We start from the raw sequence: 57,671 nt of genomic DNA on the forward strand, positions 1-57,671 counted from the left end.
AGGATATTTGTCCTTTTCAGGATAACGGCACCCTCCGTGGAAGTCTCCCGGAAGCCCCTCAACATCGCCGTGGCTCTAGACCGGAGCGGTTCCATGAAGGGAGGAAAGCTCGACTATGTCAAGCATGCGACGGCGTTCCTCTTCTCGCAGCTTCTCAACACCGATATCTTCTCCCTTGTGACCTTTAACCACCTGGTGCAGGTACCTTTCCCTGCAGGGGAGGCCAGGGAGAGGGATGCCATAAGGAGAGCCATCAGCTCCATAGAGCCCCAGGGGATGACCAACCTTTCCGGGGGGTGGCTCGCGGCACTCCAGGAGGTCCTCAAGCATTCAGGCCCCGAGAGGCTCAACAGGATCATACTTCTCACCGACGGCATCGCCAACGAGGGCATCACCGATCCCAGTCGCCTTTTCAATATAGGAGCGCACACGGCAGAAAAGGGCGCCGTCACGACAGCCATGGGAGTCGGCTCCGACTTCGCCGAGGACCTCCTGAAAGGGATCGCCGAAGCCGGGCACGGGAACTATTATTTCATAGACAACCCGGAGAAGGCACCGCGCACCTTCTCTGAAGAACTCATGGGCCTCCTCGCCCTCTATGCCCAGAACCTCACCATTGAGTTCACCCCGTCGGAGAACGTGCAATTCGTCGACCTCCATCATGACTTTCCCCTCACCATGAGAGGAAAGGGCTGCGAGATCAGCCTCGGAGACCTATACGGAGGCGATGAGCGCACCGTGCTTATTGAGTGCCTTGTGACGGAATCCCCGGCAGACGGCATCATGGAGCTTGGTAAGGCGAAGCTCGCTTATCACCGGATACATGAGGAAATCTCGAGAGGAGAGGTCTCCCTTGCCCTGCAGGTCACCTGCACTGATGCACGGGCTGCGGCAGCGGAAGCCATCAACCCTGCCGTGGAGAGGGAAATCGTGATCTGTGATGCCATCAATGCGAGGAGAAAAGCGGTCCGCGAGGCAGATCAGGGCTCTTTTTCCGGTGCCAGGAAAAAGCTTTCTGACTCCATATCGGGCCTCCAGAGCAGCGTTTATTCCCATGACGAGACGGTAAGCCGCGAGATTGAGAAGCTTGAAGGGCTGCTGGGCAGCTTTTCTGACAGCGGCTCCTACCAGTCCATCGGGAGAAAGGAAGCTCTTTACCAGAGCTTCTACATCTCCAGGAAAAAGGGCCACTCGTCGGTGAACCGCACCAGAATCATCGGCTGGAATGCCGTGGAGGCCCTCAAGAATGCCCGTTCCGTCACCGTCATCACAGGAGCGGGCCTCCCGATGGAGTGCTCCATCCCCGGCGTCCGCGGCGTTACCGAGCTCATAGAGGGGGAAGAGCTGATGATCTTCAATGCAGAGACATTCAGCGCCCACCCTGATGCAGTATGGAAGCGGATCAGGACAGTGCAGGAGGAGGTCATCAGGCTCCCCGTGCCGGAATGCTACCGGATCATCGCCGAGATGGAAGAGTTCTGGAAAGACTTCCGCCTCATCACCGAAAATGTGGACGGGATGCATTCCATTGCCGGCAACACCGGAATAACGGAGCTCTTCGGCAATATCTTCAAAAGCTGGTGCCCCGCTGAAAAAAAGGCCCGGGAGGCAAGAGCTGACAGGAAATGCGCCTGCGGCGCCACCCTCAGGCCGGCAGTCCGCTGGCTCGGAGAAGAGCTGGAAGATCAGGTTCTTGAACAGATGAGAGGGGCTCTCACGGGGAGAGGCATCATATTCCTCATAGGCACGCACTTCCGGAGGAACACGGAGCTCATTGTAGATGCAGCCCGCAGCGGCGCCACTCTCGTGGAGATCAATGCCGCGGAGACGGCTTTTTCCTCCCTTGCGGCGGAGCATATAAGGAGAGATATAAGGAGCGCCCTCCCGGAGCTCTGGACTGAGGTGAAGCGCTGAGGGAGCGGGACCTGCCATGGAGGAAACAAGACCCCGGGAAAGAAGCATGGAGAGAGTATGTGAAGAGATCACGAAAGGATGTGAATCCATGCAGAGAGTGACCTGGAGTATTTTCACCGCCCTGGTGTTCTGTTTTCTTCCGGCCGGGTGGTGCCTTGCCGCAGACTATGACATCTATATCAAGAATCACCAGTATACAGGAAAAGTGATAAGGCAGAACAAGGAGATCTTCATAGAGCTGGAGAGCCTTGCGAAATTCGCCGCCCTCACCCTTGAGCAGAAAGGGAAGGCCTGGCAGCTCTCAGTCTCCTCGCCGGGAGCTCCGAAGGAGGCCCTGCCTGAAGCCAGTGAGGGGTTCTGGATCAATGGCGCGAAATCTGACATCACTGTCATATCTGACAGCGGAAAGCCTTATGTGCCCCTGAAGAGAACTGCCGACGCACTGGGCGCCCTCTATTCAGAAAACAGCCAGACCGGCATCATTGATGTCACTTTCCCCAAAAAGGGTATGACCGCAAAGGATTACCAGAAAGCTTCCGAAAAAAAACCTTTCAGCTTCGTCTTTTTCTACATGGGATCAAACGAGAATCCCACAATGAAATCTTCACTGGCGGCGGTGCAGCACCTGCAGGCAAAATTCAGCGACCAGTTCACTTTCAATCTTGTAAACATGGAAGACCGCGACAAACCGGAATATTCTCACTTCTTCAAGTCGGGGCCCCTGGGAATCCCCCCTTTGATAAGGATCTATGACAAGAACAACAAAGTAGTATACACAAAAAACGGCGCTTTCACCGCCGATGAAATCGGAAGGATCCTTACCTCCTTCACCACGCTTGAAAAGCCCAAGGAAAAAGAGCGCTGAGCATTACCGCTCACATTCAAGAATGAGCGGCGTCTCATCAAGGGGGACTGACGAAGAGGTGATGGATTCAACAAGCGCGTCCTTGTCAGTCTCACCTCTCCTGGTGATGATATGGGTGGCTTTGAGCTTTCCCGCCTTGGTGACTGACGAGAAATCAAAAGTCCTGGCCCGCCCGGTGCTCCAGGCCACCCAGAGAGGCTCCCTCCCGGCAAAGCTGAAACAGACGGCCCTGGCCCCCGCGGGGGGATTGATTTCCTTTACTGAGCTGAAGCCCTTCAGCTCCCTTATCATCTGCCGGTACGCGTAATAGTGAGGCTTCTTCCTGCCGTCGGTATCTATCAGGCTCATCATTCCGAAGTACCAGTCCATGGGCTTTTCCTGGTCCTTCATCCACGCGGCGTAAAACTGTGAAACGCCATGGGCCAGGGAGAGGACAAGGCGCTTCACCAGTCCCTGGGCCTGGTACTTCTCAAGCATGGGCCCGGCATTCGGGTCTCTCTTCAGGAAAATACCGAAATTCGAGTATTCCGAGGGGGAAACCCCTCCCTTCATGATACGCGAAAGCTCGCTCTTCACCGAAGGAATGGCGAGGAGGCCGGCCACCACGGGGACAGGCTTCTCGGGGCGTGACATGTGGACCCTGAAGAGGCGCAGGTCTATATCGCCCGCCTCGGTGGTGATGAGCTCTTTGTGGCAACCGAATCTTTCCATGGTGCTCTTGAGGAGGGCAAGCTCCTTCACCACCGACTCGGGCTCATAATACTGGTGAAAATCAAGGGCATCACAAAAGGGGCCGCCCCTCTCAATGAGATATTCAAAGAACTCCTTGACCTTCCCCTTGTCAGCCTTGATGAAAAATGGGTAATCTTCATTCTGCAGCACGAACAGCTCATGGGCGAATCCCGCCTGCACCACCTTCGCCGACGGATCGGCGGCATGAATCACCTTGTGGGCATGGCGCAGAAGGTTCACATATTCCTCCTTTGAGCCGTCCCAGAAGATCGAGGGGCCGTAACGCTTGTCAAAGACCTCGTTTTCTATCTGCCAGTATTTCACGCTTTCCTTATAACGCGCCACCATGGTCCTTACAAAGTTCTCGTAGTCAGCCATATCCTTCGGGGGGCTCGCGAGAAAAGTCAGATGATTCCCTGCCTTCCTGGTGGCCCATGGGGAAACCGAGTGGAGGGTGATGAGCATTTCAATCCCCGCCTCCCGGTGCATGGCAATCATGCGATCGGCAATCGCGAAATTCCACTTTCCTTTGCGCGGCTCCACGAGGGCCCAGTGGATCACCAGGCGCGTCCTCTCCACGCCCAGCTCCTCGGCAGATTTCAGAGTGACGACACCTTTTCTCTCAAGCTCCATATCGTTGAAAACGCCGAAAGGGCGCTCCTGCCGATTCGGGACCGCCGCCCCGGTGCCGCCAAGCGCCAAGAACAGACAAAAAAGAATCAGGGTATTTCTCATAGCTCTCCCCCCTTTCCTGAAAATCATTCCCCGGAGCCTCTCAATGATCCTCTTGCATGCGGCAAGGAAGGATTTCAAGGCCCGGGGAGATAATAGACAATGGCAGCGCAAAGCCCTGGGGCGCGCGGAAAGGGGTGGGTCAGATGAAGGTTGTCCTTGCAATCGAAGAAGGTCCGGGCGGTACTGAGCGCTTCGAGTTTGACGGCCATGACACTTTCATCGTGGGGCGCTCCAGGAAAAACACCCATTCACAGCTTCGCGGCGATCCTTACATCTCACGCCATCACTTCATCCTGGAGCTCTCCCCTCCCCGGTGCTTCCTGAAAGACCTGGGGAGCACCAACGGCACCAAGGTGAACGGCAGGCTCATCGAGAAGGGGGAGCTTAGGGAGCTCTCCCCCGGCGACACCATCAACGTGGGGAGGACAATGCTCAGGCTCACCCTTGAAGGCGATGCCCCCGGTGGAATGAGCCTCCAGGGGGAGAGGGCTGCAGAAGCTCATCTTCCCGAAGCACCGGACGATGATCGGGAGGAATCTGCCACCTTGCTCCAGGCCGAGCCTGCCGCCTTCACCGGAGCTGAAGCCCCCGCTCCTTCGGCGCTTCACTGCAGCCGCTGCGGCAGGGAGATTGAGCCCCCGGTGAAACCGGAAAACCTCCCCGATTCCATTTTTCTCTGCGAGCACTGCATCCCGCCCGGCGAGCCTGCGAAAAGCGGCAGAAGCGAGGGAGACTATGAGCTCTACTCACTCCTCGGGAGAGGAGGCATGGGAGAAGTCTTCAAGGCCCGCAACAGCAGGACCGGCATGCTTGTGGCGTTCAAGAGGCTCACCTCGTTTTCCAGCATCAATGATGAGACTCTGCGGCGCTTCACCAGGGAGATGCATGTCATGAGGGAGCTTGTCCATCCTAATATTGTGAGGTTTATCGGCCATGGCCAGGGAAAAGAGGGCCACTACCTGGTGATGGAGTATGCGAGCAGGGGGAATATCTCCGATCTCATCGAGAAAGAGCTTCTCGGCCCCCTCCCCTACCCCCGGGCATGCAGGCTCATCTGCCAGGCCCTGGAAGGACTTCAGTTCGCCCACTGCAAAGGATTCATCCACAGGGACATAAAGCCCCAGAATCTCCTTCTCCACGGGAGCGGCAGCGACACCGCAGCCAAGATAAGCGATTTCGGGCTTGCCAAGAATTTCCAGGAGGCCGGCGGCTCCATGATGACCAAAGAAGGGGAAGTGGCAGGAACCATCCTCTTCATGGCACCGGAACAGCTCACTAATTACCGCTTTGTGAAGCCCCCCGCCGATGTGTACTCAATGGGGATGAGCCTCTACTATCTCCTCTCGGGCAAATATCCCTTCGCTTTCCCCTCACCGCTGGACCTCATCAGGAACACGCCTCCTGAGGGGCCCCGGACCGATCCCATCCTGCTGGTGCTGAGTGAAGAGCCTGCACCCATAGAAAAACACTGCCCCGCCCTTCCCCCGGCCCTTGCAGCCGTCGTGAACAAGTCCATCTGCAAGGACGAGATGAAGCGCTTCGCTTCGGCGGAAGAGCTTCGGACAGCTCTCCTGATGGTGTTTTAGGAGACCTCACTTCAGCTTATCCCGGGCGGCCTTTATCTCTCCCCTCACGAACTCTCCCGGCTTTCTGATCCTCCAGCCGCAGTAAGGCTTCATCTGCGGCAGGGGCTTGCTGTGGCAGGCAAGGCAGTCGATATTTCTCTGGGGGCCCTGAGGCTCGGCATCTGCCGGCTCAGCAGCCTCGGCCTTTGCAAGATCCGGGGCGGCATCCTTTATACCGATGCTGCCGAGAAGTGTCGCCGCCTTGCCCCGCACCGCGGTGTCCGGCGCGGCGAGAAGGCTCACGAGGGCTTTCTTTGACTTCTTCCTTGCATACTCCTTGAAGGTGGGCCTGTTGTCAAGCATCATCTCGAGGGTCCGAAGGCTCATCAGCTTCCGCGTCCCTTCACCGGCTGTCAGGGCATCATCGAGGAGGGCATCAACAGCAGCCTCGTTCATGGAGAAGAGGATGTCGGTCCCCTTTTCATAACTCTTTATGCCATAAGGATCCAGGTAATATGCATACATCCTGTCAATGCATTGCCGGGCTTTGCCGTGGCGGTACTCATTGTAGCAGGAGGGTATCCTGATAAGAGTGAAAAGCAGCAGCAGCAAGGCGCCGATTGCAGCTCCCTGAAGCCACTTCCCCGTGGCGCTCCTCTGCTCCCGCTCGTCCTGGAAGGCTTCCGTATCTGGAATATACTCCTCCCTTTTCTCGATGACCACTCCAGTGCCTGCCGACACGGGTGCGGAACCCTGCGGGGGCGCGGGAACGGAAAAATCCCACTCCCAGTCTATCTCCCACAGGAAAAGGGTCCCCTGGGAATCACCGGTGAGAAGCAGCCTGCCGCCGGGAGAGAATGATATCCACGTCACAGGAGCTCCATGCTTTTCCAGGACCCTGAGGATCTCTCCATTCCTGCGGTCCCATAGCCTTATCGTATGATCGGCACTCCCCGATGCCAGAAAACGCCCGCAGGGGGAGAAGGAAAGTGACGTGACATCCTTGCGGTGCCCCTCAAGGGTGGCAAGACAGCTGAAACTGCCAAGGTCCCAGAGCCTGACCGTGCCGTCCATACTCCCCGAGGCGGCAGTCTTCCCGTCTTCCGTGAGGGCACAGGCCAGCACAGGGAGCCTGTGGCCGGTCATGGTACCGAGAAGCACTCCTGCCGCGGTATCCCAGGACTTCAATGACTTATCGGAGCTTGCCGAGATCAGCACCTTTCCGTCATGGGATACCGCCATAGCCTCAATGCCGCTGGAATGCCCCATGAGCGTCACAAGGCACTCTCCGCTTTCGGCACTTCTTATCTTCACCGTGCTGTCTGCGACGGTTGCCCCGCCCGTGGCGAAATAGCGCCCTCCGGGGAGAATCACAAGGGACTTGAAATCCTGGAGCTTCTCAAAGGTTTTCAGCAGCACCTTGCTGTCCAGATCCCACTGCCTCAGGCGGCCATCAGCATAACCCGCCAGCAGCACTGTCCCTTCAGGCGGGAAGGCTAAAGCGACAGCCTGAAATCCACCTTCATCGATGGTCTTTTGCATCGGGGAGCCTAGACGGCTCACAATAAGCTGATCCTCTCTGCCGCAATAGACAGAGAGTGAATCGTTAAGCGCCACGGCCCTCCCCCCGGAGAAATCAGGATATGACCGGGCGATCCAGAGGTTTCTCACGCCGGTCCTCACGGCCCCCGAGGTTGATGATGCAATAGCGTCCATGGCTTCCCTGTCCTTTTCATGGCCCTTCACCTCAAGGGCTTTTCTGAACAGGCCGTAAGCCTCTTCACCGCGCCCGCCGGCGAGAAGCTTTCTCCCCTCGCCGACAAGCGACTGAAAGAGGGTGGTGTCCCTGAGGCTCTCTTCGGCGGTCCTGGGCTTCTCGAGGATAAACTCCCTCTTCCACGTGGCGCTGAAAGGCCTGTCTCCCGAAAAGGGGAGCGGTACGAGGCAGATTGTCCTGTCCCTGCTTCCCGTCACCAGGAGGCGTCCAGCCTCATCGAAGGCCAGGGCTGCCACCGGGCCTTTATGGATCATCAGGGTTCGAAGCTGAGCCCCTGTCGAAGGCTCCCACAGGCGGACAGCCCCGTCACCGCAACCTGCTGCGAAATAGGAGCCGTAGGGAGAGAAGCACACCGACTCCACCGGGGCTCCACAGTCGAAGCTCCTTATGCAGGCTCCAGCCTTGAGATCCCAGAGCTTCGCCGTTCTGTCGTCACTTCCCGAGAGCAGGGTGCGCCCATCGGGACTGAGGGCAAGGGAGAGGACCGCCCCGCCATGGGCTTTGATCTGCCCGCCACGGGTCAATTGTCTCATAGTCCAGAGCTGGATCTCCCCCTCATGGGTCCCGCAGGCCAGGTGCTCCCCGCCTTGGAGGAACTGCAGCGAGAATACGCCTGACGATCCCGTTCTTAATACACCGCGCGCGGTAAAGGCCTGGCAGTCCCACAGGATAACGGCGCCGTCTGCGCCGCCGGAAGCAAGCTGGAGGCCGTCAGGGGAGAAAGTGAGGCAGCGCACCATGTTCTCATGGCCCGAGAGCCTTGCCAACGCCCGTGATGCATCGATGCTCCAGAGCCTCACAAAACGGTCACCATGGCCAGTGGCAACAATGCTCCTGCTTCGGGAATAGGCCACACTGAGGGTTTCACCTTTCAGGTAAGACTCTTCTTCACTGAGGGAGGACTGCGGCGCCTCTTCGTCGAGGCTCCAGACCTGCATCAGTGAGTCGCTGTTCACCGAGACATAGCGCTCACCGGGAAGCATTGCAATGCCGGTGATTTTTCCCCCTTCGCCGCTCCGTATCCTGATTCTACCCGGCTCCGGTACAATCAAGGAAGCCTCTCCAGCACTGAAGGAGGCGCTCTGGGGAGCATCGGAAGGGACGCCGGGGGCTGCATCGGGGGAGAGCTTTTCCCTGCAGAGCTTCAGGCTGTCAAAAATCCTCGGGACACGGGGCGCGGCACTGAGAGCTCTTTCCAGGAGGCCGCGCCCGTCGCTGATATTGTCCGGCGGTGCCGCGTAAGCGAAGGTGGGGACGAAGCGGGAGACCCCTGCGAGAAGCTCGCCGAGAGTCACAAGGGTCCTCACGTGCCGGGGATTTCTTTTATATTCCTCAATGAGAAGCACCGATGCTTCCTTGAACTTCCCCATTCCCGTGAAGGCTATGGCGAGATCGATCCTGAGCTCCGGCTCTCCCGGCCAGGTGCGGACAAGATCGGCAAAAGCCCTGCAGCACTCCTCATAACGCCCCAGGCGGTAAAGCATGAGGGCATAGTTTCTCCGGTACTCCATTACGAGGGTGTCGGCTGAAAGGGCGTTCCCAAAAGCATCAAGGGCTTCACGATCCCTTCCATGGAAGGCGAGCATGGCTCCCCTGAGGTTATGGGAAGGCCCATGGGAAGGGGAAAGGGCAAGGGCCTCATCAAGAAGGGTGAGAGCCCTCGAGGGATCCCCCCCCTCTCCTTCGACCATGGCCTCATAATAGAAGGGGAGTGAGCTTCCAGGGTTTCCTTCCCTGAGTATCTTGAACTGCTTCAGGCTCTCCCCGTACGAGAGGCTCCCCGCCTCGATGCCGAGAAGCATAAGGTTCACCGAGACCGGGACCGAGAGAGGATCAAGCTTCAGCGCCTCTTCAAAAAGGCTCCGTGCTTCCCTGCCTCTCCCAAGGTCAAGATAAGAGAGGGCCCTGTTGTTGAGATCATCGGCATGGAGCGCCGCCTCGCCGGGAAGGCTGCGCCCGTATGGCATTCCCGTCACGTCAAGGTAAAGGCTGACAAGCAGGTCCCTGATCTCCCTGAAGCTCCCGAAGCGCTTTGCGGGGTCCTTCTCCAGGCACATGAGCATAAGGCTCCTCAAAGCTCCGGGGAGATCACCCCGGAACGCCGCAGGATCGGGAGGCGCCTGGAACCGGTGCTGCATCTGCCAGGCAAGAAGGCCCGGAAGAGAGCTTTCCTTGTCCTTTTCAAAAGGGCGGCGCCGGCAGACCATCTCATAGAGCATCACGCCGAAGGAGTAAATATCTGAGCGCTCATCGGCATGACCCGCATCGGTCCACTGCTCGGGCGGCATATAGGCCGGGGTTCCCATTGCAGCTCCCGAGGTCATGGTCTGCCAGGCTTCAGGGCTCACGGCAGGGGGCCGGGCGGCAGGGACGGCCTTCTCTTCCCCCAGGGTCTTCACAAGGCCGAAATCGGTGATCTTGACGATTCCCTCCCTGGTGAGGAGCACATTGTCAGGCTTTATATCTCTGTGAATGAGGCCTCTCCGGTGGGCATAAAGAATTCCGTCGCAGAACTGGATTGAGCGGTCCATGACAAGGGAGAGGTCCGAACCTTGAGAGGTTTTCAGCCAGTCAGAGAGGGAGCCGCCATCGATGTACTCGATGAATATCCTTGGAAAGGCGCGGCACTCCCTCACATAATACGCGGTGGCGATGTGGGGGTGCTTTCCCAGGCCCACCCAGGCCTCCGCTTCGCGTATAAATCGCTGGGACTGGGCGGAGTGACGATCTTCGTCAATGGGCGACTTGATGACGAGCCTTATGCCCCATTTGAGATGCTCAACGACATAAAGAACGCCCATTCCGCCTCTCATTGAGCGCTCGACACGGTAGAGTCCATCGACGATCCCGCCGGGCTCCCAGGCCTTTTCAGAGGCAGCCTGTGCCGGGCGGGGGGAGGCAGAAGATGGGGAAGCGGCCTGCACCTTTTCTGCAGCCATGGTGGCAGCTTCGCTTGCCTCAGGAGAGCCCTCTCCGGAGAGAGAGCCATAGGCAGCCGCTCCAGGGGGCACCTTTTTTTGGGGGGCTCCCCCTTCAGAAAGAGTTGCCGCCTCGTCTTCGCCTTGAATTCTAGGATCTCTCTCCGGCTCCATCTCCACCACCCCCTGAAAATTCTCTCTCACTCTTCTTCCCCCCGGGGGAGTGGTCCTTCAAAAAGAAGCTCCGCGTTGAAAAGCCGAAAGAGAGGAAGGAGCGGAGCATGGGGAGAATCAAGTCAGGAAAGCTCTCCTTGAAAAGAAGGTGATTTCCATGAAAAGAGTCTTCGCGGCTATTTTTCTTCTTCTATTCGCTGCAGCCCTGGGCGGGTGCATGGATATCGGGACAGTCGTGAAGGTGAAGCCTGACGGGAGCGGCACCATAGAGGAGAAAGCCATGTTCTCGAAAGATGCCGTAGACATGATTACCTCGATGGAAAAGAACATGAAAGAGAGCGTGGATAAGAGCTTGAAGGCCGCCAAGGACAAGGCGCCCCCCTCTGACGGGCCGGAGGGGACTGCCGGGGAGATAAAGAAAGCCCTTTCCCTTTATGATGAAGGGAAGCTCAAAGCGAAAGCTGAAGACTTCGGCAAAGGGGTCACTTACCTCGGCAGCAGAAAGCTCCTCCTCGAAGGAGGAGAGGGTTTCGAGGTCCAGTACGGTTTCCCTGACGTGAACGCCCTCATCATTGCCCACCGCTCAGTCGATGACCTCGGAGGAGGAGGGAGCGGTGAGGCACTCAGGACTTACGCGATGACCTTCCAGAAAGGCGCACCGTCAAAGCTCATCATCAAGGTGCCTGAGCTCAGCATGGGCAGGAAGCTCTTTCCCCGCAGCGATGCTCCCGAAACCGTCAGCCTGGAAAAACAGCGGGAGGCCTTCGGAGTGTTCAAAACCCTCTTCAAGGGAATGAAGCTCTTTCTGGCCGTCCAGGCAGAGGGCACCATCGTGGAGACCAACGCCTCCTTCTCGGAGGGAAACCGCGTGGTCCTCATCGACATTGACGTGGATAAAATGGACTTTTCCGATGAGCAGCTCGAGAAGATGAACGAGAAAAAGGATGAGAGCTACAGCGGGCTGATGGCCGCACTCGGGAATACGGCAGGATTCAGGATTGAGGCAAAGAACGAGGTCTGGATCACCATCCGCTGAGGCTGGCCGGGGCTCACTCCACGAGGCCGCCCTGTCCACAGGAAGGCCCGGCGGAGATTCATTTTCAGGTCTTGCAGTCCTTTGTCTGCGTGGATTCCGAAGACGTGGCCGAGAGGACCGTAATATTCCCGTCCTGGTCTTTTTTCACGCTGATCCCGGCAATGCTGTAAATATCATAGAACTTCCCTCCGCTCCTGATCACACCGTCATTGGTGGCAACCTCAATAAAGTCGCCGCCTTTCAGCGTTTTCCGGGACGGGGAGACAAGCCCATGCACATCATACCGCTCATAGAGAAGGCTGAAAGCCAGCACGCCGATACAGAGAAGCAGAAAGAGCGCTCTGAAAAATGCAGGTTTCTTCATGGGACCCTCCTTCATCGATTTTAGCATCTGGAGGCGCTCCTGTCAAAGGGGGACTCCCTGCAGGAAATCGGGCAGAGGGGGAGAATTCGCATGATCTTTGGGAGAGACAAGGAGTGAAGATGGGCACCAGGAAAAAAGGCCTTTTCAAGATGCGGACTCTCACCGCACTCTTTTCCACGGCAGCCCTGTACCTGGGAGCTCTGGGCATAAAGTTCAGAAAGATCTGCTCACCGGGTTTTACCTGTCATGGGTGCCCCTGGGCTACTTTTGCCTGCCCGGTGGGCGTCACTTCATTCACCCTTGCCCTGGGAAGGTTCCCCTTTCTCGCCCTGGGCTCGGTCTTTCTCGTGGGAGCCTTTGTCGGGCGCCATGTCTGCGGCTTCATATGCCCCTTCGGCCTCCTCCAGGACCTTATCGCGAAAATCCCCGTGAAAAAGCTCAGGCTCCCGAAAGCGCTCCGCCTCGTCAAATATGGAGCTCTGGCTCTTCTTGTCTTTTTATTCCCCCTCCTCCTTGGTTTCAAACCCTCAGGGTACCTGCAGATTGAAAAGGCGGCAATCCAGCAAAAAGATGACGGCACCCTCCAGGCAGCAGTAACGGTGAAAAACCTTGGCAAAGCGCCCGTGGAGAACCCGTCCCTCACCTTCACCTTCATGGAGAAGGGAAACACCAAGGTGCAGCAGATATTCTCCAGGTCCTTTGACGGAGTTTCGGTCGCCCCGGGTGAAACCCGGGACCTCCCTGCTCCAGTGCTTCCCGACAGGCTTGCCGAGGCGGATATCACCATAGAGTCTCCCCAGAGCATTGCAGGCCAGTCGCCACTTGTTCCTCTCCTCTATTACTGCAAAATCTGCCCGAACGGCACCCTCACGGCCACTCTTCCCTCCTATTCCGTAAAGGGAGGGATCCAGAATTCGATGTACCGCGGCCATGTCACGCGGTTCCTCATCCTTGGGCTGTTCCTGGTTCTGATGGTATTTATCTCCCGCCCTTTCTGCAGGACTTTCTGCCCCCTGGGAGCCCTCTATGCCCTCACAAGCAGGCTGGCCTTGATCCGCCTGACATTCGACCAGGATGCCTGCGTCAACTGCGGGATCTGCGACAAGGCCTGCCCCGTTGAGCTTGATGTGCGCAAGGAAATAGGAGGTGCGGAGTGCATTGCCTGCGGGGACTGCATCGCTGCCTGCCCGAAATCGGCCCTCAGGCGCAAGGCAGGCCTCTGAAAAGACGCCGCCACCAATCCTGACGAGAATTCCTTTGAAGAGAGGGCAAAAACCATGGTCATCGAATGAGGGCATGACTTTAAGGGATACGCGAGGAGATTTTTTACCGGCATAGAATATACAGGGAGAACTCTATGCCCATGCCAGCCGGGGGGGTGATGCCTGTGGATGCAAATATTGTCGGGGAAATACCCCTTGTCGCGAAAGAGAGCGATTATTTCCAGTTTATCGTGGCAAAAACGCACTTTTTTCTAGTCCCCCTCGTCAGGGTCACCAACTTCGTGCTTCTTGTCGTTCCCTTTGCCCTCCTGGGGGGATTCATCTTCTCCTATATAGGCGGCATGATCCTTGGAAACGCTGGCGCATCAATAATGGGCGGAGTCGGCGGTGTGCTCGGGGGGCTCGTGGCCTTCAAAGTGCTGGACGTGCTCCTTGTAAAAAAGAAGAGCGTCGATATCTCCCGGGCCGACCTCAAGGATATCTACATTAAAAAGGACATTGAGAAGGTCCCTCTCAAGGAGCTCACTTATATCAACCTGAACGGGAAGCTCCTCACCTTTTCCCAGGGAAACAGGATGTTCACCCTCATCATCAATGAGCCCAAGTACCAGGTCACCTGTGATTCAATGCTGGTCACCCTTGCAAAGCAGCACCTCGTGATTTACAAGGCAGGGGGACAGAGAGACCAGATCAAGCAAATGGAAAAACAGCTCCGCGAAAGAAAGAAAAAGTGATCACTTGAGAGGAAAGAGTCCGCCGGCGCTGGTGTAATAAGGCTCGTCGGCCTTGTAACCGTACTCTATGTGGTAGGAACCCTTGCAGTTTACCGTGAATGCCTTGCAGTCCTCCCGGATCTCGTATCCTTCCGAATAAGTGTCCAGGCCTGCCGCGGGGCAGCGGGGCAGCAATTTCATGTAATGGGGAGTCACATAGTTGAGCGATGAGGGGTAAAATCCGTCACTGTCATTGTAATACATCTGGAGCGACATGGCTATGTTCCTGAGGTTGGACTTGCAGGCCACGGCCCTTGTTTTGATGATGGCGATCTTGAAGTTGGTCATCAGGACCGATGCAAGAACCCCAAGGATAAAGCACATGATAAGAAGCTCTATCAAGGTAAAGCCTCTGGCTTTTCTTCTTCTGTCCCACCCCATGGCAAGTGTCCCTCCCTGGTGAAACTCATGGCACAGCCTGGAGAAAAAAGTCCCACTTATCTCTCAATTCCATACTGGAGCAAATCATCCTCCTCGTTTTTCCCTTGACTTCCCTCCCCCGGTGTGGCATAATTCTATCCCAGGGAGGAAACCCTGATAATGGCCCGCTACCTGATAAGACCATCTCCGGTGCTTGAAAAGATGCGCTCTCGGATTGAGCGTGTTCTGCCTGGCATTTACCATGCCCTCCTTGAGAGGCAGGTGCGCAAGGAGGACAGGAAATACCGTAAGGCCATCAGGGACAAGATAGATTCCATCCTTGCCGTGGAGCCCTTTCCCCTCTTTGACAGCGTGGAACTGGAGACACTGAACCGCTGCAACAACACCTGCTCATTCTGCCCGGTGAACGCCCGCGATGACCGCAGGGAATACCGCCTGATGGACGAAGGCCTTTTCAGGGGGATTATCGGCCAGCTGCAAGGGCTGGATTACCGCGGAGCTCTCGCGCTCTATTCAAATAATGAGCCTCTCCTTGACAAGAGAATCCTGGAGTTCCACCGCGCCGCAAGGGCTGCCCTTCCCAAGGCCCGCATCAACCTCTGCACCAACGGCATTCTCCTCACCAGGGACAGCTTCCTGGAGCTTGCAGAGCTTCTGGACGAGCTGATAATCGACAATTACGATGACCGCCTTTCCCTCATCAGACCGCTTGTGGAAATACAGCAGCTCATCGAGGGAACTCCTGAGCTCCAGCAAAAAGTGAAGATATTCATCAGGAGAAAAAATGCCATAAGGAAGACCAGGGGCGGGGAAGCCAGGAACAGGCGCAGGCTCACCTCGGCTCTCAGGTCATCATGCGCCCTCCCTTTCACGCAGCTCGTGATAAGGCCCGACGGCAAGGTGAGCCTCTGCTGCCAGGATGCCCTGGGAAAGGTGACGCTTGGCGATGCCTCAAAGGACGCCCTTGAGGCCATCTGGAGAGGGGAAGCCTACCGCGTGGCCCGTACGGCGCTGCTGGAGGGGCGCTCCGCGCTGGAGCTCTGCAGCCAGTGCGATCACTTCGTCTGCTGAAAGGATGTGGCATGGGAAGCGCGGGAAGCAATGTGAAGAGCCGGATCACTTTCATTGCCTATTCCGCGGTATGGATTGCCTGCGGCGTTCTCCTTCCCCTTCTTTTCCACTGTTTCGGGCTTGGCAAAGCCTTTCTCCCCATGCATCTTCCCGTGATAGCGGGGGGGATGCTCATGGGGTGGCAGTACGGCCTCGTCATAGGAATGCTGACTCCCCTCATCTCCTCCTTTCTTACCGGTATGCCTCCCCTTGCCCCTCCCGTCGCTCCCGCAATGATGGTGGAGCTCTCGCTTGCAGGCGCTCTTGCCGGGGCCTGCTACCGCCCCCTGGGGAACCATGTCTATGCCGCACTGATTATCACCCTCATTTCCGCCAGGCTCATCTGGGGCCTCATGGGGTACTTCATGCTGCCCCTGCTGGGATTGAAAGGCATCGGTATCCTCTATCCCCTCACGGCCGGCCTGCTCTCGTCCCTTCCGGGCATAGCCCTGCAGATTATCCTGATACCTCCTCTCGTGTACGGGCTGGAGAGAACAGGTGTTAACAAATTCTCACAAAATTCTGCTTGACTGTTTACATGGGATCATGAGAAAATGTTTCTGTAAAGAGAAATGCCGCAGGCAGAAGAATAAAGCTCTTTTTCAAGGGCATGGGAGTGAACATTATGACAATAGGTAATTTCAGCTCTGTGGGTCAGGGACCGCAGGGGTATTACAGGACGGGCGCCTCGAAAGCCGATGAGCCGTCGCAGCCCCCCCAGGACCCTCAGCCGCCGCCGCCTCAGCCGCCGCCTCAGCCGCCGCCCGTAAAAACGGAATTCTCCCCGCTGGGCCTCGGGTACAGTATTCCTGCGTACAGCGCTGCAGCGGCCAATGCAATCGTCGGCGGCATAAGCTCACATCAGGCTGCCGCCCAGGTCGCCGCGCCTGCCACTCCCGGAGCGGCAGTACCGCCAGGAGCCGCAGGAGTCGCGCCTGAGAGCCTCATGGGCAAGATGGCTCCCTGGATGTCAGGTTTTGCCTCAGGCATGATATTCCTCAAGAGCGGTCATGAGCTTTACCAGGGGATCAAGGAAGGAAACTCGCTCAAGATAATAAGTGGCTCTCTTGATGCCGTGCTTGGCGTCTCCTGCCTCCTCACGGCTATACCGGCACTCAGCGCCTATGGAGCCCTTACCACCGGGGTGGTGCTTGGAACCAAAATCCTCACCGATGCCATCAACAATCCCGGCCACGTGAAATAGGACATTGAGCCTTCAAAAGGAGCCCCTCCCGGAGGGGCTCCTTTTTATATGCGCTGAAAGGTTTTCTCCTCTTATGGAAGAAGTAATGAGAAAACCATGAAAAAGAGAGGACCTGTGAGAAAAGAGCCTTTCACCTTGAAATTTCCCTGCCTGCCAGGCCATTCCCGCAAGGGAAGGTGCCTTCCCATCGCCCTGGCCTTCCTGGTGATTGCCGCCCTCACGCTCTCTGCCGGATGCGACAAGGAGAGAATCACCGCCGGCCTCAATGAATACGAAAAGGGCGGCGGGAAGCTGCAGGATGCCAGGTCACTGGCAGTGCTCGGCCTTGGAGGGCTGAGCGGCGAGACCGGTTCAGCCATTGCGGGATCCCTCACAAAATATCTCCGCTCTCTCGGCTATTTCACCGTAAAAGGCCCCGATGAGGCGCTCAGGGTCGCCGGAGGAACCCTTCCCGACGTGCAGAAGGAAATCGCTCCTGAAAAGGCTGTTGAGCTTGCAGGCGCTCTTGGCGTTGACTTCCTCATCTGCGGAAAAGCGGAAGGTTATTTCTTTTCCGATCTCCGCTTCAACAGGGACCTCGTGAACGCCGATACCACGGGGTACTCGGGCATATTCATAATAAGGGGCTACTGCCCCCGTCGTTTCCTGCCTGTGTGGGCCATACCCAGGCCCTTTCTTCACCGCCAGGGCTCGCTTGCGGTGACGCTCCAGGTCATTGACGGGTACTCCGGCCGCGTGGCTGCCACCGTCCCGCTCTTCATGCCGTACGACTATGACTATATGCCCGAAAGCTTTTACTACAATGAGGGAAGGCGCGACGGCCTCTACTGGTTCGACCGCCTCAAAAAATACCCCATGCCCCGGGGCGACGAGATGCTGGCAATCATGGCAGACCGCCTTTTCGAGGAGATGAGGGACCGTTTCATCCCCTGCTATATCTCAAAAGTCCGGGCCCTCCAGGAGGGGCCGGGCACCGATCTCGCAAGGCAGGGCGCCTGGGAAAAGGCTCTCAATGTCTGGAAGGAGACCCTTTCATCCCATGGCGGCGACTGGAAGCTGCTGACCAACATGGGCATCGCCGCCGAGCATGCCCTCAAGCCTTCGGAAGCTTCGACCTTCTACGAGAAAGCCATTGAGGACAGCAGCTGCTCCCCCGTGGTGAAGGATTATCTCACTGCGGCACGGAAGGCAGAAGAGGCTTCAAGGCCTCTTGAGCCCCTGGGCCTCACCCAGGGCAGCTTCCCCCATAAGATTGCCGAGGTGAAAGAGGACGGGCGCGTTTACCTCGATGCCGGCGAGGAGGCCGACATCAGGCCCGGTGACCGCTACATGATAGCAAGATACCGGACGGACTTCGCCAGGGACCTGGTCACGCCGAAGGGAGGCTACTTTTACCTCATAGGCTACCTCACCATAGAGAAGACCTACCGCGGGGTAAGCAAGGGCACCATGAGCTCCCTGGCGCCGGGAATCCTCCCCCGGAGAGGTGACTCAGCGGCGCTCTGCAGATGAGCTGAAAGAGGACGCCTATGCTCCCTCTCCCGATTGACAGCTTCCTTGGGCAGATCCTTGATTCAGTCAGAGAGAACAGTATCGTGATCGTGGAGGCGGCAGCGGGAAGCGGCAAAACCACAAGGATCCCCCCGGCGCTCATTGAAGCACTTCCCGGTAAGATCCTTATCCTGGAGCCAAGGCGCATAGCGGCCCGCTATGCTGCCAGGCGTGTTGCCTGTGAGCTGGGCGAGGACCCGGGCGCCACGGCAGGATACCAGGTGCGTTTTGAGGGTGCCCATGGCGGGGCCACCAGGCTCCTCTATCTCACTGAGGGCCTCCTTCTCAGGCAGCTTCAGGGAAATCCCACCCTTCAGGGCGTAAGCTGCGTGATCCTGGACGAGTTCCATGAGCGCCATCTCCATACCGATATGGCATTCATGGCGCTCAGGATCCTCCAGGGAAGGCTCAGGCCCGACCTGAAGCTTGTCCTCATGTCAGCCACCATCGACCGTGCAGCCCTCTCCGCGAACCTGCCCCAGGCTCCTGTCATCTCCTGCCCCGTAAAGCCTTTTCCCCTCTCCGTGGAGCACCTTCAGCACGCCGACGATTCCCCCCTTCATCACCAGGTGAGGCATGCCGTCAAAGAGCTTTTCCCGAAAGCCAGCCCGCCGGGAAATATCCTCGTGTTTCTTCCCGGCGCGGCCGAGATAAGGGCTTCAATGGAGGCTCTGAGTGATTATGCAGCGGCCCAGGGGGCCCTTCTCCTTGAGCTGCGCTCGGAGATTCCCCTTGCCGGGCAGGAGAAGGTCTTCACCCCCCAGGGGAAGCGGAAGATCATCCTCTCGACAAATGTGGCCGAGACAGGCGTCACTGTCGAGGGCGTCACGGCCGTCGTTGACTCAGGCCTTGCCCGCATTGCCGGCTTTGCGCACTGGAGCGGTCTTCCCACCCTCACGGTGAGGCCTGTGAGCCAGGCCTCGGCGCTCCAGAGGGCCGGCCGTGCCGCCAGAACGGCGCCGGGAACAGTGAAAAGGCTTTTTACGCTCCATGACTTCACCAGGAGGCCACCTTTTGAGAAGCCCGAGATAGAGCGATGCGACCTCTCGCAGGGATTGCTTGACCTTGCCTCATTCGCTGAAAAGCTCGGCCTCCGGGAGCCCCTGCATGGAAAGCTTCCATGGCTTCAGGCACCTCCCGGTGATCTCATGGACGCGGCACTGAAGCTGCTCTCCATGCTGGGCGCTCTTGACGGCAGGGGAAGCATTACCGAAACAGGACGCCTCATGGCAGAGCTCCCGCTCCATCCAAGGCTCGCACGGGCCGTCGTCGAAGGCCGTAAACTGGGCGCAGCGCCCCAGGTGCTCGCTGCCGCCGCCCTCATTTCCGAGGGGATGCTTCTGCTGAGGGATGAGGATCCGGGCGTCATAGCCGCAGGAGACGTGAGCTTCCAGCGTGATGCCCTGGCGGCATTTGAAGAGAGAAAGCTTCCTCCCTCTATTGCGCGGCTCGTTGACAACCGCAGGGCGACGAGGATAAGGCTCTCTCTCAGGGAGCTCTGCCGCCTTGAGGGATGCTCTTACAGAGAAGCCCTGGCGCCCCTTTCCGATGAGAAGCTTGCCGAGGCTCTCATGGCGGGCTTCCCCGACAGGGTGGCCCAGGCAAGGCGCACGGGGAAAAGGGGTGCTGGGCGCAGGGAGCTCAATTTCTGCCAGGGAGGAGGCGGCATCCTCTCAGGCGAGAGCGTGGTGAAACAGTCCCAGTGGCTTCTGGCCATAGAGGCAGACGAGAAGAGCCGCAATGCCGCTTCGGCCCTCAGGATCAGGACAGCCCAGGAGGTGCCGCCGGAGCTCCTTGTGCTCTCGGGCCCGCCCTTCCTGAGCGAGAAAGAGCATTGCCTCTGGGATGACGGAAACGAGCGGGTCCGCTGCAGCAGGATCCTTTCTTATGGGGAGCTGGTGCTTGAGGAACGGGCGCCTGTGCCGCCGGAAGGCCCTGCCTCCGAAGTGCTCCTGAAGGAGCTCAGGCGGGGCTGGCCCCGCCCCTTTGATAGCGAAAGCGCCCTTGCCTCCTATGACGCGCGAAGGGACCTGGCACAGGCATGGGGAATTTCTCTTGACTTTCCTGACCTCAAGGGAGCCCTTTTTGAGGAGCTGCTGCGCTCCCTGGCCAGGGGGAAAAAGGGCTTTGCCGAGATAAGGTCCAGGCCGCTTGAGGACTATATCGACGAGTTTCTCTCGCCTGAGATGAAAAAGGCCCTCTCATCCCATGCTCCCCTTCATATCTCAATAGGGACAAGAAAGAGCGTCAGGATCTCCTACGAGAAGGGGAAGGCTCCCTCGGTGGCGGCACCCCTCCAGGATTTCTTCGGTATGAAGGCCACGCCTCTCATCGGCTGCGGCGCCACACCCCTCGTGGTGCACCTGCGTGCCCCCAACGGCCGTGACGTGCAGGTCACCTCCGACCTTGCCGGGTTCTGGGAGAAGACCTACCCTTCCGTCAGGAGAGAGCTTTCACGGCGCTATCCCCGCCACTACTGGCCGGAGAATCCCCTTGAAGCAGCGCCGCGGCGGCCTGCTAAGAGGCGCTGAGGCTCCGTCAACAGCACCTGCGGGCTCAGTTCATAGGATAGGGGAAATACATCAAAGATGCTTTGCCGCTGTTGGCATTATCCTTGAAGGCAAGATAAAGCACGCCGCTGTAAATATGGAGAGAGGTGCTTCCTGCCCCTCCAGGAGAAAAGCCTTGCTGGCCGAGATATTTCCATATTCCAAGATCATAGGCCATCACTGAGGCCTTTCCTGAGACCGACCGGTCAGAGAACGCCACGTAAGGGGTCCCACGGTAGACCTGGAGGGAGACCGCGTTTACCTCTGAAGCCGAGAAAGCGATGCCGGGGCCCATGCCCTCCCAGGCCCCTTCACGTAATCTCATCACCAAGGGGCTCCCGCCATTGGCGTTATCCTTGAAGGCTATGTAGGCGACGCCGTCAGGGATGGCAAGGCATATGCACTCGACTTCTCCCGCCGAACAGCCCGGAAGGCCCACGTATTCCCAGGTATTCCCGCTGTATTTCATGACGGTGGCCTTGTTGCCGTACCCCTGGTCAACGAAGGCCACGTAAGGTGTTCCCTCGTAGACCTTCAGCATGAGGTTGCTGGCTGACCCGCCAACAGCGGCATTAATAGTGCCTATCTGCTGCCAGGCTCCCCCTGAATAATACCACACTGAGGGCTTCCTGCCGTTGGCCACATCGACAAAGCCTACGTAGGGGACCCCGTTGTGAATGGCAATGGACGGCGACTCCACGGCGCCGGGGGAGAAACCTGCAGCGCCATAAAGAGCCCAGCCGTTGACATCATATTTCATTACCGTGGCCTTGCCGGCGTTGGCGCCGTCAATAAAAGCCACGTAAGGGACGCTGCTCTGAATGGCAAGCGACGGAGAGGTGCAGGATCCTGCCGAGAAACCTGCCGCCCCCAGGGCTGTCCAGGCGCCTCCCTGGTACTTCATGACCGTCGCCTTGTTGTTATTATTATTATCGGTAAAGGCTACGCAGGGAGCGCTTCCCTGGAAGGCAAGGGAGGTGTGCTCAACAGCGCCCGGCGAGAAACCATAGGAGCCCAGAACTTTCCAGTACATGTCGGAACCGGCGAAATTTAAAGGTACCGAGGAATCTCCTCCTGTCGAGGTGCACCCTCCCGCGAGGAAAAGCGTGAAAACCATCAGAAACAGGGCAATAAAAGCTCTCTGTACAGGCAGCATTGAAAACCTCCTTTGGTATGGTGAGGCCCCCACCCGGCGAAAATCAGGGGCATACCTGCTCTTAATTATATGCCCTTCCGGGAAAATCCTCTCGGGCCTCCCGGGGGAAAATTGGCATGGTTATCCCCGGGTCTCCCCGTCGGGCCTCTCGCCGTAATACTGGTAGTAGTTCACTTTAATTTTGCCGTTAAAAAGCTTTCTCACCCTGTCGGGCCGGGCCCGCTTGAAGTAGTTGGGAAAAAGCTCGTCCGCGGTCAGGATGTAGACGGACCAGCCGTTCTTCTTCTTGAACATCTTGTGAATGGTGATATAAATCTCGTTAATCTCCTTGAAGTCGGCCATTCTCATCCCGTAAGGGGGATTCGATATCATGATGCCGTAATGCTTGTCAATCCAGAGGTCCTTGATATCCTTTCTCTCAAAGGTGATGTCTTTCTCGACGCCGGCGTTCCTGGCATTGATTCTGCATGCCTCTATGCACTTTTCATCGATATCGTACCCGAATATCCTGAGCTCCCCTCCGGTGATTATGGCTTCGCGTGCCGAGCGCCTCGCGTCGCTCCAGGCATTCACGCTGAACTGGGGCCACTCTTCCGAGGCGAACTCCCTTGTAAGTCCCGGCGCGATATTTCTGGCTATCAGAGCCGCCTCCGTCAGGATTGTCCCTGAGCCGCAGAGCGGATCCACAAGGAGCCTCTCCCTGTCATAGTAGCTCAGCTGCACCAGGGCCGCTGCCAGGGTCTCCTTGAGCGGCGCCTCTCCCCATTTCTTACGGTATCCTCTCTTGTGAAGGCCCGTCCCAGATGTGTCAATCGTGAGAAGGGCTATATCGCTGTGCATAGCCACCTGTATGGTGTACTCGGCGCCTGTCTCCTCGAACCATTCTACATGGTATTTGCTTTTCAGCTTCTCGACGACGGCCTTTTTGACGATTGCCTGGCAGGCCCTTATGCTTCCCAGCGTTGACTTTACGGCCTTCCCCTTCACGGTGAATTTCGCTCTTTCCGTGATGTACTGTTCCCAGGGGAGGGCCCGGGTCTCTTCGAAAAGCTCTTCAAAGGTGAGGGCCTTGAACTCCCCCATCTTCAGCAGGAGCCTGTCGCTGCTCCTGAGCCAGAGGTTCAGCTTCGGTATGTCATCAAAGGGTGCCTGAAATTCAACTCTCCCCTCAGCCCCTTTGAGATCGTCATAGCCAAGGGCCTTGAGCTCGTTCTTCACCACTTTCTCCACGCCGAAGGTGGCCGTGGCGATCAGGGTCACTGTGGCCTCTCCTCCCTGGCTCTCTTCGGGAAGCGCGGCATCTGAGTTCTGTTCTGAAGGCGGGCTCACTTGTTCCTCTTTCCTGCGGGGAGGGGCTTTACCTGGCGGTCTTTTTTTCCAGTGCCTCTACACGCTTTTTCGCATCCGCCAGCTCGTGGCACTCGGAATCAGGCGGCTTGAGCTGAATAAACTGCCTGAGGGTCTGAAGCGCATCCTGGAATCTGTCGATCCTCTGCTGCAGGACGCCCTTGCGGTAAAAGGCAAGCTCTGCCCCTGGATCGAGCTCGATAGCCTTATCGAAGGCTTTCAAGGCATCACTGAATTTTGTCATCTTGGCGAGGAGCGTCCCTTTGCGGGTCCAGGTATCGGAGCTCCCGGGATCAAGCTCTATGGCTTTTTCATAGTGGGTAAGGGCTTCATCATCACGCCCCACGCCTTCGAGGCCGTACCCTTTCGACACCCAGGCCCGGGGATCTTCAGGATTGCGCTGCAGGGTCATATCGAAAAAGGCGAGGAAGTCCTCAGGTCCGGCGTGAGCAAGGCGATCAAGCCATGTCTGGGGCTTTTCCTCCTTGTGCTCCGGGGCAGGTTTCCTCTCCGGTGCAGGCTTGCTCTCCGGTGCCGGCTTGCTCTCCGAGGCCGGCTTGCTCTCCGGTGCTGGTTTACTTTCCGGGGCCGGTGGTGCGGCCTCTTTTTTTCTCGTGGAGAGGCGCTCGCGGGCGTGCTCCTTCTGGGGCTCCAGCTCTTCGCCAGGATTCAGGGAGAGGAACTTCTCATAGGATTCCATGGCGTCATGAGTGCGTCCCAGTTTCTCCTCGGACTGCCCCGTCGAGAACCAGGCGACGGCAAAGCCGGCATTGAGGTCCAGGCATCTCCTGAAGCAGCGGATCGCCTCTTCAATCTGGTTCCAGGACTTCGATCCCCTGCTGGAGGGCGGCGTCGCGTTGAGAGCGTCGAGGGCGTTCCCTTTCAGGAACCACAGCTCGGCGCTCTCTCCATGGTGCTCCAGCGCCCGGTCAATGAAGCCGAGACTTTCCTCCCACCGGTCGCTGCCCTGGAGGACCGAGGCCTTCAGAAGCCATGCATCCTGGGAGCGGGGATCTGTCTGCAGCACCTGGTCAAGCACGGCAAGAGCATCGTCGGTCTGGCCCTGGTCCAGCAGTGTCTGGCTCTGAAGGAGCAGCTCATTGGTTCCCTGAGGTGAGGACAGCGCCGCTCCGCAGGAGTGGCATTTCGCCTCTCCGTCTCCATTCACGGTCCCGCAGCCTTTGCAGATTATGGCCATCTGCCCTGCCCCCTTCCATAGGGATACTCTCTTCCTCTTTTACACCACCGGGGATTTTTTCCTGCCTCGGCCTGTACCCTCTTAGTGACATATAAAGGGGAATCGGGCATTCCGCAGAAATGCTTCAATGAAAATCATCGTGTTCAGGAGGAGGGGCCATGAAGATCATCGCTCTGGAAGAGGGCTTTGTCACGGAGAAGGTCACAGGATCACTTACCGATACGGATGTGGTGAAAATGACCATTGATGCGTCTGCGGAGCTCATAGGCACCGATGTGATCAAGGCTTACCTTGACCTGGGAGAGGGGCGCATTGCCGCGATGGACGAGGCGGGTATCACCATGCAGGTCCTCTCATATTCGGGTCCGCATATTTCCGATGCGGAAGAGGCTCTTCGGAGAGCCACTGAGGCAAACAACCTGGCTGCTGAAGCGGTAAAAAGACACCCTGAGCGCTTCGCGGCATTTGCCACCCTGCCCCTTGGGGATCCGAAAGCGGCTGTCGCGGAGTTTGAAAGGACTGTCACCAGGCTTGGCTTTGTGGGCGCCCTCATATCCGGCACGGTGAGCGGCGAGTTTCTGGATGACAGGAAATACTGGCCTGTCTTTGAATGCGCCCAGGCGCTCAATGTGCCGATCTACCTCCATCCGGGCTTCCCCCTCCCCTCGCTGATGGAGACGTATTTTAAGGGGCACGAGGAGCTCGCGGCCCCGGTCTGGGGCTTCATGGTGGATGCAAGCTGCCATTTTCTGAGGATACTTGCCGCCGGGGTATTTGATCATTTCCCGGGGCTCAGGATAATCCTGGGCCACCTGGGAGAGTCAATCCCCTACAATCTCGAGAGAATCGACAACCGCCTCTCTCTGTTCGCGAGGCAGAGGAAGCTGAAGAAATCACCTGCCGAGTATATCAGGGAACACATGCTCGTCACGACGAGCGGGAACTTCTCGCCTCAGTCGGTCCTGTGCGCAATAGGAACCATCGGCGTGGACAACGTGCTCTTCTCGGTGGACTGGCCGAATGAATCGAACAGGGCTGGCGTGGACTTCCTGACGCACCTGCCGGTGAGCAGGCCGGACCTGGAGAAAATAGCGTGGAAAAACGCCCGGAGGGTCCTGGGCCTGAAGTAGCGTTCATTGCATTCAGAACTTTGGATTCAGCCCTGCTTGCTTGCATAATTCATTAAGTGCCCTCCCTGGGGTAACTCCTTACCCATATCCTTGTATGCAAGAACCATCTCTTTCAATGCGTCCTTGAGCATACTCCGGCATTCCTCAATGTCTTTTCCCTCGGTAACAACTTCAGCCCATTCCACAAGCTGCCCCATATATCCTGAACTGATCTTGGTATATTTCGCTGTATAGTTATTCACCATATTGTCCAGTCCTCTCTGGTATTGTAGCAAAATGCTCAGTGAATTTCAAAAGGCGGAGCGGGTGCGTCACGCGCTCTTTCGCTGCTTTGCTTCAAGCAGAGCCTTGAGTTCGCGGTAGTAGGCCCAGGCGTCATCTTCTGAGATATCTCTCAGAGGGTCGCACTCTAATCCCAACGCACGGCACATTCCTAACATTTCTGATACTGAAGGACGGGTTTTTCTTTTTTCATTTTCCATTTCGAGTAAATTTTCTTCACCAGCATCGCCATATCCAACATTTTTATCAAAAAATTCCTTTTCTGCCATTGTGATCTACTCCTCCATTGCTGTATGTATGAGTTTTTATGGTGGAGTATTCCAGTTTTCTCAGCAGCGGTATGGATTTCCGATAATACAGATATGAAAAGCCCTTAGGGAAAGGTCTTGTTTTGTAATCGTCAGGGAGCATCTCTGTAAAGTGCACTTCCCTATTCTTGCGATTAAGGGATCTCTTGATCGTGCCTCCCCCGGTCACCGTTTTACCATTCTTGTCATAGGCCTTGCAAGCCATTCTGGCAAAAATTTGAAGTATGCCCTTAGAATCTATTTCAAACTTGACATAGTTCACTTTTAAGGCTTCTCTTCTATGATTCTTTCCTTCTCCCAGAAGATATTCATTTATAATTTGAGGTTTCACTGTTTTTCGGAAATACCTCTGAATTCTCTGGTAAGCCCTATCCCTGGCATAATCATCGTCCAGCCAGTCGTCAGGCACTTCAATCCAAGGAGAAGGCATTGAGGGTGATGCTCCTGCAGTGAAAGATGGCTCTCCATCGATCATACAGGAACAATATTGCCCGGGTATTACCCCGATATTTCATCTCTTCGGAATTGTGTAAACTTTTCGTATTCAACCCTCCTTCGTCTTCAGCCTCTCGAACCACTTGGGTGAAGCCATGGAGTGCACCGACGGAGATATCTATGAGAAGTGCCAGATCGGGGACGAAGATGACGATGACGAGCTTTATCAAGAAATTCATTCGGAACTAAAAAAGCCCCGGGCCGGGCTTCGTCAAGTCATTACCTTTTCTTACGCGCTCTTTCGCTGCTTTGCTTCTATCATGGCCTTCAGTTCATGGTAATATGCCCAGGCGTCATCTTCTTTGATGGTCCTGAGGTTATCTTCTTTAATGCCTAAATCATAGCACATACCAGTTATTTCCATGCTGTCGGGATAACTCGCATATTTTCTTTCTATCAGTTCAATTTCACTGTGATCTGCATAGTCAGCCATAGAATCACCTCAATTTTATTATAGCGTATCATTGACAATAAGTCAATTCTGCTTGATTCTATCAAGAAGATGGTCTATCAATTCTGACATCTCATCAGTGCTTTCGTCGTTGATATCCTGGTGTGTCCCGCTCCACCATACAGGGCGTATAGGTTTATCATGGGCATCCATGCCCATAAGGAACTTCTTCCCTGTCTTTTCGCCATTGGGGAGCTTGTTTTTTGCCAACTTGCACATTCTTGTAATGCTCATGATTTTATTTTCCCGATCTGGAGTAAGCTTAATTCCTCTTACTTTCTTGAGGTAATCAGCATACTGATTCAGTGTCTCTTTCATATCATCGTTGGAATAACCATAGAAGCTCCATACATATGCCCCGATTAAATTGTATTCTTCCTTTGAGCGCTCTGCTGTCGTCGTGGGGTCAGTTTTTATTGTCTCTATTCCTAGTTTTCTCAATAACGGGATTACTCTGCGATAATACTCTACGCCGAAACCTTCGATTCGCACTCTGCTTGCGTCCATTAAATCAAACTTGCATATCTTGTTATCAATCGTTCTGTGAATCCTTATTTTGTCAGTTCCTGTACCGCCAAGCTTCAAGGGCCCTGTGACTTTCATTGTGCTTTTGATCTTCAATCTGCCGGATATTTCCTTCGCGCTGAATCTTTCTACCTCAATCTGCGCTGAATTGCAAATACCTGAGCCAAGAAGATATTCGTTGATAACTCCAGGCCTGGCTCTTAATCCGAAATACTCTTGAAAAACTCTGTATCCCGAATGATTCGAGTATTCATCGTCCAGCCAGTCATCTGGCACTTCAATCCAAGGGGAAGGCATTGAGGGTGATGCTCCTGCAGTGAATGATGGCTCTCCATCGATCATACAGGAACAATATTGCCCGGGTATTACCCCGATATTTCATCTCTTCGGAATTGTGTAAACTTTTCGTATTCAATCCTTCTTCGCAGCACTCCTGGAGGAGACTCTCTGCCTGCAAAGAATTCCTACTGGCAGAGGACTCTATTTCCCTTTTGGGAGAAGAATGACGTGGACTTCAATCTTGTGATGCGACTTCTCAGCGCGCTTGACGGGCACAGAGTGGAATATGTTCTCGTGGGCGCTGCGCTCCATCTGGAATGATCCCGAGATCGAAAATTCCGTGACCTCACCTCGGCTAGGCGCGCTTTGTGGCTGAACTCCGAGGATCCCACTCTCGCTCGGCGTATCTCATCTCTCTGGGAATACAGCTGGAAGGTGTCGGGCTATACCCCGCTGCGAGGAGTTCAGAAGTTCCGCTCCATAGAGGAAGCGAACCAGGAACGAAGGGAGCGGACACGGCAAAGAATGGTGGAGCGCGCAATAGAGCTCGGCATCATCGAAAAATCCTGAAATGCGCTCTGTGGTGTAGAGTGAGGCCAGGGGCATTCTCCCGGCAAACAGGATTTGCCTGTGCTACGAATGCCAGTATAGCGACAAATCCAATTGTTTGCTGAAGAGGAGAATGGCCCCTGTCCTCTATAAATCAACTTTTCCACTCTTTGCCTTGGTGGACACTGACACCCATGTGACACTGTAGAGAAGTATTATAAGCTCAATGGAGAGTATAAAGTGAAGGAATGAGATAGCATGGGAAGAATTTCAGAGAAGGTGCTTTAATACAGCATTCCATTTTCATCGTTCCCGAAATCGTCCCAGCTGCAAAGTTGAAGTCGGATTCCTGCAGACAAAAGCATGGAGACAAATAAGATAATCCCGATATTCAGATCAAAGCCCCTTGCCCGGGGAGGAAGCGATCCTTTCCTGGAACATCTGCGTCCGCTCTTTGCCAAAGCTCGGGCAGTTGACCTCGTCGTCTCCTTTGTAAGAAGCTCTGGACTCACAGCCATAAAAGGTCCTCTCCTTGATGCCCGTGACAGGGGAGTTCCCATACGAGTGCTCACAGGTGATTATCTGGATATAACAGAAGTAGAAGCCCTGAACCTCCTTATGGACTGGGCTTTGGACGGCCGTATCAGGACTTATATCTATGAATCCGGATGCGACAGCTTTCATCCCAAGGCATATATTTTTCACTACAATCAAGGAGGATCTGCATTCGTAGGCTCAAGCAACCTAAGCCATTCAGCCCTGGGAAGCGGCATTGAGTGGAATTACAGAATTGACGCAGAGAAAGATCCTGAAGGATTCCTTTTTATCAACAAGGCTTTTGAAGAACTTCTTTCAAACCAATGCGTGAAACCCCTCGATTTCCAGTGGCTTAAGGAATACAGAGAACGCTGCACCAGAACTTCAGAAAAGAAGATATTCAGACCACCTGAACTCATAGAGCCAGAATCACCAGCAGATTTACCTCAACCTCATTTTATTCAGGAACAGGCTCTCTCTGCTTTAAGAGAAACACGTAAAGAAGGTTATCAAGCGGGACTTGTAGTGCTCGCCACAGGCCTGGGAAAGACATACCTCGCGGCTTTTGATTCAATGGAGTTCAAGAGAGTTCTCTTTGTGGCACACCGTGAAGAAATTCTCCATCAATCACAGTCAGTCTTCCGTAAAATGCGTCCTGGCAGCTTCCTCGGTATTTTCATGGGCAAAGAGAAAAACAGCGCAGCAGATGTGCTTTTTGCTTCAATACAGACTCTCTCAAAAAAGCAAAACCTTTCTCTATTTGAGCCTGGTTATTTCGATTATATAATAATCGACGAGTTTCACCATGCTTGCGCTAACACTTACAGGAAGCTCATAGCCCACTTCAGCCCTTCCTTTCTTCTAGGGATTACGGCAACTCCTGAAAGAACTGATCAGAGCGATCTTTTGGTTCTGTGTGAAAACAATCTTGTATATGAAAAAAGTCTTGTCGCTGGAATCACCGCAGGCCTTCTTGTTCCTTTTTCCTATTATGGCATTAAAGATCCGGTTGACTATCAGAACATTCCCTGGAGAAACGGAAAATTTGATCCAGAGATGCTTGAAAATGCAGTAGAAACACAGGTAAGAGCTGAGAAGGCTCTCAGTAGCTGGAAAAAACTCAAAGGGACGCGAACAATTGCATTCTGTTGCTCGAGGCATCATTCGGATTTCATGGCGCGATATTTCAAAGAAAAGGGAGGATATAAAACAGCATCGGTGCATTCTGGTGCGGGCTCGGATCCAAGAGCAGAATCACTTCTTAAACTTGAAACAGGTGAGCTCGATGTAATATTTGCCGTGGACATATTCAATGAGGGCCTTGATGTACCTGATGTAGATACAGTCCTTATGCTCCGGCCTACAGAATCTTCGATATTATTTCTGCAGCAAATGGGAAGAGGCCTCAGAACTGCAAAAGATAAAGAGAGGCTCACCATAATTGATTTTATTGGAAACCATCGTTCTTTCCTTCTGAAGCCAAGGACATTACTATCGCTTGGCGGTGGCACTATGACCTTGGCAAGATCTCTTGAATCTGTGAAGAAAAATACCATTGAGCTTCCACCTGGCTGTTCCGTCACTTATGAGATGGGCCTTATTGATATGATGAAGGAGTTCCTAAAGATATCAGGCTTAGAAGCTATAGAGACAATCTATGATGAATACAGGCTCATTCACGGTAGGCGAATTCTGGCCGCTGAGCTCATACAGGCAGGACTTTCTTTCAATGCTATCAGGACAAGATATGGGGGATGGTTCTCTTTTGTGGGAAGCCGTGGTGATCTCATGGAGAAAGAAAGATATTGCCTGGAAAAGGAGCCCTCATGGTTTAGAGAGCTTGAAATGATGGTAATGAAAAATTGTTTCTTTTTCATTACCATCAAGGCGCTTATTGAAGAAGACGCTTTTTTCGTCAAAATACCTTTGGACAGTCTTGCCCTCAGGGCTCATAATATATTGGCAAGAAATCCTTTACTCCAGAAAGATATCGATCCCGAACTCTTCCCCAATCCTCTCATTCCAGAGCCTCAGAAGTGGCTTACTTACTGGGAAGGAAATCTTGTCCACATATCCTCAGGAATGCAAGAAAATAAATTGGGCCGTTTATTCAATTACAGGGATAATCTTTTCTCTCTGAACCTTAATGTACCTGAAGAATTTCGAGATGAATTCACTGCAATGACACAGGAACTTATTGATTACAGGCTTTCCACATATGAGAAAAAAAGAGTAATTTCAATGCCTACTGATGTTGAAATTACTAAAGAAATCATTGCCAAAGTGATCACATCGGGAGGCAAAACTATCAAACCTATCATAATGCTTGGTAATCTCAAGAAACGTGATATCCTTCCTTTTGGAGATACTGATCTGCTTGCAGATGGAGTTGTGTATCGGGCAAGATTTGTGAAAAAAGCAATCAACGTAATGGGTGTTACAGGTAAGGAGGGTAATGTTCTCCCGGAAGTTTTGAGGAAATGGTTTGGTCCTTATGCGGGCTCACCCGGCACATCTTTCCATGTCCGTTTCAGAAATGAGGCCGGCCAGTGGGTTATGGAGCCTGTCAAGATGGATCCCGAGTCGAATGTAATATATTTCCCTGGAAGATTCAGAGTGCCCTTTTTCAGAGACTTTCGAGTGGCATGCGGTGCCTTTGTCAACGGCTATTATAATGAAGCGTGCAAGAATGCAGATATCTTGGAAATTGAGTCAAAAAGAAAATCTATCGATACTGCCAAATATTTTGTCATCATCGCAGAGGGCACTTCGATGGACGGCGGAGCAAATCCTATTTCTGATGGTGACAGAGTGCTCATGGAATGGATAACGGCAATCAGCTCATCAGATGTGGAAGGCAGAATCTGCTTGGTGGAAAAAACTTCAAATGACGAAACATCCTCCTTTGCTTTAAAACGAATTGTGAGAAAAGGAAATCACTGGTTCCTCCGTTCAGAGGAAGAGGGGAACAGAAGAGATGAACCTGTCGTATTTAAAAATATCGCACCAATCGCTAGATTTGTGGAGCTAATCGATAATAAGGAATAGGCTTTGCTCCGGCTGCAAGACTTCATGAAATAGTTCAGCGATTGTTTGGGTGTCGAAATCCTCTGAATCACTTAGAGGACAGGGGGCATTCTCCTTTTCAGCAAACAATTGGATTTGTCGCTATACTGGCGTTCGTATCACAGGCAAATCCTGTTTGCCGGGAGAATGGCCCCTGGCCTCACTCTGCAAGGCTTACAGCTTCTCTATTTCCTCTTCGCCGAGGCCCGTGTATTCGGTAATGGTTTTCGCGTCGAGGCCTTTTTCCTTCATCTTCAGGCCTATTTCCCTAAGGCTGTCTGCCCGGCCCTTCTCCATGCCCTTCTCCAGGGCCCTTTTCTCTGCCTGGAATAACTGCGACGCAAGGTCACGGCGGCCCTTCTCGCTTTTCTTCCTATCAGGCTTCCCCTTCAAGAAAAGTATAAAGGAGTCGCATTGACAGGATATGACGAAAATGTTATCAGAACCGGCAGAATTGTAAAAAGAGTGTGAACTCACCGTGACCCTTCCATTGACCGCAGTGACTATCTCTGCTACAATTGACCCTGAAGAAAGCACTGGATTTTCTTGAGTTCCCGAAGGAAAGGCGGTCCATTCTATGCTCCTGGAAAAGCGGATCCTGGTAATTCTTGCCCTGGGGGCCCTCCTGGCAGTTTCAGCGCCTGCTCCTGCAAAACAGGTTATCATCGAGGGGAAAGGCTCTCAGCAGAGAGGCACACCCACAAGCGGGGCAAAGCTCTCCGCTTCGCCCTTCACTCTCCCCTCGACGGGGACGCTCATCAATTTCTCCGGAACGGCTGAAAGCTTCTGGATAACCAATGCCGGGGGGAAGACCGTTTTCACCTCAGCGCCCGGGAAAAATCCCGTGGGCTTCACTCTGGCGGCCGGCGCCTATTATGTCTATCCCAACCTTGGGGCGGGTATGAATTATGCCGACGTCATCGTGCAGTTCCAATGTGAAACAGGAGGGCCCGTTCCCTCGCCTTCACCGACTTCCCCGCTAGGGAAGACGACCGTTCTTTTCGATGACTTCGAGCGAGGAACCCTGGACAGCTCCCTGTGGGAATTGAGAAGCGCCACGGGGAAAGGCAGCTCTTTCGGGAGCGGGAGCGGGGTGTCAGTTCACATCCACAGGAGCGGCCAGGACGGGAGCGTTTTATCCCAGCTCGACGGCCAGCGGGAGAGCATCCTTGTGATTACACAGGAAGCGGCTGACAGGGGTGGGGCAGTGGTGACAAAGCCGATAACGCCTGTTCCGGGAAAGCTCCTGAAGATCACAAAACGCACCATGGTCCACTATGGAGGGAATCATTTCACAGGGATCACCGCCATACTGTCGGAGGACCTCTCGAGGGTTTTCGGGCAGGTGACCTATGCACACTACGAGGCGATGAACTGCTTCTATGCAGGGTTCCTGAAATCACCGGCCACGCTTCCCTCCATCTGGAATACATGGTTCAGCGAGTATCTCATCTTTGACCCGACGACAGGGGATATTACCTTGCAGGTGAACGGCGCATCGGCCACTCTCAAGGGAGGCGGCAAGCAGGGCGGGGTTCCTGTAAAAGGACCATTCAGGGTAGGCATGCATGCCTATGGCTGGGGAACAGGGCACAGCCACTCAATCGACAGCATCCGGATTGAATGGATCAATAAAATATGATCTCATGAACCGTGTGATGACCACGGGTATTGACGATGAATGGCCACTGGCTTCACGGTTCAATTCTTACAGTTTCTCTATTTCCTCTTCGCCAATGCCCGTGTATTCGGCAATGGTTTTCGCGTCATGGCTTTTTTACGGACTAGAGGGAGAGCAGTATGCGGAGGCGATCTTCAACTGCGTTGAGGGTTCCCTCCGGCACCAGCACGACAGACTCTGCCGGCCCATGATTGAACTGATCAACGGATATGATAAGGCCCGGTCTCACTCCCGCCTGCTCCCGGCCATTTGCAGGGACTGAAGCCTTCATATCGAAGGAAACGGCAACGGCACTCACCGAAAGGTTATTCCTGGAGAAATAATGCTGAAGACGCTCTTCGAAGCCATAAGACCTGCAGACTATGATCTCATGAACCGCGTGATGACCCTGGGCCTTGATGAGGGCTGGCGATGCAAAGCGGCGAGGAGCCTCCTCGCTCGCGAACCCCGGCAGGTGCTCGATCTCTGCTGCGGCACCGGTGATCTGGCCTGCGCCCTGGCAAGGGAATCCCTCAGAAATAAATCTGCATGCACCATCACCGGGCTTGATTTCTGCGGCCCCTTCCTGGACCATGGCAGAAAGAAATCAAGGTGTGAGGGGCTTGCCGTTTCCTGGGTGAAGGGTGACTCGGCCTTTCTCCCCTTCCAGGACAGCTCTTTCGACGGCATAGGCATCACCTTTGCCTTCAGGAACCTTACGCATCATAATCCACAGAGTGCCGCGTTCCTTGCCGAGATGCTGAGAGTGCTCAGGAAAGAGGGGAGCCTCGTCTTCTTTGAGACTGCCCAGCCTCCTCACCCTGCAGTAAAATGGCTTTTCCGCACATATCTCAGGCGGGTTATTCCACTCCTCGGAGGCATCATCACGCGAAACAGGAAGGCATATTCCTACCTTGCAGGCTCCACATCTGAGTTCATGGACTCACGCCAGGTCACTGAGCTGCTCAGGGATGCAGGGTTCAATGAAATAAAGGCAGAGCCATTCTTCTTCGGCGCGGTCTGCCTCTATTCATGCCGAAAGCCCTGAAACCTTAAATCCTTTATCCCGGAGAAGCTCTCCCCGGGATCCTAGTGAGAAGGCCCCGCTGCCGGGTGGGGCACCAGAGGAGGCCTGGCATATTTCCCGGAAGGCCTGTTAAGATCGACCTCTGAAAAAAGCAGTGACGGGGTGATGACGGTTGCAAAAGTACCGCCGGCGGGATCGGTCCTGTCGGGAAAGATGTAGTCAACGGGTGCCTTGTACCTGCTGATAGGGTAATTGTAAACCACAGGATCATTGCCAAGGGCAAGGATGTCCTTGAAAAGCCTCACGCTCATCCTTCCAAACTCCGCCCCCCTGATGAGCTCTTCCTTTCCGTCTGGATACACCCTGTACACCAGGACAGGAGAGGCAAGCTCAAACTCCGAGGGAAGGGCTCCTGACTGGCTCCCCTTGTCACCGGTTGAAAGATTGGGAGGCAGGATGGATTTGACCAGGTAGCCATATTTCAGGTTATCCTCCTTGAGCTGTGCCATCAGCCTTTTTTTCAGGTCACCGGCCGGGACTGCCTTGTCAGACGAGACGCTCACCACCGCAGGCGCCGCCGAGATCCCCCTGAAATGGCCGTTGGAGCCGCTAAAGCCCTCGACGGGTGAGCGGGACATCAGGAGATTCTTCATTATACCCTTCTCCACAAGCACCATGTTCTTCGCCTTTATACCCTCTTCATCCACGAGATAGGAGCCGAGGAGGGGGATGCCCTTCCAGGCATTTTTTGTCACTTCATCGACAATGGTAGCCGATCCGCCTATCACGCGGGCGCCCACTTTGGACTGCAGGGGATTCTCCCTGCCTGCCGCTTCGCCTTCATCGGAGTCGGCGGATTCGGAGACTCTCTTGGCCGCGAGGGCTTTGATGAAACCCCTCGCCATCATCTCCGCCGCTGCCTGCCCCTCGAAGAGTACGGGGCCGCTGAAATTTTCCGCCAGCGGAGCCGTTCTCAGGGCCATCAGGTCCCTGAGCATAGCCGCCACGTCTTCCTTTATCCTTTCCCTGCCGGGGAGACCGGAAAGATCAGCCGCCTTGTACTGCACGAAGTTCTTCAGCGGCATCCCGTCATCGGCCCGGGTCTCGGCACATATGGTGAGCCAGCAGGATTTCCTGGGCTCCACGCTCTCGGCTCCGTCACTGTTGACATAATAGACGTTTTCGCGCCGCTCCCCGAAATACACCGATGATTTCCTGAGCTTTCCGTTTCCCGTGAGCTGCTGCGCAACGGTCCTGACCAGTTCCCGGCCCTGTTCCCTGTCGGTGATGGCAAGGTCCATGGGTGCCTTCACCTCTGTGAAAGCTTCTCCTTTCGTGAAGTCCGGAACCGTTTTCGCATGGATCATGTTCCTGAGCCAGGCCCTTTTCTTTGTGAGCTGCTCAAGGGCTGCCTTGTACAGCCTGTCGGTCTCCATCCAGAGCTGCCTTCTGAGCACACCGTAATTGTCGTCGATGACGACCTCGCTCTGTGGATTCGTGCGCCCGTATGACATCCCGGCATCAAAATGGGTGTTATCGACCTGGCAGTCCCCCACCCTCAGATCGGTCTTCAGCATTCGCCATCGCATCCCGTCATCTTCAGTGATCGCCCCTGAGTCGGCCGCGACGGAGAGAAGGCTCCAATCCTTCACCAGGTAGGAGAGGAAATAGGGGCTGGCCTCCTTGTCGAGCTGCAGTTGTTCCATGGACCTTCTGAGCTCGTCACGCATGGCTTTCAGCAGTACCTGCTCCTCCCCGTGGCAGGGCCGGGAGAAGAGGGAGAGGCAGAGGAGAAGAAGAGCGCTCCATATCGCTATCCTTTTCATCTTGAGGACCCCCTTTCCTCAATCTGTGAAGGTGGCGGCGGAAGGATGGGGAGCTTGTCCTGGGACTTCCCTTTCTTCTGCACCTCGATCTGCCTGACAAGCAGGGAAGGCGAGACAGCCGAGACCGGCACGTCGCCGCTCTCGGCGCCGCACATGCCGTTGAAGACCTCGGGCGTGTCGCCGGTGGCGATAATCTTGTCAAAGGTGGTGAGAGGAGTCCCGATGAAGTTGACGCCCCGCACCAGCTCGTCGGGCCGCCCGTCCACGAAGATTTTGTACACCACGAGGGGATTCACGGTGAAGGCGTTGGGGAGCGACCTTGTCGTCAGCGTGAAGCCGCCCTGGATCTCCTTGAAATAGAGGCCGAAGGGCTTGCCCTGCTTTTTGAGCTCGCTGATGAGCATTTCTTTCAGCTCTTTCTCAGGGTAGTGCTTACGGGAAGTCACGATGAGATTTGACTGGCGCGACACGGGAACCTGCCCCGGCTGGCAGCGGGCGTGGCCGTTCGACCGCGGGAAGCCCTCTATGGGGGAGCGGGTCATCAGGAAATCCCGGAGCACCCCGTCCTTGACGGCCACCACCTTCTCCGCTTTCGTGCCCTGGTCATCATACTCATAGAAGCCCGAGAGCTTCAGTGCTCCAAGCTCCTTTACGGTGGGATCGAAAATGACCGAGATAAACTCGGGGAGAATTTTTTCGTGGACCTTCTTCTTGAAGGTCTGGCTCTCAGACTCGCTTTTCTGGCGGTGCCCCTCGAGGCGGTGGCCCAGGATCTCGTGGAAAAAGACGCCGCTCGATTTTCCCGAGAGGATTGCCGGGCCTTCATAGGCTTCCACAAGCGGCGCCATCCTGAGAAGACCCAGGGTCTTCACCATCGCGGTGATGTGGGCCTCGATCTGCTTTTCACCGGGAAAATCGGACTCCCGGAAGCCGAAATAGCTCAGCATCAGGGGCAGCTCCATGCCGTCGTCGGCTTTCGCCGTGGCGGATATGAAGAGGCGCATGTAATTGACGGTGGTCTCCACCCTGGAGCCTTCCGTGTTGACGAAATACTTGGTGCGGACCTCGCTCGAGAAGGAGGCGTCGCCCTTGAGGACATAGGGCAGCTTCCTGAAGGGCTCCGAATAGGCGCGGACCTTCTGCGCCCAGGCATCAAGGTCCACTTTTACCCCAGCAGGCTCCGCGACGGAGACAGAGGGACTCTGGAGGGTAAAATCGCTGGATTCATCTTCCTCCTTGACTTTGAGTGCCTTGTCGGTCTTCACCTTCGCCAGGTTCTCAACGGCTTCCCTGTAGGCATCATCGGTTTCCTGCCAGAGCAGCTCCTTCAGGCCCTGGGGATTCTCGTCGAGGGGGGCCTTGTTCGGCTCATGGAGGCCTATCATCCTTCTTCCCCCCCGAATCTCATGGGTATTGTCCACTTTCGGCGAGCCCACCCTCACGTCAATGGTCAGGTAGGCCCGCGATGTCTCGAGTTTCTTCGCAAGGGCGCCGAAGGAGGCATAGGCGGACTGCCTCTTTATCGAGTCAATGGTATAGCTCATATAGTAGGGAGGCGTTTCCTGGCGGCCCAGGGCCTGGAAATTCCTCTTAAGTTCGCCTTCCATCACAGCAAGCTTTGCTGAGCCAGCCTCGGTGCCCGATATCGCCTGTGATCGCATGAACAGTACCAAGAGGATAACTATTGGGAGAAAGCGTGAACAGGTCTTCAGCATCGGCACCTCCATGGAAAGGTTATGGGTCTTCGGGACTTCGGGAGCTCTCCCTTACCCTATACTAACATAACGGTGAATGGTGTGCAAACTCACCGCGAGAAGGATAAATCTGATATTACCACGTAAGGCCCTTCTTTTTCTGGTACTCCAGGATGTAGGCGGCATTCTTCTTTTCCACGTCAGTGAGAAGGGCTTCACGGTAATTTTCGTCAGGCACGTACCAGTCCATGGAGTCGAAATACTTTTTGAGCTCCTGGTCCTTGAAAGGGCGGCCGTGGCGGGCATAGATCTCGTTCCTGATGAGGGTGAGCTCCCTGGCTGTCTTCCCCTTCAGGTCAAACTCCGTGAGGAGCCTTCTTGACGAGTCGGGGATCATCCCCGCAATCGGCGCCCTCGGCATGAAAGAGGGATTGAGCCATGCAGACGGTGCCGCGAGGGGCATGGGTGCATAACCGCTGTATACCGCGATGAAGAGCTCCTTCGAGGGTGCAAAATTCTTCAGGTCAAGGCGGAGCTTTCCCTCTTCATCCTTAAAGCCTACCATATTAATGCCGTATATGTCGGAATTCCTCAGGGGAGCGACAGGGATCACCGTGAGGGTAAACTCACCGATGGTGCCGCCCTTCCAGTTCCTTGCCGTCGTGAGGATATATTCCAGGAAGCTCACCGCCCTGAAAGTGCTGGTGCTTGAAAGGCTGCTTCCCATGTAAGCCCGGTAGCGGTGCCACACGGTGCGCTCCTGGCCTTCTCCGAATGAAAGCTTCCAGGTTTTCCAGGACGTGCTTTTAAAAGACGAGTCTTTCCCTTGCAGAATATTGGGTCCTTTTTTCCGGGTGACTGCCACGGCCCTGCCGTCGGCTTTGCATTGAAAGTCCTTGACATCGAGGGCATAGTCGCCTGAATCCCTGTTTACGAGATCTTCCTCTGAAAAGTAAGGGAAGCCCATGGTCACATCGCTTTGAGTGCCCTCGTTCTTCATGGTGTAAGTCACTTCCACCGTGGCATCCCCTTCGCTGAGCTCCACGACGAGAACCTCTTTCAGGAGCCTCACCGCGCGGTTCTCAAGCGGATAGGCGCTGCCTCCCGTGAACCCGATGGTGGTGTCGTTAGAAAATGACGGCCCTGTGCCGTGGAATAGTGCCATCTGCAGAAAGCAGAAGACCATCACGGTCAGTGCGAAGAGGGAGCTTTTTGCTTCTCTTTTCATGGCATTCCTCCTGGAATTATTCACGTCGATTATACCATAAACAGGAAAGCAGTAAAGGCTTCCACTGCAGGGGGCTCCTCAGCTGACCGTGAGGAACAGGTCAGTAAGGTATTTTTGAAGAAGCTCTTCCTGAGCCTCGTTGAGATCATCGAGGGAGACGCCGGCAAACCATTTCTTGAGGGAGCGGGCATGGCGGGTGTGGATGATCGTTGCCCTGCACGTGAGGGGAGGGATCTTTTTATAAGGGCCTATTAAAAGCCTTATGTTCTGCCTGGCCTCGATGTTCCTGTCCGCTTCAATCAGCACACCCTCAAGACTGATATCAACGACTTTGCCCTGGTAGTCCTTCTCGCCGCCCAGAAGCCTCCAGGTGACTGGAATATCTGCAGTCATCCTGATGGTTTTCCTCCTGTAGCGCCCTCCCTCCTTGCGCAGGTCATACTTCTGAAGCAGCAGGCCCAGCCAGGATTTGGCGATTTTCTGCTCCAGGTCATTATACTGAAGCCCCGCGATGCAGCTCTCATCGGACTTCCTGCACCATGATACTGTCATGTAGATGTCATTGACCTCATAACGGGATTTCTCAAAATGCGGGGAGTCTCCTCTTGCGGAGACAAGCAGGTTGCTTCCAGGCGTGAGCTTGCCCCCTGAATGGACCAGCATTCCATAGAGGCTTATGTCCTTGATCACAAGAGGAATGGTGCTCTGCTGCTGATAGGTGAATATCCCGGGTATATCACATGGCTTTCGCGGGTAATTCCGCCTCTCCCGCAGCAGGTGCTCCAGGCGCTTCCCCCAGATCCTGTTGAAAAGGCTTCTCATCTCATCGATGATCTTCATTATCCCGGCCTCGATTCAGCGGGCAGTCATGGACCCTTTGATTTCACCGGCCGCCAGGAGTGATTTCGTCCGGTTTCAGGCCCAGGGCCTCGATATCCGCCAGATCCCTATGGCGCGAAAGGGCCTTTTTATTGATCACAAGCTGGGTTTTTCCGATGAAAAATACCGGCACACCGCCATAGGCTCCATTGGCCCGGTGAAGCCAGGCATCGTTCCAGGAAACTCCGGTGAGGGAAGTGAGAATATCTATGCGAACTGGAGGGAGACCAAGCTGCACCACCCGCTCCGGCTCAATGAAATCATCGGCGGTGAGCCCAAGCGAGCCGAATCCGAAACACTCGAGGGCGCGGAGGATTCTTCCCGCATTTTCCCTGTCCGGCCTCACATAAAGGTCAAGGTCTCCCGTGAAGCGCGGAGCGCCATGAAAAGCCAGGGCATATCCACCCACTATGAGATAGTCAACTTTTTCGCTGTTGAATAACTCGAGCAACTCTCTGAAGTCCTGCGGTATCTCCACTGTACTGCCTTCTCAAAAGCTCCACAGCCTCGAGCCTCTCCTCGGAAGTGCGGCTTTCCCAGTAAGCAAGGCTGCTGTCGCTGTCCGGCTCTGTGAGCTTTTTCCTTTTCACGGTTTTCTCAATCATACCAGGTCCTGTCATGATATTCCACAATTCTGGGAAATTGATATTTCATTGAAAGTATAGCACATCAGGGGGGTATACTCAAGAGCATGCATGGCACGGAGGCAGTTAAAATATCACAGGGACCTGGCTGCGGATTTCCTCAATTACTTCACTGGCTGTCCGGATAAGATCAGCTCCCTGCTCTCCCCATGCCTCGGCCAGGCTGCAATGGGAGATATCGCCCGTGCACAGGGCTTCCTCAAGCTCACTGTAAGCGGCAAGATAGTGCTCATAGCCGGACCGGACATCCTCAATCAAGGCAAGATGAATCCTTTTGACGCTCTCGGGAATCCCGCCACAGTCACAGGCCCGGGTTGCAGCTTCTTCCACAAGGCTGCGGTAGTGAAGGGCCTCATGACCAACCGCGCAGCAAATCTCCTCTGGCAGAAGGCTGAATCCATCGCCTCCTTTTGCTCCGGGAGACCCCTCTGCATCAGCGCAGGTAAAAAGTGAAATTATCCGGGATGAAAGGGAGCGAAGCCTCTCAAGAGGCTCCTGGGCAGGGATGCTCTCCCTGCTGGCCATATCCTGCATTAATTTTTCAAAGGTTCTGAGCTTGTAGAGCATCTTTCCGCCTCCCCCGTATTGAGGCCCCCTTCCGCAGGGGGCCTCATTGTCACTGCCTAGTTGTGCTTGTCGGCATATATAAGGCCGCTTACCTTGTCAAGCTGGTGATTGAGGAGCATGCGCTCCTTTGGTCCCACCTTGCCGTCATTGGCTTTAAAATCCTGAAGCATTGCCTCGTACCTGTTCTCGCCGGCCCTTACCTTCTGGAGCTCCTCTTCGCTGAGGGAGCCTTCGCTGATTCCATCCTGGACGCGGGCGTTCTGGTTCTCCATTCTCTGCTCGAGGCCGGGCGCGTTCACCCTGCCATAGCCCCCCGAGGGGATCAGACCGTTGTCTACTCTGCCTACGTGATACATTGCTCGTTCCTCCTTTTCCTTTTCCTTTTTCTACAGGGTTAGACCCTCTCAGATCGCTGCTGTTTCCTCATTTTCGTTAATATTATGTAACAGTATTGTTATCATATTGTTAACGGGTATATTGAGAAGGTCTTTCACCGGCTTTCTTGAATACCTGACATAATTTTGCCGCAGGCGGTGGACCATGAGCTTTTTTTCCCTTCTACTGGGGTTTCTGCCCTGGATTGTTTTTTTGATTATCGCCGGCCACCACAGCCTGGCGCAGCTGAAAATTGCCATCCTGGTCTCCTTTGTGCTCAATATCATCGGGGGTATCACAAAATATCAGCGTGGAGTCATAATGTGGGCGGGCCTCGCTTTTTTTGCCTTTGACACCGTGGCAGTGGTGATATTTGAGAACATGTGGGTTGTCAGCCACATGGCCGTCCTTGCGAGCGGCACCCTTTTTGTCGCTGCTTTTGTCACCATGCTGGCCGGACACCCCTTTGTGTTTGCCTATGCGCGGGATGGCGTCGATAAAAAATACTGGAACTCGCCCCGCTTCCTGCGGACCTGTTATCTCATCACCTCGGTATGGTGCGCCGTTTTCCTCCTCAACACCCTGACTAACTTTTTCAGAATCTACCACAGGGAGATTCCATCCTGGATTTACGAGGCGGCAGAAAACACTTTTCTTGTATCAGGCGCGCTTTTTACCACTCTTTATGTGAAGCATGTGAAGAAGAAGAGCGCTGCCATGCATAAGGAGGATGAGACTCCCCCGGAAGCCTCTCATTCCTGAAGTGCATGCGCCATTGATAAATCGTAATACAATGAGGCGCTCATCCATTTCGCAGACAGGAGAGCCACAGGGTATTCCGTTTCATTCTGAGAGGAATCTCCCCCCCAATCAAGAAGAATTTCATGAAATAATTTTATGGAGGTGGGCATGAAATTTTCTCAACGGTGCTTTCTTTTTCTTGTGTTCTCCGCATTCCTTTCACTTGTCGTTCTTTCAGGATGCGGCGGCAGCGGAGGAGACAGCGGGGGGGGAGGATGGTATGGAGGGGGCACCTCGGCTGCGACAGCTCCGCAAGTGACCTCGGTGACCTTCCCCAACAATATCGTCACCTCAGGCTCACCATGCACTATTTCAGGCACCGGCTTCGGATCGAGCAGGGATGGAGGGAGCAGCTATGTGAGCTTCTACGACACACAATCCAGCACAGCTCCGCTCTATGGATCAAGTTACCCTGCCTGGAGCGATACGTCGATCATCTGCTATGCTCCCGGTTTTACGACCGGCCGTACCTACACGGTCGTAGTCAATGTGGTCTCTAACGGCGTCACTGTGAGCTCATCAACAAGCCCGGAGAGCTCAAACCAGGTGACAACCTCCACTGTCACCCCGCCTTCAATCACTTCAATATCCCCATCCACGGTGAATACAGGCAGCAACATAACCATCACGGGATCTAATTTCGGAGAATGGCAGACCAGCAATTACGTGGTAGCAGGCACTGTCCCCGTGACGGTGATCAGCTGGGTTTCAAATTCAATCGTATGCACCATCCCTTCCACCACTTCATCAGGCACCGTGCAGGTTTACGTGCACACTGACGCCGGCGGCAACAGCAGCACGTTCCCTGTCACCGTCTCAGGCTCCTCATCGGCCCTTCCAGGAAAGTATCTCCTTACCTTTCATGTGCGCGATATATCCGGCGGGGTAAACACCTCTGACAATACAAAGTGCATGGTGCAATTTGCTTACTCCGATGACAGTATCACATGGACACCGGTGCCCAATTTCACTCCTTTCAAGGGAAGTGCCCCTGATCTTCTCAAACGGGGCAATACCGTTTATTTCTATACTCCCGACCCTGATATTGTGACACGGTACAATGCCTCGACAGGCACAATGACCAGCGGCGTTCCAGTGGTGATAAAACAGTCTGACGGCACGAATGATGACTACGGCGACATATCCCCCTACCTCGATCCCTCGACCAACAAGATTGTGATCTTCTACAAGTCCACCAAGGGATATTCAGGCGACCCGCAGTACGGCACCCTTCCGGTATGCTCTGCCACAGAAGTGGAGGGAAGCGACGGCACCCAGTTCACAAAAGACGACGGGAACAGGATAGCCCCCCTCAAGCATGCGGACGCAAGCATTTTCTTCGACGGCACCCAGTATATCCTGTACGTGGGATATAATCCCCAGAGCGTGGGAGAAAAGCCCAAAACATACGTCTATACCTGCTCAACCCTGAGAGGAACCTATAATCCCATTTCCACCCTTCCCGGCGGGCTCCTCACCGAGTCAGGAAGCGTTCCCTGCGGCTACTATGATCCGGTTACGGCGAAATACTGGACCTATATCACCCTGCTCAGCCCCACCTCGGCGGCGGTAATCAAGAGAGCTTCCCACAGCGACTTCTCAAGGCAGCTCACAGACTCCGATTTCACCACGGTGGTCTCCAACACCCTGTATCCTGGCCTTAAGACCACCGATTCCACCGAGAGCCCGGGATTCAAGCCGAACAACTGATCAGGCTCATCACCATGGAAAGGTGAAGAAAGAGGGCCCTCACGGACCCTCTTATTCTTTTTGACGCAGATGTCCGTAATTTCCCTGTAAAGCGAAGTTCACCGGATGAGCACCGCCTTAACCCCGCCATGGTAACATTCCCTGCGAAATTATGGCTTTTCAGCTTTTTATGGTATAATACAAAAAGGTATAGCTTGGATTTGTATTCCTTTGTCCCAAAAGACTTCCCCCGGATAATACACTTCCAAGGGCTCCTGATGCCTGAAAAATGTTCGGAGGTGAAACGTGGGAAGCTTATTCAACCGGGTACCCTTTGAGGCAGTGCACGAAGCGGTCAGGAAAAACCAGCTCGCAAAGGTGAGGGAATTTTGCCTCAAAAACAAAGACCTTGTCAATGTGAGAGATAAATTCAACAATGCGCCGATTCATCTGGCAGTACAGGGAGGCCAGATGGAAATGCTGAAATTTCTGCTGTCAAAAGGCGCTGACATCAATGCACAAAACAGCAACGGATATACTGCCCTCCACATTGCAGTGGAGAAAGTCTATCAGGACATTGTGAGATTTCTCCTGTCACAGTCTGCCGATACCAGCATAAAGAACAGTGAGAACTGCACACCGCTCGAGCTGGCAGTAAAGCTTAACTACAGCACCATGGCTGATTATCTCCGCTCTCAGAATTCTCAGCACTGAGTGCACTGTTACAGGCGGAAATAAGCCCTGGAAGCTGAGAGCGCGGCCAGGCCTGGGCCATAAGATATTCAGGCTTTCAGCGGCTCCTTCTTGTCAACGGCCCTGCACTTCATGCAGCTTCCCGCCCTGAAGCCCTGCTTTGTGCAGGTTCCGGGCACTATGTGGTCACAGCCCACGTTTCCGCATCTCTTGCAGTGGTAAAGAGCGCCTGTGCAGCTCTGTGAGTTTTTCTTGGCAGGGAATTGAGTCATTTTCGCACCTTCCTTACAAGCTTTCCTTATTACCATTATAAGGGGACATAGTTGCAAAATCTGCGAATATCACGTAGTATAATAAAAATGCCCCGAGGCAGATAAAGGCGCAGGATTCACAGGGAGAGGACCATTCCATGAAGGAGAACGAGCACACCAAGGCCCAGATTTTCCTGAAGATGTTCATGCTGATCGCGTCAAATCCCCTTCTTTCCCCGCAGGAGGTGCAGAAAAGCCTGGCAATCGGCAAGGACCGCTACCACCGCTATTTCAATGAATTGAGCTCCATTGTGCCTGTCACATACTCGAGGGACGAGAAGCGTTACCGCTTCGAGTCTGAGAAGGAGAGCACCCAGCTGGTGGTCAATGAGAAGGAGTTCTATACCTTCCTGTCCATGCTCCACGGGGTGAGCAAAAGCCGCGGCAGCGACTGCGCCGAGGCCCTCGACACCCTCAAGAAGCTCCGGTGGACCGATCCCAGCGTGGAGCACATGAAAAACTACTGCGTCTTTCTTGATGAGAGCGACATGTGCGAGGACCTGCCCCTCAACCTTTTCCAGCTCAACAAGGCTATTCTCGCGAGAAGGAGAATTGCCTTCGCCTACCAGGCCGAAAAAAAGTTCGTGCCGCGCATCAGGGCCGAGCCTCTCCGGCTCCTGCATGACAGCTGGTGGTATCTGCTGGGCAACCCCGTGGACAACGGCTACGAAAGAGGATTCCGCTTCTATAAGATCTCACGGATGAGAGAGATAGAGATCCTGGAAGAGCAGTTTGTCATGCCCGACCCCTCGAGGATCAAGGTAAAGCGCATGAGTATCCCCTGGGATTTCACTCCCTCGGGAGAGAGCGAGCCTGAAGAGGTGGTGGTAGAGTTCAGCGGCTCTGCCACAAGGTACATCAGGGAGATCCATTACCACCACACGCAGAAGGTAAGCGATCTTCCAGGCGGGAGGCTCCGCTTCAGCGTTGAGGTCATGGCGCCGCAGCTGATGGTCAACTGGATCCTCTCCTTCGGCGGGCTTGCAGTGGTGATAGAGCCCGGGAGCCTCCGGGAGGCCGTGGCCGGGGAAGCCCGCAGGATTTACGGGCTCTATGGAAAAGAATGACAGGAAAGCAAAGTCCTGGAGGCACACCTGATGAAACTCATCCATACGGCTGACTGGCACCTGGGGCGCATATTTCATGGAGTCCATCTCACGAAAGATCAGGAATACCTGCTCGAGGGCCTCATTGCCCTGGTGAGGGAAGAAAAGCCCGACGCGGTAATCATATCAGGGGACGTGTACGACAGGGCAGTACCCCCGCCTGATGCGGTGAACCTCCTCGATCACGTGCTCTCGGAGCTTGTTCTCTCCCTGGGGAGCACCGTCCTCGTCATCCCCGGCAACCATGACAGCCCCGAAAGGCTCGCCTTCGCCTCGCGCCTCCTGGCCGGAAGAAACCTTCATGTCTGCAGGCTGCCAGGCCCCTCCTTGGAGCCTGTGATTCTCGAGGATTCCCATGGGCCAGTGGATTTTCATCTTCTCCCCTACTCTGAGCCTCCAGCGGTAAAGGAGCAGCTCCAGGACGAAACCATCCACGATCATGACAGTGCCATGGCAGCCGCAACGTCGAGAATTAAGAAGGCGATGAGGCCCGGGGGGCGCTCGGTCCTCGTGGCCCATGCCTTTGTCAGCGGCGGTCTCACAAGTGAATCGGAGCGGCCCCTCTTCATAGGGGCTGCCGGTGCCGTGAGCTCATCACATTTTGAGGGCTTCAGCTACGTGGCTCTCGGCCACCTTCATCGCTGCCAGCACACCGGTCCCGGGCCTGTCCATTACCCGGGCTCTCTTTACAAGTATTCGTTTTCAGAAGCCTCCCACGCAAAATCGGTGAACGTCGTCGAGCTTGACGGGAAAGGCGCTGTCACCGTGAGGCCTGCTCCTCTCAGGCCCCGGCATGATGTCAGGGTGGTGAGGGGGTACCTGAAAGATCTTCTGAAAGGCCCTGCTTCGGGGGAAGACCGCGAAGATTATCTCATGGTGCTTCTGGAGGATAGAGAGCCGATCCTTGATGTCAAGCGGAAACTCCAGGAGGTTTACCCTCACGTGCTCCCTGTCGAGCGGGTCTCCCTGGACATTGAAGGAGAAAGAACAGGGAGCTCGAGAGAAAACCTCTCACTTACCGCGGAGCAGCTCTTCGGCTCCTTCTTCCTTGAAGTGACCGGTGAAGACCTCACCGGTGACCATGTCCGCTTATTCTGCGAGGCGGTAAAGAACGTGGACCGCCTTGAAAGGGAGGGAGCCCGGTGAGACCGTTAAAGCTGATCATAAGGGCTTTCGGGCCTTACGCAAAAGAGCAGGGCCTGGATTTCAGGGAGCTCAGGAACAACGGGCTCTTCCTGATCCACGGCCCCACGGGGGCAGGAAAGACCTCGATAATTGACGCCATGTGCTTTGCCCTTTATGGCGAGGCCTCAGGCAAAGAGAGGGACTGCCGTCATTTGAGGAGCCACCACGCAGATGCCCACACCCCCTCGGAAGTGGTCTTTGATTTCTCCCTGGGCAGCAGGTCTTACAGGGTGGCAAGAACGCTGGAGTTCGAGCGCCCGAAGAAACGTGCCGGCGGCACCACCAGAGAGATTGCGAAGGCATGCCTCTGGGACCGCACAGAATCATGCGGCGATGCGGAAGATGGCCATGTCCTTGCAAGCCAGCCCACCAGGGTGACCGAAAAGGTGGAAGAACTCCTGGGATTCAAAAGCGACCAGTTCCGCTCTGTGGTAGTCCTCCCCCAGGGGCAGTTCCGGCGCCTCCTGCTTGCAGCCTCCAAGGAGAGAGAACAGATTCTTGAGACGCTTTTCAGCACGGGGTATTACCGCCTCATCGAGGAGGAGCTGAAAGAGCGCTCCAAAACAATCGAGAGCGAGCTCAAGGAGCTTATGAAGGAGCGGGATTATGCCCTTAAACATGCTGCAGTGGATAGAGAGGAAGGGGCTGAAAAGAAACTCGAGGAGCTTGCCCTTGAGACAAACCGGCTCCGGGCGGCTCTTGACATTTTAAAGGCCGCCGAGGAAGCCTCACAAAAAAGGCTCCAGGAAGGGCGCGAGAACAACAGGAAAATCGATGAGCTCGCCGCGGCGGGAGAAGCTCACGGGAAGCTCCTGGCACAAAAGGTAGCCATGGCCGTGAAAAGCGTGGAGCTTGACCGTGCGACGAGAGCCCTGTCTCTTGAAGGCCTTGAGAAGAACCTGAAAGACAGGGAGAGAGAGCACGAAGATTCGCTGCAGCAGAAACAGAGAGCCGGACAGGCGCTTGAAGCGGCGCACAGAGCCCTGGTGGCGGCACAGGAGGCGCTCAGGAAAGAGGAGCTCACCAGGGGCCGGCGCGATGCGCTGCAGGTCGCCATGGCAGAGCTCGAAAAGAAGAGAGCCCAGGTGGAGGAGATAGATGAGGAGAGAGGGCGCCTTGAGGGGATAATAAAACTGATCGGCGCCATGGAATCCGATCACCGCCTGGCCGCCCTGGTGCTGCAGAATACGAGGAAAGAGCTTGACTCCCTTCATGGCGAGCTTCTGATGGCACAGAAAGAGGCCACCTCAGTTCCCCTCCTCAAAGAGAGCCGGGACGGTGCACGGAAAGAATACGCTCTCGCCCTGGAGCTGAAAGACCTCCTTCCCCAGATTGAAAAGGCAGCGAAGGACCATAAAGCCCTCGAGGCGGGGCTCGCAGGCATTGAACAGGAGCTGGAAGCGTCGAAAAAAGAGCGGGATCGCCTGGAGAGAGACTGGCTCAAGGGGCAGGCTGCACACCTTGCGGAAAAACTCGCCAGCGGGGAGCCCTGCCCGGTCTGCGGCTCGAGGGAGCACCCCTCTCCCGCGAGGACGGCTGAAAAGATACCTGGGGAAGATAAGCTCCGGCAGGCCAGAGGGAAGGTTGAGGCCCTGGAATCAAAGTGCAGAGATGCTGTGCTGAAGCTGAGCTCTTCAGCACAGCGCCTTGGTATCATGAACGCCCAGAAGGAGGAAAAGGAAAAAAGCCTTGGAGGCTCCCATGACGGCATCGTGAGAGCCAGCAAAGAAAAGCTCGATGCCTCGGAAAACAATCTCCAGAGAGGAGAGAAGGCGGCCTCGCTGGTCAGCGCCCTCCAGGGGAGACAGAAGAGCCTCGTTGATACCCTCAGAAGCAGTGAAGAGCGCTCCGCAGGCCTCAGTGGCGAGCTTCAGGAGCTCACCCGCAGCAGGGGCGCAAGCGAGGGAATCCTCAAGGGACTTGAAAAGGATGTGCCGGAGTGCCTCAGGAGCATAGAAGCGCTGGAGTCTGCCCTCAGGGAGAAAAATGCCGAGCTTCTCCGCCTTGAGCAGGCTTTTGAGACGGCAAGAAAGGCTCATGAAGTCGCCTCTGCCGACAGGGCACGGCGCGAGGAATCACTGAGGAAATCTGCGGAGAAGGCCGCCGAGGCTGCAGGCATACTGGTGAAGGCCGGCGGCGAATTCGAAGGGAATCTGAAAAAGGCCGGCTTCTCTGATGCCGGCGAGTACCGGCAGTCCAGGAAAACCAGGGAAGCCATGGAGCTCCTGGACAGGGAGATCAAGAAATATGACAGAGAGCTTCATGCCGCAGAGGAAAGCCACCAGAAGGCGAAAGAGGCGGCGGAAGGCCTCAGGAAATGCGATCTTTCCGCGCTCGGTGATGACCTTGCGGGGACCAAGAAGGAGCTGGGAGAGGCGAACCAGAGATGGGGGGAGCTGGGCGGCAAAAAGGAGCAGCTTCAGATCTGCCTTGAAAAGCTCGCGCGAAACAAAAGGCAAAGGGAGGCAAAGGAGGAGGAGTACAAAGTGGCGGGGCGGCTCGCCGAGGTGGCAGGCGGGGAAAATCCCAAAAAAATGACTTTTCAGCGCTATGTTCTCGCATTTCTCCTTGACGACATCCTGGTGGCCGCCACCAGGCGCCTCAGCCTCATGAGCCTCGGGAGATACAGCCTCCGGCGCGAGACAGAAAAAGGCGATCTGCGCAGGTCAGGGGGGCTCGACCTGATGGCATACGATGATTACACGGGAACGGAGAGGGCAGTGGCCACATTGTCGGGAGGCGAGAGCTTCCTTGCCTCACTTGCCCTCGCCCTGGGCCTTGCTGATGTGGTGCAGGCTTATTCCGGGGGGATAAGGCTCGACACGATCATGGTCGATGAAGGCTTCGGGAGCCTTGATCCCGAAGCCCTGGAACTCTCATTCAAAGCCCTCGAAGGCCTCCAGCAGGGGGGGCGCCTCGTGGGCATCATCTCCCACGTGCCGGAGCTCCGGGAGTGGATCACCGCAAGGCTGGAAGTCACTGCGGGAAAGAAAGGCAGCACCGCCAGGTTCGTCGTGTAGGGGGAGTTCTGCTGAAAACCTCGAGAGAAGTTACCGCATGTGGCCTCTGCCGCCTATTTCACCTGTATCGCAAGTGAAGCCGCCCCGACACGTGATGTGGCGATGCGAACGGTAAGAGCTGCACCTTCCGTATCATAGAAATACCCTTCCTTTGCCGCCTTGAGGCCCTGGGGAGAATCGGCCGGCGAAAGGACGGCAGCGCCGCAGGATACTGAACGGGGCTTTTTCATGCCGCAAAGGGTAAAGGCATAGAAGGCAACAGGGCTCTTGTAAGCTGAGACAGGCCGCGAGATAGTGAGGGTTCCCTTTCCGTTTATTTTGATGGCCGTAGTGCTGAAGATGCCATCCTTATAGCGGCGGGTCACCCCGTCATCCTCATAGAGCTCCCATGATGACTCCCCGCCGGGGAACACTTTGAACTCAAGCTCCCTGGAGACCTTCTCGCCGGTAAACTGCATCGGCTCTCCCAGCGGCACCACGGCGCCCTCGCGCAGATACAGGGGAACCCTGTGCAGGGGCGCATCGGAGGTAATCCACTGCTTTCCCTCGCATATGGTTCCTTTCCACCAATCAAGCCATTTCCCCGCCGGGAGATAGAGCTTTTTGGCCGTCTCATGCTCTGAGAGCACAGGCGCCACGAGGAATGAATCTCCTACCATGAACTGCTCCTGGGCCTCGGGCTTGTAGCATTCATCGTCATGCTGGAAATTCAGGAACATGGGCCTCATGAGAGGGATACCGGTCTTTGAGGCCCTGGAGAACTCGCTGTAAAGGAAAGGAAGAAGCCTGTAGCGCAGTGTGATGATGTCGCGGGTGAGATCCCGCGCCGTCTCGCCAAGGGCCCATGGCTCCTTGTCCGGCATCCCGGTGCAGGAATGGCCCCTGAAGAAGGGGGTGAAGGCGCCAAGCTGCATCCACCTGATATAGAGGCTGGGCGAGGGGCACCCGTCAAAGCCGCCCACGTCACTCCCCACAAAGGGCAGTCCCGAGATGCCCATCGAGAGCGGCATGAAGCAGGCAAGCTTCAGGTGATCCTCGCTGGCCACGTTGTCGCCTGTCCACATGGCGGCGTAGCGCTGCGTACCGGAAAATCCTGCCCTGGTGAGAATGAAGGGGCGCTTGTCAGAGTACTTGTTGAGCGCATCGAATGTGGCGTGGGCCATCTCAAGGCCATAGACATTGTGAGCTTTCCTGTGGTCGGCGCCATGGCCATTGTCGTCAAACCTCACGATGTCGATGAAGTTGCCTCCCCAGAGGGCCGGCTCGTTCATATCATTCCAGAATCCTGCGATGCCCTGGGCCATCAGGGCCGAAAGCTTCTCACCCCACCAGGCCCTTGTCTCCTTCTTGGTGAAATCAGGGAAATATGCCCACGAGGGCCAGACCTGGCCCTGAAAGGGCACGCCGTCGGGGTACTTTGCAAAGAGATCACGGGCGAGACCCTCCTGCGCGGCGAAATAATTGCTGTCGGCCTTCACGCCGGGATCTATGATGGTGACGATCTTGAAGCCGTCGCGGCCCAGGTCGGCAATCATTCCTGCCGGGTCGGGGAAGCGCGTCTTATCCCAGGTGAAGACGCGGTAACCATCCATGTAGTCTATGTCCAGGTAGATCACGTCGCAGGGGATCTTATGCTTCCTGAAGCTCCTGGCCACTTCGCGGACCTTCTCCTCGGGGAAGTAGCTCCAGCGGCTCTGCTGGTAACCCAGGGCCCAGAGGGGGGGAAGCTCCATCCTGCCGGTGAGCTCCGTGTATGACGAGATGACTTTCTTCATCGAAGGCCCCCAGATGAAGTAATAGTCCAGGTCGCCCTTCTCGGCGCCGAACCAGTAAAGACGGTTGTTGCTCGCTCCCATGTTGAAATAGGACTTATAGGTGTTGTCCATGAAGATGCCGTACGCCTGGTGATCTCTTTCAGCGATGAAGAAAGGGATCGAGGAATAGAGAGGGTCCTGCTTCTTCGTGTACGAGGGGAAATCAGAGTTCCACATGGTGTACTGGGAGCCCCGGCGGTCCAGGGTTCCTGTCTTTTCGCCAAGGCCGAAAAAGCGCTCGTCGGGGAAAAGACGCTTGAAGCAGCGCACCTCGCCTCCATCGAAGGCCATGCCGAAGCTTTTCTCATCTTCGCAGAGCAGCGTTCCCCCGGCAGTATGGATGGCGACCCTGCATGGTTTTTTTGTGATCCTCACCGTAAGGGTGCCGGTTGCAAGCTCATAATACTCCGGTTTCTCGGAGAGCGAGAACTGCACGGGAGCGGCCTTGTTTTCCCGCACGGCATAAGAGGGCGCCTCCGAGAATTTCCCGCCTGCATTGAAGCGGAACCTTATTATGTCAGGCTTTATGACATGGACCTGGAAAGCGGCGTTGGAAAGCTTGAAGTCCGCGTATGTATCGTGCTTTGTGCAAGAGGCTGCATCGCCGGCGAAAGTAAAGTCGGCCCATGACGGGACGGTGAGCGTAATGAGCAGCGCCGCAAGGGCAAAGATGGTTCTCATGGAAATGTCCTCCCTGTGAAGTGAAATCAGACACTCCATGACTGATTGTTTTTCCCTGCCCCCTTTTCCTTCCGGGCGGTGGGATTGCATCGGCCGCGCTGTTCCGGAGGCGGATATCGGCAGAGAGCTTACTCCCTGGCGCCGTATTTCCTGAGGATCTCCGCCGCATCCTTTTTCCTGCTCCGCAGCGCGCAGCCCAGCGGTGTCCTGCCCTCCCTGTCCCTTATGGCACTGTCGGCTCCCTTCGAGAGAAGGACCTCCACCACCTCGGCAGCTCCCCTGCTGGCTGCCCAGTGAAGGGGGGTTTTGCCAGACTTGGTATCCTTTTGATTCACCTTCGCACCTTTGGAGATGAGGAGCAGCACGAGGCCCTTCTGCCCGTATGACGCGGCGTAGTGAAGGGCTGTCCATCCCCGGGAATCGGCAGCCTTCACATCGGCGCCTTTCGCGATGAGAAGCTCCGCCGCTTTCTGGTTCCCCTGCACCGAGGCGCTCTGCAGGAGGGTCTTCCCGTTCCGGTCCTTCTCGTTCACCATCTCAGGGTTGAAGGTGAGGAGCTCCTTGAGCTTCGAGAGATTATTTTCTCTCACGGCAGAGACGAAGTCATCAATCTCCTCATAGCCTCTTATGGTCACCTTCTGGTGGCGGTAATCCCAGGGCGCCTCGGCATCGGCCATGGCCCAGAGCCCCAGCTTTTTTGCCCTGGCATCCTCCTCTGCCCTGGCAAGCTCCGGATCCTTGGAATAGTGCCTGTAATGCCAGGCGAGTCCTGCCTTGACCAGCTCGAGCGAGAGATCCTTCCCCTTCACAATAACTCGCGCGACAGTCCTTTTATATCTGTCATGGGTGACTATGTTTACCGTGACATTCTGGCTGAGCACCATGCCGGCGGTGAACTTCTTTGCCCTGGTGCCGAAGGGCTGCCCTTTCTCGGGGCAGTCCACTCCTTCCAGGCGCACTTCCACGTCACCGCTCTGGCCCTGGCAAAAGACCAGTATGGTGTCGCCGTCGATCACTTCATCACAGCGGCCGGTAAAAGATTCCGAAAAAGCCGGCTCGCAGGTGAACCACAGAAGCATCAGGGAGAGAATCAGTAGAATTCGGGTGAAGACCTTTCCGCCCGGCCCCACTTGGAATGCCATTCCTTGCCGCTCCATACCGCTGACCTCTCTTTCACCCTCTATAAAAGCACACAAGGCAAAAAGTGACAGCGGCCCTTTCAGGCATGCCAGGCTCGGGCGGGGTCCCCCCCACGCTATTCGTAGATACCTTCCTTCGGAGTGTACATCATAGGCCCCCGGTTGCCTCTCACTCTTGAAGGAAGGTTGCAGTAAAGAGTGTATGTGGAGAGATCGCGGCTTGTCTCATAGGCGAATTCAAGCTTAAAGCCATACCTGCTCTCGTAGAATCTCTTTTCATTCTCGCTGAGCGGGCTTCCGGCGGGTGAAGGATACTCTTTCATATAGCGGGGCAAGAGCTCTCCCAGGCGGGATGGAAATTTCCCCTCATGGTCAAGGGAATAGCGCTCGAGGGCCATTCCGACGTCCTTCATCCTGGACTTCAAGGCGGTTACATGGTAAGAGAGAAAAGGCCTTATGGAGAGCACGGTGCTCCATGAGAGAAGCAGCAGCACCAGGATGGCGGCAAGAACGGCCTTTCTCGCAGAGGGGAGAGGAGCGCCCTGGAAAAGCCTCCTGAAATCCTCTCTGAAGATGACTCTCAGGGTGGCGAAAAGAAGCACCGTAATGAACAGGTAGAGCATTCTCACGGTGATGTTATAAGGGACATTTATCATGAACAGCATCACGAGGAGCAGGTCCAGAAAATAGTAAGTCTTGTTTGAGAGCAGATAATAGTTTGCCGCGTAAAGAGCCACGATTGCGCTGTAAATCCACACGGGATTCAATGATGAATAGACGCTGAGTCAGGCCTCGCAGGCAAAGCATGGGGCAGAGAGCAGCACTGTGCCCGTCATGAACGCGGCAAAAGCCAATGTCACCTTCTTCATTTTTTCACCTCCTTGGATCACGGTCCTGTTCCCTGCTGCCTTCTCCTGATCATGAAGTAAAGCGCGGCGCCGCAGAGAGCGGCGATGGAAAGCGAAGCCACTGCCTTGACCAGCATGGTGTTTCCCAGGGTGAGATAGGAGAGGGGAAACACCAGGACGGCAACGGCGATGAGAATTAACGGCGACACGTCTCTCCCCTCCTGGAGCTCATCGGCGGCAAGGAGCTCCTGGACTTTTGCGAGCTCCTGCCCGAGAGGCAGAAGACTCTGGTACCTCTCATCAGGATTTCTCCTGAGGCATTTCATGACGACCCCCTCGAGCTCCGGGGAGACTTTCCGGTTGAATTTTCTTAAGGCGGGAAAACTGAAATGAAAGCTCTGGAGGTCCTGGAGAGAGAGAAGATAATAGAGGGTGGCGCCGAGCGCATAGATATCGGACCGCCCGTCTGTCTGCCCCGCTCCGTACTGCTCGGGAGGCGAAAAGCCGGGAGTCCCGTAAATATGGGTGTCCCTCTCCTTTTCAGGATCGTAGAGCCGCGCTATCCCGAAATCGATGAGGCGGGGCTTCCCCCTCTCGGTGAGTATGATATTGGAAGGCTTCAGGTCCCTGAAAATCAGGGGACGGGGCTCTCTGCCATGAAGATATTCCAGGATCTGCACGATCTCCATGGCAAGGTCCACCGCCCGCCTGGCATCATATGGGGCCCCTGCCCCGGCGACCAGGCTCTCCAGGTTTTCGCCCCGCACGGCTTCCATGACAAGAAAGAGCGATTCCCGCTCCGTGAAATACTCTATCACCTTGGGGATGGCAGGATGATTGAGGGCCGAGAGGATGGCGCATTCCCTCTCAAAGAGCTTGACTGTCTCTTCGCGCTCTTCGATGCCGGCAGCAGCGGTGCTGACCTCCTTCATCACCCATTCCACGCCGCCGGCAGGGTGCTGAAGGTCATGCACGAGATAGACGGACCCCGTCGCGCCGCAGCCTATACCCCTCACGATCCTGTAACGCTCTTTCACCGTGTCGCCGGGCTTCCTTTCAAAGAGGGGAGTGCCGCTCTCCTTCGCGGTGTCCTGCCCGCCGCGCTGCTGCGGCGCCTTTCCTTCCTCATCGGCAGGCCGATGGGTGGCGAAGAGGCTGACAAGGGCAGCCAGCGACAGCAGCAGCGAAAACAGCGGCAGGGGAGTATGCCAGATCGAGTCCATGAACAGCGCGAACAGAATCAGCACCGAGATGAAATGAAGGGCTGCGCACCCTTTCGCCCACGGGAGGCTCCTGTAGCTTCTCCAGGCAGTGAGAAGTCCTGTGATCCCGGGGAGAATCGTGAAGGCAAATTTATAGGAATCATTCCATCCCATGCGGATTTGATCAGCGAGCATGGGAAAGAGCAGCACGAAAACAAGGGTGTACACCACGCCGTTGGTTCCCGCCGTGAGCGTGGGAAGCATCACCGGGAAAAAGGGAAGAGCTTTTCGCGCCCTGCGCTTTGCTCCTTCTGTGCGGTGCTCCATGGTACCCCCCGGGAGAAAGGCCATTCTCCCCCCTGGAAATTGTAACCAATAAGGGGATGCAAAGTCAAGCGCTCTTCTTTATTTGTCATTTTTTTAGGATTCCGGGAGGGCATCTCTGTTTTTTCTGGAAGATCCATAGTGAGTCGGCTGTCAGAAGGCAAAGGACGGAGGTGAGCTGTCATGAGCAGTTTTATGGAGGATGTCGAGAAAGGCATCTATCACTTCAACAGGTACATAGATTTTTCCGCAGAGAGCCTTGAGTTCATCGCCTACAATGTCCTGGGGCCCGTCATAATCGGGACATCGAGAGCAAGCCAGAGCAACAGGGGCAAGTTTCTCACCACCCTCGCCGTGAGGGACTTTCTTTCCGAAGGCTTCAGCGACGACGGAGTCAATCTGAGAAACCTCCACAGGATCTTTCATTACTGCCCTGACAATGCGCCTCCCGAAGGATGCGTGATGGCCGAGGCTGACGATTACAAGACAGCCCTCAAGAACCACAGGAAAACCATCAGCGACTATATCAGCGAGCTCGAGGACGAGGAGTATATCGGGCTCTTCGAAGAATACGAGCACTACGGCGAGTTTGAAGGGGAAGATGACGAAGAGACCCCTGAATGCCCATAAGCCGCCTCCAGGGAAAGAATATGAAAAAACATCTGAAGACTGCCTGCCTGGTAATCGGCATTGTCATGTTTGTCGGAGCGGCGCTCTTCGCCGGGATGATCTGGTATTTCTACTCTCAAATCTCCACCCCTGAG

50 protein-coding genes (2 of these 50 cut by a window edge) are annotated in these 57,671 nt (G+C 55.4%); 23 read left to right on the forward strand and 27 right to left on the reverse strand.

The window, feature by feature from the left end; genetic code table 11:
- Together RDV48_21525 and RDV48_21530 are read left to right on the forward strand one after the other, a co-directional pair.
- Nucleotides 1-1,914, forward strand: partial view of a VWA domain-containing protein gene (locus tag RDV48_21525; protein ID MDQ7825396.1) — the 3' portion only. Its footprint begins 57 nt before the window's first position; the window shows 1,914 of its 1,971 coding nt (coding positions 58-1,971); its start codon lies off the left edge, out of view; it ends in the stop codon at nt 1,912-1,914.
- Nucleotides 1,915-1,960: 46 nt separating this feature from the next.
- Nucleotides 1,961-2,779 (forward strand): hypothetical protein, encoded by an 819-nt coding sequence (locus tag RDV48_21530; GenBank protein ID MDQ7825397.1) that lies wholly within the window; start codon nt 1,961-1,963, stop codon nt 2,777-2,779.
- Between the two features lie 3 nt (nt 2,780-2,782).
- Here RDV48_21530 and RDV48_21535 read toward each other — a convergent pair whose 3' ends face one another.
- The gene (locus tag RDV48_21535; protein ID MDQ7825398.1) at nt 2,783-4,246 is read right to left on the reverse strand and encodes an endo-1,4-beta-xylanase; all 1,464 of its coding nucleotides are present in this window, start codon (nt 4,244-4,246) and stop codon (nt 2,783-2,785) included.
- Between the two features lie 143 nt (nt 4,247-4,389).
- On the opposite strand from RDV48_21535, the gene RDV48_21540 reads away from it, so the two are divergent.
- A complete protein-coding gene (locus RDV48_21540) occupies nt 4,390-5,832 on the forward strand; it encodes a protein kinase (protein MDQ7825399.1) in 1,443 nt (480 codons plus the stop codon).
- 6 nt (nt 5,833-5,838) lie between these two features.
- Here the strand turns inward: RDV48_21540 and RDV48_21545 are convergent, their stop codons facing one another.
- Complete coding sequence (locus RDV48_21545; protein MDQ7825400.1) at nt 5,839-10,710, reverse strand: protein kinase; 4,872 nt, start codon at nt 10,708-10,710, stop codon at nt 5,839-5,841.
- Nucleotides 10,711-10,837: 127 nt separating this feature from the next.
- Here RDV48_21545 and RDV48_21550 point away from each other — a divergent pair, with 127 nt between their 5' ends.
- Nucleotides 10,838-11,716 carry a hypothetical protein gene (locus RDV48_21550; GenBank protein MDQ7825401.1) on the forward strand — a complete coding sequence of 293 codons (879 nt, stop codon included), beginning with the start codon at nt 10,838-10,840 and terminating at the stop codon, nt 11,714-11,716.
- 64 nt (nt 11,717-11,780) lie between these two features.
- On the opposite strand, the gene RDV48_21555 is transcribed toward RDV48_21550, so the two are convergent.
- A complete protein-coding gene (locus RDV48_21555; GenBank protein ID MDQ7825402.1) occupies nt 11,781-12,080 on the reverse strand; it encodes a hypothetical protein in 300 nt (99 codons plus the stop codon).
- A 119-nt stretch (nt 12,081-12,199) separates the two neighbouring features.
- On the opposite strand from RDV48_21555, the gene RDV48_21560 reads away from it, so the two are divergent.
- Nucleotides 12,200-13,303: a 4Fe-4S binding protein gene (locus RDV48_21560; GenBank protein ID MDQ7825403.1), complete on the forward strand. Its 1,104-nt coding sequence runs from the start codon at nt 12,200-12,202 to the stop codon at nt 13,301-13,303.
- Nucleotides 13,304-13,437: 134 nt separating this feature from the next.
- The gene (locus tag RDV48_21565; protein MDQ7825404.1) at nt 13,438-14,037 is read left to right on the forward strand and encodes a hypothetical protein; all 600 of its coding nucleotides are present in this window, start codon (nt 13,438-13,440) and stop codon (nt 14,035-14,037) included.
- Here the strand turns inward: RDV48_21565 and RDV48_21570 are convergent, their stop codons facing one another.
- Nucleotides 14,038-14,457, reverse strand: a complete 420-nt coding sequence (locus RDV48_21570; protein MDQ7825405.1) for a type II secretion system protein — start codon at nt 14,455-14,457, stop codon at nt 14,038-14,040.
- Nucleotides 14,458-14,616: 159 nt separating this feature from the next.
- On the opposite strand from RDV48_21570, the gene RDV48_21575 reads away from it, so the two are divergent.
- The 5 genes from RDV48_21575 (at nt 14,617) to hrpB (ending at nt 20,853) form a co-directional block, all read left to right on the forward strand.
- Nucleotides 14,617-15,528 carry an SPASM domain-containing protein gene (locus tag RDV48_21575; protein MDQ7825406.1) on the forward strand — a complete coding sequence of 304 codons (912 nt, stop codon included), beginning with the start codon at nt 14,617-14,619 and terminating at the stop codon, nt 15,526-15,528.
- 11 nt (nt 15,529-15,539) lie between these two features.
- Complete coding sequence (locus tag RDV48_21580; GenBank protein ID MDQ7825407.1) at nt 15,540-16,097, forward strand: ECF transporter S component; 558 nt, start codon at nt 15,540-15,542, stop codon at nt 16,095-16,097.
- Between the two features lie 95 nt (nt 16,098-16,192).
- Entirely contained in the window at nt 16,193-16,771 is a 579-nt protein-coding gene (locus RDV48_21585; protein ID MDQ7825408.1) for a hypothetical protein, read from the forward strand.
- A 96-nt stretch (nt 16,772-16,867) separates the two neighbouring features.
- A complete protein-coding gene (locus tag RDV48_21590; GenBank protein ID MDQ7825409.1) occupies nt 16,868-18,283 on the forward strand; it encodes a hypothetical protein in 1,416 nt (471 codons plus the stop codon).
- 17 nt (nt 18,284-18,300) lie between these two features.
- The gene (hrpB, locus tag RDV48_21595; GenBank protein ID MDQ7825410.1) at nt 18,301-20,853 is read left to right on the forward strand and encodes an ATP-dependent helicase HrpB; all 2,553 of its coding nucleotides are present in this window, start codon (nt 18,301-18,303) and stop codon (nt 20,851-20,853) included.
- A gap of 25 nt (nt 20,854-20,878) precedes the next feature.
- Here the strand turns inward: hrpB and RDV48_21600 are convergent, their stop codons facing one another.
- The 3 genes from RDV48_21600 to RDV48_21610 form a co-directional block, all read right to left on the reverse strand.
- Entirely contained in the window at nt 20,879-22,027 is a 1,149-nt protein-coding gene (locus tag RDV48_21600; protein MDQ7825411.1) for a hypothetical protein, read from the reverse strand.
- A gap of 120 nt (nt 22,028-22,147) precedes the next feature.
- Complete coding sequence (locus RDV48_21605; GenBank protein MDQ7825412.1) at nt 22,148-23,287, reverse strand: class I SAM-dependent RNA methyltransferase; 1,140 nt, start codon at nt 23,285-23,287, stop codon at nt 22,148-22,150.
- 97 nt (nt 23,288-23,384) lie between these two features.
- On the reverse strand, nt 23,385-24,572 hold the full coding sequence (locus RDV48_21610) for a tetratricopeptide repeat protein (protein ID MDQ7825413.1): 1,188 nt from the start codon (nt 24,570-24,572) through the stop codon (nt 23,385-23,387).
- 158 nt (nt 24,573-24,730) lie between these two features.
- On the opposite strand from RDV48_21610, the gene RDV48_21615 reads away from it, so the two are divergent.
- Complete coding sequence (locus tag RDV48_21615; protein MDQ7825414.1) at nt 24,731-25,702, forward strand: amidohydrolase family protein; 972 nt, start codon at nt 24,731-24,733, stop codon at nt 25,700-25,702.
- Nucleotides 25,703-25,728: 26 nt separating this feature from the next.
- On the opposite strand, the gene RDV48_21620 is transcribed toward RDV48_21615, so the two are convergent.
- The 5 genes from RDV48_21620 to RDV48_21640 all read right to left on the reverse strand — a co-directional run bounded on the left by RDV48_21620 (nt 25,729) and on the right by RDV48_21640 (nt 28,105).
- Nucleotides 25,729-25,947 carry a type II toxin-antitoxin system HicB family antitoxin gene (locus tag RDV48_21620; GenBank protein MDQ7825415.1) on the reverse strand — a complete coding sequence of 73 codons (219 nt, stop codon included), beginning with the start codon at nt 25,945-25,947 and terminating at the stop codon, nt 25,729-25,731.
- Nucleotides 25,948-26,013: 66 nt separating this feature from the next.
- Nucleotides 26,014-26,253: a hypothetical protein gene (locus tag RDV48_21625; protein MDQ7825416.1), complete on the reverse strand. Its 240-nt coding sequence runs from the start codon at nt 26,251-26,253 to the stop codon at nt 26,014-26,016.
- On the reverse strand, nt 26,231-26,767 hold the full coding sequence (locus RDV48_21630; protein MDQ7825417.1) for a hypothetical protein: 537 nt from the start codon (nt 26,765-26,767) through the stop codon (nt 26,231-26,233). Before RDV48_21630 ends, RDV48_21625 begins: the two co-directional genes overlap by 23 nt.
- A 249-nt stretch (nt 26,768-27,016) precedes the next feature.
- Entirely contained in the window at nt 27,017-27,220 is a 204-nt protein-coding gene (locus RDV48_21635) for a hypothetical protein (protein MDQ7825418.1), read from the reverse strand.
- A 42-nt stretch (nt 27,221-27,262) separates the two neighbouring features.
- Complete coding sequence (locus RDV48_21640; protein ID MDQ7825419.1) at nt 27,263-28,105, reverse strand: hypothetical protein; 843 nt, start codon at nt 28,103-28,105, stop codon at nt 27,263-27,265.
- Between the two features lie 849 nt (nt 28,106-28,954).
- On the opposite strand from RDV48_21640, the gene RDV48_21645 reads away from it, so the two are divergent.
- Nucleotides 28,955-32,176, forward strand: a complete 3,222-nt coding sequence (locus tag RDV48_21645; GenBank protein ID MDQ7825420.1) for a DEAD/DEAH box helicase family protein — start codon at nt 28,955-28,957, stop codon at nt 32,174-32,176.
- Between the two features lie 192 nt (nt 32,177-32,368).
- Here RDV48_21645 and RDV48_21650 read toward each other — a convergent pair whose 3' ends face one another.
- Nucleotides 32,369-32,491 (reverse strand): hypothetical protein, encoded by a 123-nt coding sequence (locus RDV48_21650; protein MDQ7825421.1) that lies wholly within the window; start codon nt 32,489-32,491, stop codon nt 32,369-32,371.
- Between the two features lie 280 nt (nt 32,492-32,771).
- Here RDV48_21650 and RDV48_21655 point away from each other — a divergent pair, with 280 nt between their 5' ends.
- A complete protein-coding gene (locus RDV48_21655; protein ID MDQ7825422.1) occupies nt 32,772-33,836 on the forward strand; it encodes a hypothetical protein in 1,065 nt (354 codons plus the stop codon).
- Nucleotides 33,837-33,978: 142 nt separating this feature from the next.
- Here RDV48_21655 and RDV48_21660 read toward each other — a convergent pair whose 3' ends face one another.
- Nucleotides 33,979-34,173, reverse strand: a complete 195-nt coding sequence (locus tag RDV48_21660) for a hypothetical protein (GenBank protein MDQ7825423.1) — start codon at nt 34,171-34,173, stop codon at nt 33,979-33,981.
- A 24-nt stretch (nt 34,174-34,197) separates the two neighbouring features.
- Here RDV48_21660 and RDV48_21665 point away from each other — a divergent pair, with 24 nt between their 5' ends.
- Nucleotides 34,198-34,902: a ubiquinone/menaquinone biosynthesis methyltransferase gene (locus tag RDV48_21665; protein MDQ7825424.1), complete on the forward strand. Its 705-nt coding sequence runs from the start codon at nt 34,198-34,200 to the stop codon at nt 34,900-34,902.
- A gap of 41 nt (nt 34,903-34,943) precedes the next feature.
- Here the strand turns inward: RDV48_21665 and RDV48_21670 are convergent, their stop codons facing one another.
- The 8 genes from RDV48_21670 to RDV48_21705 form a co-directional block, all read right to left on the reverse strand.
- A complete protein-coding gene (locus RDV48_21670) occupies nt 34,944-36,707 on the reverse strand; it encodes a metallopeptidase TldD-related protein (GenBank protein MDQ7825425.1) in 1,764 nt (587 codons plus the stop codon).
- A complete protein-coding gene (locus RDV48_21675) occupies nt 36,704-38,314 on the reverse strand; it encodes a TldD/PmbA family protein (GenBank protein MDQ7825426.1) in 1,611 nt (536 codons plus the stop codon). The genes RDV48_21670 and RDV48_21675 overlap by 4 nt, the downstream gene beginning before the upstream one ends.
- Nucleotides 38,315-38,537: 223 nt before the next feature.
- Entirely contained in the window at nt 38,538-39,629 is a 1,092-nt protein-coding gene (locus RDV48_21680) for a YARHG domain-containing protein (GenBank protein ID MDQ7825427.1), read from the reverse strand.
- Nucleotides 39,630-39,707: 78 nt separating this feature from the next.
- Nucleotides 39,708-40,469, reverse strand: a complete 762-nt coding sequence (locus RDV48_21685; GenBank protein ID MDQ7825428.1) for a PilZ domain-containing protein — start codon at nt 40,467-40,469, stop codon at nt 39,708-39,710.
- A 43-nt stretch (nt 40,470-40,512) separates the two neighbouring features.
- The gene (locus RDV48_21690; GenBank protein MDQ7825429.1) at nt 40,513-40,959 is read right to left on the reverse strand and encodes a hypothetical protein; all 447 of its coding nucleotides are present in this window, start codon (nt 40,957-40,959) and stop codon (nt 40,513-40,515) included.
- Nucleotides 40,928-41,113: a hypothetical protein gene (locus RDV48_21695; protein MDQ7825430.1), complete on the reverse strand. Its 186-nt coding sequence runs from the start codon at nt 41,111-41,113 to the stop codon at nt 40,928-40,930. Before RDV48_21695 ends, RDV48_21690 begins: the two co-directional genes overlap by 32 nt.
- Before the next feature lie 105 nt (nt 41,114-41,218).
- Nucleotides 41,219-41,719 (reverse strand): hypothetical protein, encoded by a 501-nt coding sequence (locus RDV48_21700; GenBank protein ID MDQ7825431.1) that lies wholly within the window; start codon nt 41,717-41,719, stop codon nt 41,219-41,221.
- A gap of 56 nt (nt 41,720-41,775) precedes the next feature.
- The gene (locus RDV48_21705) at nt 41,776-42,075 is read right to left on the reverse strand and encodes a hypothetical protein (GenBank protein ID MDQ7825432.1); all 300 of its coding nucleotides are present in this window, start codon (nt 42,073-42,075) and stop codon (nt 41,776-41,778) included.
- 184 nt (nt 42,076-42,259) lie between these two features.
- On the opposite strand from RDV48_21705, the gene RDV48_21710 reads away from it, so the two are divergent.
- From RDV48_21710 to RDV48_21720, 3 genes are all read left to right on the forward strand, one after another.
- Nucleotides 42,260-42,856, forward strand: a complete 597-nt coding sequence (locus RDV48_21710; GenBank protein ID MDQ7825433.1) for a hypothetical protein — start codon at nt 42,260-42,262, stop codon at nt 42,854-42,856.
- A gap of 147 nt (nt 42,857-43,003) precedes the next feature.
- On the forward strand, nt 43,004-44,605 hold the full coding sequence (locus RDV48_21715; protein MDQ7825434.1) for an IPT/TIG domain-containing protein: 1,602 nt from the start codon (nt 43,004-43,006) through the stop codon (nt 44,603-44,605).
- 321 nt (nt 44,606-44,926) lie between these two features.
- Nucleotides 44,927-45,298: an ankyrin repeat domain-containing protein gene (locus RDV48_21720; GenBank protein MDQ7825435.1), complete on the forward strand. Its 372-nt coding sequence runs from the start codon at nt 44,927-44,929 to the stop codon at nt 45,296-45,298.
- 68 nt (nt 45,299-45,366) lie between these two features.
- On the opposite strand, the gene RDV48_21725 is transcribed toward RDV48_21720, so the two are convergent.
- Nucleotides 45,367-45,549, reverse strand: coding sequence for a hypothetical protein (locus tag RDV48_21725; GenBank protein MDQ7825436.1), 183 nt, complete (start codon nt 45,547-45,549; stop codon nt 45,367-45,369).
- A gap of 137 nt (nt 45,550-45,686) precedes the next feature.
- Between RDV48_21725 and RDV48_21730 the strand changes: the two genes are divergently transcribed.
- The 3 genes from RDV48_21730 to RDV48_21740 are packed head-to-tail and all read left to right on the forward strand — an operon-like array spanning nt 45,687 to nt 50,899.
- Nucleotides 45,687-46,655: a WYL domain-containing protein gene (locus RDV48_21730; GenBank protein ID MDQ7825437.1), complete on the forward strand. Its 969-nt coding sequence runs from the start codon at nt 45,687-45,689 to the stop codon at nt 46,653-46,655.
- A gap of 30 nt (nt 46,656-46,685) precedes the next feature.
- A complete protein-coding gene (locus RDV48_21735) occupies nt 46,686-47,840 on the forward strand; it encodes an exonuclease SbcCD subunit D (protein ID MDQ7825438.1) in 1,155 nt (384 codons plus the stop codon).
- Nucleotides 47,837-50,899, forward strand: coding sequence for an SMC family ATPase (locus RDV48_21740; protein ID MDQ7825439.1), 3,063 nt, complete (start codon nt 47,837-47,839; stop codon nt 50,897-50,899). Before RDV48_21735 ends, RDV48_21740 begins: the two co-directional genes overlap by 4 nt.
- 53 nt (nt 50,900-50,952) lie before the next feature.
- Here the strand turns inward: RDV48_21740 and RDV48_21745 are convergent, their stop codons facing one another.
- From RDV48_21745 to RDV48_21760, 4 genes are all read right to left on the reverse strand, one after another.
- Complete coding sequence (locus RDV48_21745) at nt 50,953-53,394, reverse strand: glycoside hydrolase family 31 protein (protein ID MDQ7825440.1); 2,442 nt, start codon at nt 53,392-53,394, stop codon at nt 50,953-50,955.
- 128 nt (nt 53,395-53,522) lie between these two features.
- Nucleotides 53,523-54,536 (reverse strand): thermonuclease family protein, encoded by a 1,014-nt coding sequence (locus tag RDV48_21750; GenBank protein ID MDQ7825441.1) that lies wholly within the window; start codon nt 54,534-54,536, stop codon nt 53,523-53,525.
- Nucleotides 54,537-54,649: 113 nt separating this feature from the next.
- Nucleotides 54,650-55,291, reverse strand: coding sequence for a hypothetical protein (locus RDV48_21755; protein MDQ7825442.1), 642 nt, complete (start codon nt 55,289-55,291; stop codon nt 54,650-54,652).
- Nucleotides 55,292-55,419: 128 nt separating this feature from the next.
- A complete protein-coding gene (locus RDV48_21760) occupies nt 55,420-56,910 on the reverse strand; it encodes a serine/threonine-protein kinase (protein ID MDQ7825443.1) in 1,491 nt (496 codons plus the stop codon).
- A gap of 180 nt (nt 56,911-57,090) precedes the next feature.
- On the opposite strand from RDV48_21760, the gene RDV48_21765 reads away from it, so the two are divergent.
- Nucleotides 57,091-57,537, forward strand: coding sequence for a hypothetical protein (locus RDV48_21765; protein MDQ7825444.1), 447 nt, complete (start codon nt 57,091-57,093; stop codon nt 57,535-57,537).
- A 20-nt stretch (nt 57,538-57,557) separates the two neighbouring features.
- Nucleotides 57,558-57,671, forward strand: partial view of a tetratricopeptide repeat protein gene (locus tag RDV48_21770; protein MDQ7825445.1) — the start only. 411 nt of this gene lie beyond the right edge of the window; the window shows 114 of its 525 coding nt (coding positions 1-114); its start codon is at nt 57,558-57,560; the stop codon falls past the right edge of the window.

This window comes from Candidatus Eremiobacterota bacterium (genome assembly GCA_031082125.1).
GTDB lineage: Bacteria > Vulcanimicrobiota > CADAWZ01 > CADAWZ01 > Ess09-12 > Ess09-12.

Bases quoted from the DNA above. Each gene is read 5' to 3' on its own strand.
- RDV48_21530 (MDQ7825397.1), top strand. From the start codon at position 1,961: ATGGAGAGAGTATGTGAAGAGATCACGAAAGGATGTGAATCCATGCAG.
- RDV48_21535 (MDQ7825398.1), bottom strand. From the start codon at position 4,246: ATGAGAAATACCCTGATTCTTTTTTGTCTGTTCTTGGCGCTTGGCGGC.
- RDV48_21540 (MDQ7825399.1), top strand. From the start codon at position 4,390: ATGAAGGTTGTCCTTGCAATCGAAGAAGGTCCGGGCGGTACTGAGCGC.
- RDV48_21550 (MDQ7825401.1), top strand. From the start codon at position 10,838: ATGAAAAGAGTCTTCGCGGCTATTTTTCTTCTTCTATTCGCTGCAGCC.
- RDV48_21555 (MDQ7825402.1), bottom strand. From the start codon at position 12,080: ATGAAGAAACCTGCATTTTTCAGAGCGCTCTTTCTGCTTCTCTGTATC.
- RDV48_21560 (MDQ7825403.1), top strand. From the start codon at position 12,200: ATGGGCACCAGGAAAAAAGGCCTTTTCAAGATGCGGACTCTCACCGCA.
- RDV48_21565 (MDQ7825404.1), top strand. From the start codon at position 13,438: ATGCCCATGCCAGCCGGGGGGGTGATGCCTGTGGATGCAAATATTGTC.
- RDV48_21570 (MDQ7825405.1), bottom strand. From the start codon at position 14,457: ATGGGGTGGGACAGAAGAAGAAAAGCCAGAGGCTTTACCTTGATAGAG.
- RDV48_21575 (MDQ7825406.1), top strand. From the start codon at position 14,617: ATGGCCCGCTACCTGATAAGACCATCTCCGGTGCTTGAAAAGATGCGC.
- RDV48_21580 (MDQ7825407.1), top strand. From the start codon at position 15,540: ATGGGAAGCGCGGGAAGCAATGTGAAGAGCCGGATCACTTTCATTGCC.
- RDV48_21585 (MDQ7825408.1), top strand. From the start codon at position 16,193: ATGACAATAGGTAATTTCAGCTCTGTGGGTCAGGGACCGCAGGGGTAT.
- RDV48_21590 (MDQ7825409.1), top strand. From the start codon at position 16,868: ATGAAAAAGAGAGGACCTGTGAGAAAAGAGCCTTTCACCTTGAAATTT.
- hrpB (MDQ7825410.1), top strand. From the start codon at position 18,301: ATGCTCCCTCTCCCGATTGACAGCTTCCTTGGGCAGATCCTTGATTCA.
- RDV48_21600 (MDQ7825411.1), bottom strand. From the start codon at position 22,027: ATGCTGCCTGTACAGAGAGCTTTTATTGCCCTGTTTCTGATGGTTTTC.
- RDV48_21610 (MDQ7825413.1), bottom strand. From the start codon at position 24,572: ATGGCCATAATCTGCAAAGGCTGCGGGACCGTGAATGGAGACGGAGAG.
- RDV48_21615 (MDQ7825414.1), top strand. From the start codon at position 24,731: ATGAAGATCATCGCTCTGGAAGAGGGCTTTGTCACGGAGAAGGTCACA.
- RDV48_21620 (MDQ7825415.1), bottom strand. From the start codon at position 25,947: ATGGTGAATAACTATACAGCGAAATATACCAAGATCAGTTCAGGATAT.
- RDV48_21625 (MDQ7825416.1), bottom strand. From the start codon at position 26,253: ATGGCAGAAAAGGAATTTTTTGATAAAAATGTTGGATATGGCGATGCT.
- RDV48_21630 (MDQ7825417.1), bottom strand. From the start codon at position 26,767: ATGATCGATGGAGAGCCATCTTTCACTGCAGGAGCATCACCCTCAATG.
- RDV48_21635 (MDQ7825418.1), bottom strand. From the start codon at position 27,220: ATGGCTGACTATGCAGATCACAGTGAAATTGAACTGATAGAAAGAAAA.
- RDV48_21640 (MDQ7825419.1), bottom strand. From the start codon at position 28,105: ATGATCGATGGAGAGCCATCATTCACTGCAGGAGCATCACCCTCAATG.
- RDV48_21645 (MDQ7825420.1), top strand. From the start codon at position 28,955: ATGGAGACAAATAAGATAATCCCGATATTCAGATCAAAGCCCCTTGCC.
- RDV48_21650 (MDQ7825421.1), bottom strand. From the start codon at position 32,491: ATGGAGAAGGGCCGGGCAGACAGCCTTAGGGAAATAGGCCTGAAGATG.
- RDV48_21655 (MDQ7825422.1), top strand. From the start codon at position 32,772: ATGCTCCTGGAAAAGCGGATCCTGGTAATTCTTGCCCTGGGGGCCCTC.
- RDV48_21665 (MDQ7825424.1), top strand. From the start codon at position 34,198: ATGCTGAAGACGCTCTTCGAAGCCATAAGACCTGCAGACTATGATCTC.
- RDV48_21670 (MDQ7825425.1), bottom strand. From the start codon at position 36,707: ATGAAAAGGATAGCGATATGGAGCGCTCTTCTTCTCCTCTGCCTCTCC.
- RDV48_21675 (MDQ7825426.1), bottom strand. From the start codon at position 38,314: ATGGAAGGCGAACTTAAGAGGAATTTCCAGGCCCTGGGCCGCCAGGAA.
- RDV48_21680 (MDQ7825427.1), bottom strand. From the start codon at position 39,629: ATGAAAAGAGAAGCAAAAAGCTCCCTCTTCGCACTGACCGTGATGGTC.
- RDV48_21685 (MDQ7825428.1), bottom strand. From the start codon at position 40,469: ATGAAGATCATCGATGAGATGAGAAGCCTTTTCAACAGGATCTGGGGG.
- RDV48_21695 (MDQ7825430.1), bottom strand. From the start codon at position 41,113: ATGATTGAGAAAACCGTGAAAAGGAAAAAGCTCACAGAGCCGGACAGC.
- RDV48_21700 (MDQ7825431.1), bottom strand. From the start codon at position 41,719: ATGCTCTACAAGCTCAGAACCTTTGAAAAATTAATGCAGGATATGGCC.
- RDV48_21705 (MDQ7825432.1), bottom strand. From the start codon at position 42,075: ATGTATCACGTAGGCAGAGTAGACAACGGTCTGATCCCCTCGGGGGGC.
- RDV48_21710 (MDQ7825433.1), top strand. From the start codon at position 42,260: ATGAGCTTTTTTTCCCTTCTACTGGGGTTTCTGCCCTGGATTGTTTTT.
- RDV48_21715 (MDQ7825434.1), top strand. From the start codon at position 43,004: ATGAAATTTTCTCAACGGTGCTTTCTTTTTCTTGTGTTCTCCGCATTC.
- RDV48_21725 (MDQ7825436.1), bottom strand. From the start codon at position 45,549: ATGACTCAATTCCCTGCCAAGAAAAACTCACAGAGCTGCACAGGCGCT.
- RDV48_21730 (MDQ7825437.1), top strand. From the start codon at position 45,687: ATGAAGGAGAACGAGCACACCAAGGCCCAGATTTTCCTGAAGATGTTC.
- RDV48_21735 (MDQ7825438.1), top strand. From the start codon at position 46,686: ATGAAACTCATCCATACGGCTGACTGGCACCTGGGGCGCATATTTCAT.
- RDV48_21745 (MDQ7825440.1), bottom strand. From the start codon at position 53,394: ATGAGAACCATCTTTGCCCTTGCGGCGCTGCTCATTACGCTCACCGTC.
- RDV48_21750 (MDQ7825441.1), bottom strand. From the start codon at position 54,536: ATGGCATTCCAAGTGGGGCCGGGCGGAAAGGTCTTCACCCGAATTCTA.
- RDV48_21760 (MDQ7825443.1), bottom strand. From the start codon at position 56,910: ATGGAGCACCGCACAGAAGGAGCAAAGCGCAGGGCGCGAAAAGCTCTT.
- RDV48_21765 (MDQ7825444.1), top strand. From the start codon at position 57,091: ATGAGCAGTTTTATGGAGGATGTCGAGAAAGGCATCTATCACTTCAAC.